Source organism: Spirosoma harenae, from assembly GCF_054776975.1.
The window spans coordinates 57,672-115,342 of sequence record NZ_BAAHBD010000053.1; the positions used below are offsets into that span (position 1 = coordinate 57,672).

Sequence of the window (57,671 nt, forward strand, 5' to 3'; positions counted from 1 at the left end):
TCGACCGCCATAACTCGTCACCCAGTTCTTTTCGACGTAATCATTTGCATAAGCAGCCGATGACCAGTTGTGTCCATCGGCACTCACTTCGGCATCGACATAGAAATTATCCAGCAGAACAAACTCTTTGGCCAGCGCATGTTGGTTAGGCGTAATCTTCTGCGGAAACAGGCATAGGCTTGCATCACCATTACCTTCGGTCATATCGCCTAAAATCTGGTCGTATGTGCGGTTTTCTTTGATGATATAAAAGACGTACTTGATCGGTGATGGATCGCCAACCCGCATTGGAATTGGATTACCGGTTTCACCTTCGGTCTGGAGTTCCTTATTTTTTGTGTAGGGCGTATTAGCGTACACCAGCCGAGAATAGGCCGCTAACAGGCTATTGTCGGGCGTGTCAATAATTGATAGCGTTCCCTTGAAGAGACCAGCAATGTATTGTACGGGTCCCGGATTAGCTTGCGGATTTGGGCCAACCTGCTGCGGTGTTCGCGTTCGTACGGGATTAGGTCCTCGCGGATTAGCTTTTGAAGAAAAGCCTTTTCCGTTGGTGACAAAAATTTTACTGCCAATTACTTTAACCGCCGTTGGATACCAGCCTGTCGGAATAAATCCGCTGGAACGGCTATGCCCTTTAGTTGTAATATCAAACACAGCCAGGCAATTATTATCGGCGTTGGCAATATAAAGCGTATTCTCATCCTCGCTCATAGCCAGCCCATTGGGCGTCGTTCCTACTGGTGCATTCGGAAATAGTGAAGCCGTAAGTGTTTCGATTACCTGCCGTTTTGCTACATCAATCAGCGCAACCGTATTATCATTTCCGTTAGCGACAAACAGGTACTTTCCGTCGCGGGTCATCAACAAATCGTTCGGGTTTTTATTCGTAGCTATTTCAGCTGTGATCACCTGTGTAGCCGTATTAATAATTAATACTTTGGCTCCGCCCCAAAGCGACACAAAAAGCTCAGCCTTATCCCGCGACAGCATACAAGTATAAGCCGCAGCACCCAAGCCTATTTTACGAACTGTTTTCCGCGTCTGCGTATCGACAATGTACAGGGAGCTGTCTTCTTTCGTGACGACATATAATTGGTTTTTTGCATCATCGACGCACAAACCCGTTGGCGAAATTTTAGTCGGCCAAGGCTTTCCCAATACGATTGGCTCATCTACTTGCAGATCACCATTGTCGAGTTTATAAACCAGAATTTTGTTATCGTTTCCGCCCGATGCGTATAATCGTTTTTCATCATTGCTGAATGCCAAACCTAAATACGCTTTGCCAACTCTGGCCGTATCCAGGACCTTTTCCGTTTCGGCATCGATCAACGTAATGCTCTGCGTACTTTGCCCATTATTGGTTATGGCCAGGTATTTTTTCGATGGCGAAACAACCAGATTGAGCGGCAAATCGTCCAGATTAATACTACGTCCGGGAGGGGTTAGTGCCCAGCCATTAGGCAGTTTCACGCGAGTGGCTGCGAGTTTTTGATAGGCTTCAGCCTCTTCGGCTGCATTTGCCGAGTTCGTAGGGCGATGACAACTCATTACCGACAGGCATATCAGTAAACTGATGAAGCTATAAAAAAGAGGACGCAGGATCATAGCTGTAATACATTAAAATGAGTCGGGAAAGTTAGGTAAAGAATTACTATAAACGCATGAAGGATAGCTTACTCTCTGTTTAACAAACTGTTAAGAAATTTATACTCTTTTTAAAACAGAAATAGCCCGTTCTGATGTCATTTAACCATGTAGTGCCCAAATCACCCTGATTTATGTGCCTGGAGTTAGCAATCTTTTTAACAAGTAAATGATACTCACAGGCTAAGAAAATTTTGTGAAACATTCCGTGGAACATTTCTTGGATTCGTGGAAACTATCAGGCATCTTTGGAACTGCAACGTACAGACCGATGGGTAAAGTCATTGCTATCGCCAACCAAAAAGGGGGCGTCGGTAAAACTACAACAACGATAAATTTGGCCGCCAGCTTGGCCGCCCTCGAATTTCAGACGCTTATTGTCGATGCAGATCCACAGGCGAATTCCACGTCGGGTCTGGGTTACAATCCGAAAGAAATTGAAAACAGCATTTACGAATGTATGGTTGAAGGTGTTCGCCCGCAGGACGCCATCATCCAGACAGACTTTCCAAATCTGGATTTGTTACCATCTCATATCGACCTCGTTGGGGCCGAAATCGAGATGATCAATCTCCAGAATCGGGAGGATAAAATGAAGCAAACGCTCGATGGCTTACGCGACGAGTATGACTTCATTATTATTGACTGCTCACCCTCGCTGGGTTTGATTACGATTAACAGTTTGACCGCTGCCGACTCGGTTATTATTCCGGTTCAGTGCGAATACTTTGCACTTGAAGGCCTGGGCAAACTGTTGAACACAATCAAAATTATCCAGTCACGACTGAATACGAATCTGGCGATCGAAGGCATTCTGCTGACGATGTACGATTTGCGGGTTCGGCTGTCGAATCAGGTCGTTGGTGAAGTAACTACGCATTTTCAGCAGATGGTGTTCAATACCATCATTCCGCGCAACATTCGGCTGAGCGAATCGCCCAGCTTTGGTGTTCCTGCCCTGGCGCAGGATGCCGACAGCAAAGGAGCCGTCAGTTACCTAAACCTGGCTCGCGAGATCTTGATAAAGAACGGCTTAATGCCACAAGAAGCATAAAATATGTATGATGTGTGATGTATAATGTAGGGGTTTCCCAAATCATATATCATACATCCTATATCATACATCTTTACGCATGGATAACACCAAAGCACCGAATAAGAAGATGATAGGATTGGGCCGTGGCTTGGGTGCCTTGTTGCACGATAGTGAATCGGTTAATCGGCAGTCGAAACCCTCGCCCTATGAGTCGATTAGCACGATGACCGAAATTGGTTTGTCGGAAATTGAAACCAACCCATTTCAACCCCGGACGCGCTTCGATCAGGAAGCGCTTCAGGAACTGGCTGATTCGATTCGGACTCAGGGGATTATTCAACCAATAACCGTTCGTCAATTAGGGAAAGATCGGTATCAGCTCATTGCCGGTGAACGACGTTTACAGGCATCCAAATTGGCTGGCCTGACGCACATACCTGCTTACATTCGTACCGCCAACGACCAGCAAATGCTGGAAATGGCGTTGATTGAGAACATTCAGCGCGAAAACCTCAACGCGATTGAAATTGCTCTGAGCTATCAGCGGCTCATTACAGAATGTAGTTTGAAACAGGAAGAATTGGGTGAGCGTGTTGGTAAAAATCGCACAACCGTCAACAATTATATTCGGTTGCTCAAATTGCCTCCTGTGATTCAGGCATCGTTACGCGATAATAAAATTTCGATGGGCCATGCTCGGGCGATTATCAACATCGAAAACCCCGAAACCCAGATTCGGCTGTTTATGAAAACGGTCGATGAAGAATGGTCGGTTCGGAAAGTGGAGGAAGCGGTTCGCAATCTCTCCGATGAAGCCGAGGACTTGGCTACTTCACGTAAGGTCACGTTACCGAAACAGGAAATGCGTAGCTTACAGTTTAAGCTTTCTTCCTTATTCGGTACGCGGGTTTCGATTAAAGCTGACGAAAAACACAAAGGCGAAATCAAAATACCATTTACCTCACAGGAAGAGCTTACCAGAATTCTGGAGGTGCTCAACTCCCCCGCTTGACCGTGTTAAATTACCTTAAAAGGGCGGACAGGCGGGCTAATCAGCAAAGGCCCAGTCGTTGTTTATGCATGCATCCATTGTCAACTGCCTGTATAAGCTTATTTCTGCTCGCTTTATCGATCTGGCCAGCTTTTGCGCAACAACCAGCGATCAAACCCGCTCCCACACCAGCCGCTACTGATTCCACCCGTCAGATTCGTTCGGCAATGGATACAATCCCAGCAACCATACGGCGTAATGGGATTCGGGTTGGCAATTCCACGTTAACGCCCGATGACGATTCGACGGTACTGGATAAGCCCGATACAGCTCGTCTGACGGCAAAGCAAGAGGCCAGGATTCATAAAATTGTTCCTAAAAAAGCAACCATTCGAGCGCTTATTCCTTTCCTGGGGTTAGGGCAAGCCTATAATCGGCAATATTATAAAATGCCTTTTCTATACGCTGGCCACGCGATTATGGGATACCTGTTCATCAGATATCGAGACTTGGCAGGCCAAGCCGAAACTGGTTACAGGCGTTTGCTCTATGGAGATTTGACAAGTCCAAGAATGGAAGTTAACCTAAATCCAACTCTATATCCAGCCTCAATAACCTCTACAATTGTTATACCTGCTCAATACACGGCCCCAGCAAATGTAGAAATTGGCGTTAGCCCCTGGACGGATCGGAAAGTGCTTATTACAACAACAGCGACCGCTAAAAATGCCTATGACACGTATCGTCGGTATCGAGATCTCAACATCCTGTTATCGGTTGCCTTATACGCTCTGTCAATTGTTGAAGCGAATGTAGCGGCCCATTTAAAAACTTTTGATTTAACCGACGACATCTCGATGAACGTCGAACCCAGTGTGCTACCTGCGCCCGCAATGGGATTCGTTCCCGGCGTTCGGGTAGCGTTTACGTTTAAATAAGGCTATGAATATTCTACTACTTGGCTACGGCAAAATGGGGAAGGCCATCGAGCAAATTGCGCTCGATCGAGGTCACCAGATTGCGGGCCGTATCGACGCTGACAATCACGCGGATTTAGCGAATCTTGAACCCGACGATGTAGATGTCGTTATTGAATTTAGCTCGCCCGAATCGGCGGTTGAAAATATAAAATACTGCCTGGGGCGTGGTTGGCCAGTCGTTTGTGGCACAACAGGTTGGCTTGGTCACCGCGCTGAAATTGAAGCGATTTGTCAGGAAACAAAGGGAGCATTCTTCTACGCATCGAACTACAGCATTGGGGTCAATCTGTTTTTCCGATTGAATAAAACCCTGGCACAGTTCATGCGGAATTATCCATCTTACCACGTGTCGATGACGGAAATTCATCATACCGAAAAGAAAGATGCTCCGAGCGGAACGGCCATTACACTGGCTGAAGGAGTAATGGAAAAAATACCCAATAAAAGCCGCTGGGTCAACAACGAGCCGGGCAAAGAGCAAGTACCCGTTACGGATGATGCCATCGAAATTGAGTCGCTTCGCGAAGGGACTGTGCCGGGTACTCATGTCATTCGATATGAATCGGAAGTGGACCGCATTGAGATCAAACACGTAGCCAATAGCCGTCAAGGCTTTGCCCTAGGCGCTGTGGTTGCGGCCGAATGGCTGGTTGGGCGAGAGGGAATATTTGGTATGGATGATCTGTTGGGAAGTGATAAATGATAGGTGATGAGTGATAAATGGGTCAATAAAACCGTTTACTCTTCGTAATTTCGTTATTCATTATACCCAGTAAAATTCTCTTTATCTCGACATTCATCATTTATCGTTCATAACTCATCACTAGTAAACGTGTCTGAAGTCAAAACCAAGGCCGAAACCAAACCGGCTAAAGCAAAGAAATCGCCCATCCGGGAGTGGTTCGATTCTGTCTTATTTGCCGTTGTAGCGGCTACGCTGATTCGATGGTTATTTATGGAAGCGTTTACTATTCCAACGCCTTCGATGGAAAATAGCCTGATGGTCGGCGATTTTTTGTTTGTCAGCAAACTGCATTATGGTACCCGAACCCCGCGGACACCCCTACAAGTACCACTGACGCACCAGAAAATATGGGGAACCGACATTCCGTCGTATAGCACGGCCATCCAGTTACCCTCGTACCGACTACCGGGTTTTACACATGTTAAGAATGGCGATGTCGTCGTATTTAACGTGCCTCCAAAGTACCTCAACGATAACATTGATTATCCCGTCGATCTGAAAACTAACTACATCAAGCGTTGTATTGGGATTCCGGGCGATATTATTGAAGTGCGTGAACGTAAGGTACTTGTCAATGGCAAACCGTTCCCAACACCCCCACGCTCGGAGCAGAAGTATTTTATTAGAACGACTGAAGTCCTTGATGCTACGTTCTTCCGCAAATACGACATTGTAAACGATTACCGAGATCCAAACCAGCCGACCGAAAACTGGAAACCACTGGAGGAATACAATGATTCGACGAAATCCTCAAAGATGGTTGGCTATAGTATCAACACAACCGAAGAGACTATTGCCAAATTCAAATCGTTTGACTGGGTTAAAGGCATCGAGCCCATGTCGGAAAAGCCGGGTGAAATGGCAGCTATGATTTACGGTACACCAACCTTCAAGTGGAACCACGATAATTTTGGCCCGCTGACGATCCCGAAAAAAGGCGTAACAATTCAGATTAACCCAGAAACCATTGCGTTGTATGGCCCTGTAATTCAGCTCTATGATGGTAACGAAAAGGTGGAACTCGATTCGGCCACTGTTAAAATTGGCGGTCAACCGATTAAATCGTACACGTTCAAGCAGGACTATTATTTTATGATGGGTGACAACCGCGATAACTCACTCGACTCGCGGTTCTGGGGATTTGTTCCCGAAGATCATATCGTTGGGAAAGCCGTATTTGTCTGGATGTCGCTTGACCCAAATCCGGCTAATATCTGGAACAAAATCCGCTGGAATCGCCTGTTCCGAACGATTGACTAAAACAGCATAAAATAGCCTTACGCTAAATCCCCAAATTTGTGTACGCAGCTTGTCGCAAATTTGGGGATTTGATTTAGAGCAATTTACAAGCTCATTTGCCCGTTTTTAGTGCAAATCCCGAAATAGCCCATACCTCACCAATGATGCAAACACTACAGAGATTGATTAATAGTCATCGGATTATCTATCTGATAGTTCTGGCATTATTGGTTTTCCCAATACAAATATTTCCAGCATCCGGAAGCGGAATAAACACCTATTTAATTACTCGGACCAATCCAGTTAAGAAACCTGCAACTAATAAGTCTACTCGACGTTCGACGGCTCATAGAATCAAATCGGTTAACCACAAAGCGACGAAAGTCAAAACCACCGCAAAGGCAGCTAAAAAAGTAGCTTCAGCTTCTACGATTTCGATGGCGTTGCTGGGCCCTAAATATGCGCACGTAACCGTCAAAGATCAGAAGCTAAGAGGAGCGGTATATTATCTGGCTTCAGGACATGGCGGCCCCGATCCCGGCGCTATCGGAACATATGGCAAACATTCGCTTGCCGAAGATGAATATGCATACGATGTAACGATCCGGCTAGCGCGTGTACTAATGGAACACGGCGCTACCGTTCACATGATCGTTCGCGATCCTAATGATGGCATACGCGACGAAAGTGTGCTGAAGATCGACCACGACGAAGTAACCTACCCGAATCAGCGCATTCCACTGGATCAAACCACGCGATTACGGCAGTATACAGACGCGATCAACAAATTGCATCGCCAACACAAAGAGGCTTATCAACGCATGGTCACTATTCACGTCGATAGCCGGAGCGTAGGGGAAAACATCGATGTATTTTTCTATCACCACGAGAATAGTAAGCCCGGCAAACGACTAGCCAAACACATTCATAAAAGCTTCAAATCAGGCTATCGACGCAGCCAACCCGGACGCAGTTATTCGGGAACGGTATCAGACCGAAGCAGTTTGTATGTCGTCAGAAACAGCCATCCGCCTACCGTTTTTATCGAACTGGGTAATATTCAAAACGATAAAGATCAGCGTCGTTTCTTGATAGCCGATAATCGACAAGCGCTGGCAAATTGGATTGGCGCAGGTTTGCAGGCGGATTATAAAGGTTTCTAGTGCCAAGTTGGCTGACGCTTCATCGAATTCTTTTGCGTTAACCAACTTCAAACTATAATTACCATTCTATCGGAGCTAACCCCTTGCTTTCCAGATAGGCATTCGCCTGACTGAAATGTTTGTTGCCGAACCAACCGCCGTAGTTAGCGGCCATAGGCGACGGGTGTTTTGACTTTAAAATCAGGTGTTTTTTTCCGTCGATTACGGCACCCTTCTTTTGTGCATAAGCGCCCCAGAGCAGAAAGACAACGTGTTGCTTTTCATCCGAAATCAGTTTTATGACTGCATCAGTAAATGTTTCCCAGCCTTTTCCCTGATGTGATCCCGCTTGCCCAGCACGAACAGTAAGCGTCGCGTTGAGGAGCATCACGCCCTGACGTGCCCACCGTTCCAGATTACCCGATTTGGGAATCGGTTTACCCAGATCATCCTGAATTTCTTTGAAAATATTGATTAGCGACGGTGGTTTTGGAATGCCATCGGCCACAGAAAAAGCCAGACCATTCGCTTGCCCTTCTCCATGATATGGGTCCTGACCAAGAATAACGACGCGCGCGTCTTCAAAACTACATTTATCGAAGGCATTGAAAATCAGGCGACCCGGCGGATAAACACGCTGAGTTGTGTATTCATGGCGTAGGAATTCTGCTAATTGGGCAAAATAAGGTTTATCAAATTCAGACTGTAAATGAGGTTTCCAGGATTCAGCAATGGTTACATTCATGGATACGGAACTGATAAGGGTGATTTGGCATTATAGACCAATAACACGTCAAGAACCATCTAAAGAAATTTTTTCGCGACGGTTCTTGCGTAACAAAACTAATCAACTTAATTTTCGTTCTTAGGTTGCAAACGATACTAAATTTATGGTTTCGTCCGTCACAGAAGGCGTTAAAGTTAGCGTAAAAACAGAGTATCAGGCCGACTACTCCAGTCCGCTGCAGGCTCATTACGTATTTACCTATCGAATCACTATTGAAAACGCCAGCGATTACACCATTCAATTACTTCGGCGTCATTGGTTGATATTTGACTCAAATGGAACCATCCGCGAAGTGGAAGGCGAAGGCGTGGTTGGCCTTCAGCCAGTTCTGGAGCCAGGCGAAATTCACGAGTACGTATCAGGCTGTAATCTTCGCTCCAGCATTGGAAAAATGACGGGTACTTACCTGATCGAGCGAATTATCGATGGCAAACAATTCCGCGTAAACGTTCCTGAGTTTACCATGGTGGTGCCGTATAAACTTAATTAGATGTATAGCGTATGTATGATGTAGGATATATGATGTATCCCTCTTCTCATACATCCTACATCCTACATCATACCTATTTTGATTGCCGCTTATCTTCGTTATATAAATCGCGCTAGCGACGAGCACTCGCTTCATTCTCCTTTTCTCTTTTCGCTATATACGCAGGTTATACGCGCCAGGAGCGCTCAGAAATCGGTTTTTGCGCCAATCCAAAACTTGCGAAAAAGTCTTCGAAAAAGTCGTCAACTGATTACAATCACTGATTTTGGTGCGGGTTCAAAAATAAATGGATCGCGGCAACGCACGATTGGTGATATTGCGCGTCATTCGCAAAAACCAGCCCGATTTGGCCGGTTACTCTTTCGGCTTATCCGACGATTCGAAGCTAAAACGATTATCGATTTAGGTACGTCGCTTGGTATAACTACAGCTTACATGGCTGAAGCTACCCAGTCTTATAGCGGGCAGGTAATTACATTTGAAGGATGCCCCGAAACCGCTTCAATTGCCCGCCAGAATTTTGATCAATTAGGGATTCAGAACGTAGAACTGATCGTAGGGAATTTAGACGAAACCCTAGCTCATAAGATTGCCTCTCTCCCTCCGATTGATTTTGTCTTTTTCGATGCGAATCACCGTTATGAACCAACAGTTCGCTATTTCGAAACTTGTCTAGCGAATATCCATAACGACACCGTTTTTGTCTTCGACGATATTCATTGGTCTGACGAGATGGAACAGGCCTGGGCGTACGTCAAAACGCATTCACAAGTCAGCGTAACGGTCGATTTGTTCTGGGTCGGATTGGTTTTCTTCCGCAAAGAGCAGCCGGAGCAACACTTTGTCTTACGGTTTTAATAGACGTTATCCGAAAAGGCAGGAAATTTCGTTATCTTTCGAGATGCTTTCTAGCAAAAAATCAACCATGAACTTCCTGACTTATACTCGTTTAGGTCTTTGCCTGGGTGTTTCAGCTGTATTGCTGAACCTGGTGTCGTGCAGTAAAACAGCAACCGATTCGCCTTCGCCAACGGACGTTTCTACCTTTGATCTGATCCAGCAGAAAATTTTTACGCCATCCTGTGCCACATCGGGTTGTCACGCGTCTGAAAAGGATGGTACGTTTGTTCAGCATGGTTTAGTGCTGGCAGCTGGGGTCGCCTATAAAAATCTGGTAGGTGTCGATCCTAAAAATACGAACGCGAAAGAAGATGGTCTGAAACGAGTAAAAGCGTTTGCATCGCTGGAGAGCCTGCTTTATCACAAATTGAATATTTCAGTTGGCCATCATGCAGGGAAGCAGTATGGAAATCCTATGCCAATGGGAGGACAAACCTTGCCAGATGGACAAATTGAGTTTATTCGGCGATGGATTGAGGCTGGAGCGCCCCAAACAGGGAGCGTTGTCGATGCTAAGTTGCTGGACGATCAGACTACTGTGACAACGGCTTATACATCTTTATCAGTACCGGCCGCCGGAACAGGCTATCAAATGGCGGTACCGGCGTTCGATATAAAACCTAATTTCGAACGGGAAATATTCACGCGCCGGATGCTGGGTAATACAGAAGACATCTACGTGAATCGGTATGAAACCAAGATGCGTAGTGGGAGCCACCATTTTGTCGCTTATGATTTCTCCAGTAAAGCCCTGCTCCCTAATCTGAATGACATTCGAGACCTGCGCAACCCCGATAACACGCTCAATGCGCAGACGGCACTTTCTATGGTCAGTCACGTTTATATAGCGGGTTCACAAGCTCAATATCTCGATTATGCATTTCCCGAAGGCGCTGCCTTACTAATTCCTGCCGGTACATCCCTCGATTTAAATTCACATTTCGTGAATAAAACCAACACGGTGATGCAGGGCGAAGCACAAATTAATTTCTACACGGTCGATAAATCGAAGGTGGTAAACGTAGTCAAAACCCTGAATCTTACGAACACGGGGCTGAGAATTCCGGCAGGAAAAACGGTTACGCTGTCGAAGTCATTTACCTTCTCTAAACCGCGCAAAGTGCTAACATTAACTTCACACATGCACCAGCTGGGAACAAAGTTTGTGATCAAAATTAATGGCGGCACACGCGACGGTGAAATCGTTTATACGTCTACAGACTGGGAACATCCCGATATTATTACATTTAAAACCCCCATTTCGCTCAAAATAGGCGAAGGACTCACTTCCGAAATCACCTATACGAATACGACGACGAAAGATGTCAATTTCGGCTTAACCAGCGACGACGAGATGGGCATCATCTTCGGGTATTATTTCGAAGAACAATAATCGTTTGTGTGGTTATTCAGATGGTCGGAATCGAGAACTATCCGGCGTTTCTGGGCTTAAACTCGCCCTTGAGCGACGTCAATAAGCCAGGTTATTTGATAATTGGAAAGGCCTTTGAGGGGGTACTGAGCGGAGTCACTTTTGTGTGGTAAAAACTCTCTGGTGGCCCCAAATAACTCGGCTTCAAACCACCGGTATCCACAACTATTTTCTGTAAAACGACTGCCGGATCGACCATCCAGAATTTTAGGATATGCTCACCGGGCCGGTGAATTCTATGCGTTGACGATAACCGCCGAATATTATCTGCCACCGACTGTTCCCAACGCTTATTCATCTCATTTGCGTGAATGTCGATTATCTGTGGTTCTTCGTCATCGAGCGAAATAGCATAACGCAACCCTTTATTACCATTGAAATTGAGTGTTGGCGACAGGTAGGTTTGCACTTGAGCCATACCCGTATCAGCCAAGTATAGGCGGTATTCCAGCCGCGGTGTCGTTTTGCTCAATTTTTCCTGGCTGTTGGCAGTCACGGGCGAAATAGTCATTCCAGAACTCGTACGACCAATATCGGGAATAGCCATCCAACGGACGGAATCAGTATGTACTGTTCGCGTGGAATGTTCAGCTTCTATTGAAACGTAGCCGTCTTTTTCGACGAATCCATCGGCATCGTTACGTCTGGGGAAAGTAGAATTTTCAATTACGGCCAGAATGATGACCCGACTACCATTTGGGCCGTTAATCGTGATTGGTACCCGCTGCGTTCCGACAGGTACTTTTTTCCAATTGGAAACCGAGATCGACACGCGTTCCTGATCCGTAATCTGCTTATAGGGGATTACATCCAGCCAGGGAACACTGGTTTCGATGGTACAGGTAAACGGAGTTTTTCCTCGGTTGAAAATCTCAAAATAAACAGCCTGTTTCTGGATGGAATGTATGGTTGGTAGTTCGCGATTTTCTTTCACACTCGGCCACCAATTTTCGGATCCTTCAATAGAAACCCCCATTTCAGCTGCCGTTGGTAACGAAAGCGTTTTTACGTCAGGCATCACATTACGTTCGGGTTGCTGCCAGGAGGTGTAGCCAATATGCGTCTGATCCATCAAATGGTGCCATTTGCCGTTGGCGAGTGTATCGTTGTAATAGCGCGTTATTTGGGCATCGCGCTCGAAGAGTTCAGCTGCTTTCTGCGCCAGTTGATTCGTTCGTACCCTGCCCTGTCGCGCATAGAAACGATTTAAACCAACAGTCACGTACAGTTCCGTGAGATTCGCGCAAGCCATAACCGGATGAAGTACCAATTGATAATAGGCATCCCGGTATTCCGACGATAGATCGGTATAAATTTGCTCCGCTTCCCGCACAAGGGCGTTATAGGTTGCCACTACGTTTTCAGCTTCGCGATAATTTACCAGACTATACGTATCCGGAGTCAATAATTCAGGTTTTCGACGACTGTTGTATTGGGTATATTTCTGCAAAATACGTCCGATTGCTCGCGCGTGTTTATGCCCAAATTGTCGCTCAGCCCATAGTTCAGCGTAGGCGTTTAAACGATCAGCAGGCCATTGATCGGGAGCCCAGGCATAATCCAGGAAAAACTCGATGGGGAATTCCATCGGTTTAATATCCCCGACGTTTACAATCCAGATACGATCTACACCATGTTCGTAAGCCAGATGCATTTGCTCCCAGGTGCGCGCAATAGGGCTCGTATTGAGCCATTTATAATTGCGCGGTCCACCAACATAATCGAAGTGGTAATAAATGCCGTAACAACCTTCACGCTTGGGCGTTCCCAAAGGAGGCAACTTGCGAATATTTCCCCAGTTATCGTCGCACAGAAGTAATGTTATATCGTCGGGAACGCGCATACCTTTGTCGTAATACTCCTGCACTTCTTTGTACAGTGCCCAAAGCTGGGGCGTTTGAGAAGGTGCTTCATGCGTCACCTCGCTGATGATTTGTCGCTGATCAGCTACAATTTGCTCCAGCAGCGAAATATTGCTCTCGCGACTCATCGGCTCATCACCATCCCCGCGCATTCCGACCGAAACAATGCTTTCATTTGCCCCCATTCGCTGAATACCTTCCTTCCAGAAAGCTCGAAGCTCCGAGCTACTTTTCTGGTAATTCCAGGGCGCTTTATGGTATCGTCGCCATTCATCGTGAGTGCGCATCATGGGTTCGTGGTGCGTCGTACCGATGACTATACCGTATTCATTCGCCAGATAAGGATTCAAATTATCATCGTCGTAGAAGGCGCTTCCCCACATGGCAGGCCAGAGGTAATTCCCTTTCAAGCGGAGAATCAACTCAAAGACTTTTTGGTAAAATTTGTGATTGAATCCGCCGAATTTCTCCTTTGCCCAGCCCGATAATGCGGGAGCTTCGTCGTTGATAAAAATGCCCCGATATTTTACGGCTGGCGTTCCCTGCGTGTGTGTTCCTGGCAATACATACAGCGCCGATTGTTGCGGAGCGGGTACATCGGCCCACCAATTCCAGGGCGATACACCAATCTGAGCTGATAGGTCATAAATTCCGTAAATCGTACCTCGCTTATCGCTTCCAACAATAACTAACGCCCGATCTACTCCTGGCAGCGGATTCGTAATGATTTGCGTCTGAAACGTTTCCCATTTGCCGTTCAGGTTGGTAATGTCCAATTTTTTTGTCTGTACCAGTTGGTCGATTAATGGACTTTTACCCAGTGTTCCAACCAGCACAATTTCTCCGGTCAAGGAGGATTTATTGGCTTTTAAATCAGGTAAAAGTTGTGTTACCTGTTTTATATCGGCCTGGAGATTCTTCAGCGCTCGAACTACGCCTGGGTATTCGGCAGCACTGGTTATGAACGGGGTCGCTTTACCATCAGCGACTAATGCAAATTGCCCCTCACCTTTCTGATTCGTTACGTAAACCCTGGTATCAATGGCAAGGCAGAAAAGGGGCAATTGCCAACTAATTAACACAAGAAAACAAGCTACTCGCATGCAGTACGGATTAAAACAACCCTCCTATCAACCGACAGGAGGGTGTAATGAATTAACCTATGATTACTAAGAATAGATACTTTACCTTTCGGTCTTCCTAAAAGCAACTAACCAGGTTAGTTATAACGATACAGTTTGAATTTCTGAATACCACAATTGCCTGCGGGATTATGAATAGGCCGCCCCTGATGGTCCTGATCGCCATTTAGCTGCCGACCGGGTACCCATTTTCCGTCAACATGACCTCCTTCATCAAGCAATTTACAACCCATTCTCAGACAGCGCGCTTCTGCTTTTAGGGTAAAAATCTGAAAATATAGTGACAAATCATGAGCAGTTGTGTCTAAGACTAGCTTCTGTATTATACAGACGTCTTTAAATTATTTATTACCATTCACAACACGTTTAACATGACTCGTATCCGCAAAGTACTCCTTTACGGTGTTTCACTTTTATCATTGGGAAGTTGTAAAGATTCTGTAGTTGATTTGCCAACACCCTCAACACCAATAGCTTTTACTGTCGATTCAGACTCTATTGTTATTAATCCATCTGGATATAATCCGTTGGCAGCTACCATTAATTTCTCTTCCGTTGTGGCCGGAAAAACCTTTATCCGGGTTAGAGGTAAGCATGGAAAAATTACCAATGTGGAACATGTATTCGACGATCCAGGTGTAAATCATAAGGTAACTGTTATTGGCCTTTACCCAAATTATACCAATACCGTAGATATTCGAATCATCAGCCAGCAGGGTGATACACTAGCAAGCGCTTCAACAACTATTCAAACAGGAGATTTGCCTTCTGGAATGCCCTCATCTATTTCAGCGGCTCCGTTTGATGAGTCGAAGGTAGCTCCTGGCCTAATCCTGGTCAGTAACTTAAGCCGAAATCCTCACGCACCTCTTTTTATAGATGCGTATGGCGACATTCGATGGGTACTAGATTACCAGAACCATCCTCAATTAAACTCCTTAAGCTTTGATGATGGGATCAGTCGCCTTCGAAATGGCAATTTCTTTTTCGGCGATACTCATTCCAATTCCATCTATGAAGTTGACTTGGCAGGGAACGTTGTCAATCAGTGGGCGATATCCGATTACATATTTCACCATGAAGTAAGTGAAAAGCCGAACGGAAATTTCTTACTAACTGCAACCAAGCCCAACAGCACCTATTTGGATGGCAAGCCTACAATTGAGGATTATGTGATTGAAATCGATCGACAAAGTGGTCATGTGGCGACCGTTTGGGATTTGAAACAATCTCTCGATGAAACCCGGACCAGCCTTTCCGCTCCGGATGGAATTCAGCCTGCCAGTGACTGGTTTCATGGGAACGCGGTTATGTATGATTCGATAGACAATACCATCGTTTTATCGGGGCGTACGCAGGGGGTGGTTAAATTAGATTACAACAACCAGGTCAAGTGGATTCTATCCCCTCACACGGGTTGGAAAACAAACCGTCGGGATGAAAATTTGGCTCAGTTCCTATTAAAGCCACTGGATGCCAATGGTAATCCAATTACTGACACCAATGTATTAGCAGGTACAACAATTTCTCCTGATTTTGAGTGGAACTGGTATCAACATGATATCACTCACCTCCCAAATGGGGACTGGATGTTGTTTGATAATGGCGCCGTACGAGAATTTAATCCTTCTGCGGCTAAATATAGTCGGTCAGTAACTTATAAAATTGATCCTGTCAACATGACTGTCCAGCAAACCTGGGCTTATGGTAAAGAACGAGGTACGGAAACATATTCCCGAATAATTAGCAGTTCACAATTTCTTCCCCAAAGCAAGCACATCATCTTCGGACCAGGTTATCAAGTTCCAAATACTAATGGAAAAGGGGGTAAAGTAGTAGAAATTGATTACGCTACTAAACAGGTAGTATCCGAAATAAGTATTTCGTCAGCTAATGAATTTGGGTTTCATCGAGCAAAAAAAATGAGTATTTACCCATAAAGAAATAGTTTCAGAGCTATTTCCTACCTTTGCCCGGTGCGAAGCCCTAAAACGCACGGTAACTACTTGACAAGCCATGTAATACGAATCGACACCGCTCATTGCTGATGAGACTTCTCCCCGAAGTCCTTGTGTCTATTGTATTACCTAAATAATTTAAAAATGGCTTTATCAACTAAGTACGGGCGAACGTACCATTATCCGTTTTCGCCCGGAACCAGTAGCGACGACCGAATCAATTACGATTACGCATCGGACCTCGCACAGATTACTGAACTCATTCATACCGAGAAACTTGATGGCGAAAATAATTGCCTGAGTCGATATGGCGTTTTTGCCCGTTCACACGCGGCCCCAACGGTTTCACCCTGGACGACTGCTATCCGGCAACGTTGGGAACTCATCCGGCATGATCTAGGTGATCTGGAACTATTCGGTGAAAACCTGTTCGCTATTCACTCGATTGCGTATGAACGACTGGAAGACCATTTCTTTGTCTTCGCCGTCAGAGAGCATTCTGTCTGGCTATCGTGGGAGGAAACGCAGTTTTACGCTCGTCTGCTCGATTTTCCTACTGTACCGGAATTAGCGCGAACTAAAGCTCCTTTGCAGGCTAAATCAGTTGAAGAACAGGTGCTTTCACTAGCTATTCAGCCCAGTCAATTTGGTTCAGTTGATGGGTTGACTGGCATGACTTGTACAGTTGAAGGCGTCGTTTCGCGTGATGCTAATTCCTACACAACGGACGAGTTTCCGCACCGGGTTTTTAAATATGTTCGCAAAGGACACGTGCAAACCAACGAGCATTGGACACGTACCTGGAAACGCGCTCCATTAGCGCGGGAAAGGAGGAATGTATGAGCTGGCAACTAACCGACCGAAAACAATGGCCCGACCTGCTGAAGCAATTCGATTGGGTTCGCGATATGGTAGGCGTCCCGCAAGACCCAATTCACCATGCTGAGGGAGACGTTGCCACGCATACAAAAATGGTGTTGGAGGCACTGGAATCGCTACCAGACTACAACGCATTGACTCTGGAGAATCAGGCGATTTTATGGACAGCGGCTTTATTACACGATGTCGAAAAGCGCTCAACTACGGTAATTGAAGACGATGGTCGAATCACCTCTAAAGGCCACGCCCGCAAAGGTGAACGCACAGCCCGATTAGTGTTGTATGATGAGATTCCGACACCATTTGTCCAGCGTGAAGCGGTAGCGAAACTCGTTCGTTATCATGGTCTGCCGCTTTGGATTTTCGAAAAAGACGATTCGCGGAAAGCCTTGTTACAGGCCAGTTTAGAAGTAAACACGGCTTGGTTAGCGATGCTGGCTCGCGCAGATGTATTAGGGCGTATTTGTGCCGATCAGGCAGAATTGCTGTACCGGATTGAGTTGTTTGAGGAGTTCTGCCGCGAACAGGATTGTTTCGGAAAACCTTATCCGTTTGCGTCGAATTTAACTCGTTTTCAGTATTTCCGACGTGACGATCTGGCACCTGATTTCGCACTATTTGACGAGACGAAAACTGAAGTTGTCTTACTCAGCGGATTACCGGGCGTTGGAAAGGATTATTATATCCTGAGGAATTATCAGGATTGGCCCGTAATTAGTTTAGATGGTATTCGTCGTCAATTGGGTATTGATCCAACTGATCGACGTGGCACAGGACGAGTGGTTCAAATGGCGAAAGAACAGGCGCGTACCTATCTGCGAAATCAGCAGCCGTTTGTTTGGAACGCGACCAATATTACCCTGAACATTCGTTCTCAACTAATCGATTTGTTTGTTACTTATCGGGCGCGGGTCAAATTGATCTACATTGAAGTGCCTAATAGCCGCCGGGAAGAGCAGAATACGAATCGAAAATACCCCGTTCCTGCAGCTGCTATTACTCGCATGCTAGAGAAATGGGAAATTCCGGCTCTCTGGGAAGCGCATGAAGTAGTATTTGAGGTTGAGTAACAGAAAACGGCGTATTCAAGCAGACGTTTGTGTCTATTGAATACGCCGTTCCTAATGATGCTTTTTTGTTATTCCGACGTTAGGAGAAATCTCAAGCTAGAGTTATAGTCGAACTTGAGGTTTCTCCTAACGTTGGAATAACATAAATAAGACCACTACTAATCAGTTAGTTACTTGATTAAACTGAATACTTTTTAATTGAATAATGCCTTCGTTTGGCTTAGTTCGTTTCACAACGACGATATAAACATCGTGCTTACCCGAAACAGGTTTATTAAACGTCCCGGTTACCTTTTCCACGTTCGACCATTTACCTGTTGCTTTATAGGGTGTTTGACTGACAACGGGAGCAGCATAAGAATCTAGCCGCACCTCAATTTCACCGTCTTTATCTTGCGATGAATATTCGTATGTCAGCGAATTGATTGTCGTCAAATCGATTCCTTTCAGGAGCACGTAGGCTTTGTGATTTCCGGCGCTCAGATTATTGCCAAATCGAGGAAAACCGACGTACGAATCAGCGTTGATCGCTTTCACATTGGCGCTGCGGAGCGTAACTACTTCGGCACCCGTTAGCGGACCAACGACTTTCCCACCGTTGTCAGTGTAAGAAGCCACAATCGTATACTGTCCGCGCGTTTCCTCTGGCTTATGATCGGTTAACGAAAGTTTACCTTGCAATGGAAGACTTTTCTGCTTGCTGGCGTCGGTCAACGAGAAAATATATTTCACCATTTCCTGCGCATCCTGCACCGGAATCTGTGGGTGAGCACTCATCAGGTGATCTTTACTCCAGCTCCCCCCACCGCCTTCAATGATTTTTCGGGCAAGCCGTTCTACGCTACCCGCCTGACCTTTGTAGCGATCAGCAACGGCCAGAAATGTTGGGCCAACCGATGGCTTGTCGATGGTATGGCAAGCTTTGCAATCGCTGGCGGATACCAACGTTTTCCCTAACGACCCATTTCCAATCATCGCTAAGTCCTGATGCCCCTGCTGCGGACCGATTACGGGCGTTCCTCGGGGTTGGGCGTTGTACTCGTAATAGACCTTGATGCGTTTAGGATCAATTTTAGTATCTTCTTTATCCGTCACCTTAACCGAATACGTAAATGGCTTATTCTCCCAGAAAAACGACTTATTATCAGCCGTTTCGATCACGACTTCTGGCTTTGCATTACCCACTTTGACGACGATAGTATCAGCGCCAACCAATCCCGTCTGGTCAGTTACACGGAGGATCGCGTTATAAACTCCCGGCTGTGTATAAGTGTAGGTAGCATTGGGTTGAGTAGCGCCAACAGTTTTTCCGTCGAACAACCATTGATACGTCAATCGATCATCTTCGTCAAGGTCAGTTCCGCGTCCACCGAATTTTACGCGTAAAGGGGCTTGTCCAATCGCTTCGCGAATAACGGGTGCATTTCGACTGTCAGAAGTCAAATACCAGCGGGCGTTCATCTCTCGCATAGCCACCGAATCAACTACATTCGCCCGAACAGTTGGAGCACGATTGCCTCGATTATATTCAATTTTTACGAGTCTGGCATCGTCATTGTCAGCACCGTAGACGGAGCCGTATTCGAGCATATACATGACGCCATCTTTGCCAAACGCCAGATCAATTGGTCGTCGAAAATCGCCACTGCCGGCCATAAAGGGCTCGTTGCGAATGTAATTATCGTCTTTATCAACCTTGACGGCCATCACCCAGTTACGCATCCAGTCGAATATGAACAAGGCTCCGTCATAGTATTCAGGAAACTTAGTTTTTGAGTTAGAGCTTTGATCGAAGCTGTAGAATTCACCCGCCATCGCACTACGCCCCCCCTGCCCTAGTTCAGGAAACTCTTTCGAAACGCCGTACGGATACCAAATCATCGCTGGATTCGTAGGTGGCAACTGTTTCAAACCGTCACTTTTTGGCGAATCATTTATCGGAGCTTTCGGATCGAAACGTGCACCGATGGTATTTGTAGCAAAATCGTACGCCGGATACGGCTGGCTATTTCCAATAAACAATGGCCAACCAAAATTTCCGGCTTTTTTCGCCTGATTAAATTCATCGTACCCACGTGGCCCTAATGTACTATCCTTACCTGCATCGGGGCCAATTTCACCCCAATACAAAACCGACGACTTTGGATTCAGAGCAATACGATAGGGGTTTCGCAGGCCCATTGTGTAAATCTCAGGTCGGGTCTGAGCGGTGCCTTTTGGGAAAAGATTACCTTCCGGAATTGTATATGTGCCGTCGGCCTGTGGCCGAATGCGCAGGATTTTTCCCCGAAAATCATTTGTGTTAGCTGCCGTTCCCCGTGCATCGGCAGCCAGATGATCCGCCCGAGCATCGATAGGCGCGTAGCCATTTGATGGGAATGGATTGGTATGATCGCCCGTAGAAAGATACAGATTGCCTTCTTTATCGAACGCCAGCGAACCACCGTGGTGCGAACCGGGCTGGTCGATACTCGGCACTTTTAGCAATACTTTTTCCGACGACACATCCAGCGTGTTATCATCCTTTATGACAAATCGCGATAGATTATAAAACGGATCTTTGTCGAACTTAGGTGAATAGTAAACGTAAATCCAGTGGTTGGTGGCAAAGGCTGGATCGAGCGTAATACCTTGTACACCGTGCCCTACTTTGGTCGGAACATCGAATCTATGTACCAACTGGTGCTTACTAGTTTTCGTATCAAAAACCGACAGATTACCGCTACGTTCTGTGAAGAATACACGACCATCATTCGCGACAGCCACTTCCATTGGCTCATTCAAATCATTGACCAAAACCGTTTTCACAAACCGATTATCTTCTGGCATCACAACGGCATACGACTTACTGTAATCCAATGGTTTATTGCTACCCATTACCCAGTTCAACGCTCCTAGCAAATGCTGCACAAACAGCGGTTCACTAAAACTGGAATCTTCATGTCCCCCGCCGGTATAATATGACCGACCACCATCAAATTCATGATACCAGGCAATCGGGTGATTTGCTCCATTGATACCACCATCGTATGTATTTTCGTCTAGATTAGCCAGTACGTGCAAATCCGAATAAAAGGAGCGGTAATTATACCACTCGTCGGTGCGCTCCCAGTGATCGGGCAGCATACTGGTTGATAGATGATTTTTGTCGATGACATCGACGGTGGCTTTGCGCACGTTGGAATTGCTTGGATGACTGGCGAAATAGCCACCAACTAACTTGTTATACCAAGGCCAATCATATTCTGTATCGGCAGCTGCGTGAATTCCTAAATAGCCACCACCTGCCTGGATATATCGCTCAAAAGCAGCCTGTTGTACCTGATTCAGAACATTTCCGGTTGTGCTAAGCCAGATGACAGCCTGATAATGGCGTAAACTATCGTCGTTAAAATAAGCTGCGTTTTTGGTGGTGTCGACCCGAAAATTATTCTCACGGCCCAGTTTCTGAATGGCCGCAATCCCAAATGGAATAGACGTATGTTTCCATCCTTTGGTTTTGGAAAACACCAACACTCGTTTAGGGGCTGGTGGTGAGGGCGTTGGCGTACTGGCAGTCGTTGTTGTGGTCGTCGTTACTGTAGTGGTTTTAGTAACGGTTACGGGCTTGCTCGCACAGGCATACAGGCCTATAACAGTACTGGCAACGACAAACGGGCGGAGAACAGATTTAGGAAACATGAGTAGCCCAGATAGTAAGAGATAGAGAAATTAGTCCGCAAAAGAAATCGGTCGATAAAGCTGTAAAATCAACTTTATCGACCGATTAATAAGCAGTTTAGCTTCATAAACTACCTGTATTCAGAGCTAATTGAGTTTCCCTACCGCATCATCTTATTTAGCTTACCCGACGACTGCATCGTATTCATTTTCTTCATCATCTTGCGCATCTCATCGAACTGTTTCAACAGATTGTTTACCTGCTGGATATTCGTACCGCTACCCGCAGCAATGCGCTTCTTGCGACTACCATCAATAATGTCCGGACGCTGACGCTCTTTTGGTGTCATGGAGCTAATAATGGCTTCGATGGGCTTGAATGAATCATTGTCGATGTCCAAATCCTTGATCATCTTTCCCATACCCGGAATCATGCCGAGCAGGTCTTTGACGTTCCCCATTTTTTTAATCTGTTGCAACTGCGACAGGAAGTCGTCGAAGTCGAACTGATTCTTACGCATTTTCGCATTGATCCGCTTGGCTTCGTCTTCATCAAACGCCTGCTGCGCCCGCTCAACCAGCGAAATTACGTCGCCCATACCCAGTATCCGACTTGCCATCCGATCAGGGTAGAATACATCGAGCGCTTCCATTTTTTCGCCCGTGCTGATAAACTTGATCGGCTTATTAACGACCGTTTTGATCGAAAGGGCCGCTCCACCACGGGCATCACCATCGAGTTTGGTCAATACAACACCATCGAAGTTAAGGCGCTCATTGAACGTTTTGGCCGTGTTAACCGCATCTTGCCCCGTCATCGAGTCAACAACAAACAGCGTTTCGGTAGGAGCGATAGCCTTTTTAACGGCTTCGATCTCCTGCATCATCGCTTCATCGACAGCCAGACGACCAGCTGTATCGACAATCACGATTCGCTTACCGGTTTTCTTAGCCTGGTCGATAGCATTCTTCGCAATCTGAACGGCGTTTTTATTCTCTGGCTCCGAATAGACCTCTACGCCAACCTGTTCGCCCAATACCTTTAATTGGTCGATAGCGGCTGGACGGTAAATATCCGCGGCCACAAGCAGTACATTCCGGCCTTGCTTTTTCAGATAGGATGCCAGTTTACCCGAAAACGTCGTTTTACCGGAACCCTGCAAACCCGCAATCAGAATGACCGCCGGATCGCCTTTGATGTTGATTCCCTGCGCTTCGCCACCCATCAACTCGGTCAGTTCCTCCTGAACGATTTTGACGAATAACTGCCCTGGCTCAACGGAAATCAATACTTTCCGATCAAGGGCTTTGTCGCGAATGCGATCAGTAATTTCTTTAGCAACTTTATAGTTTACGTCGGCATCGGTAAGTGCACGGCGCACTTCTTTGATGGTAGCAGCAACGTTAATTTCGGTGATACGGCCCTGGCCCTTTAGGGTTTTAATGGCCTTATTAAGCTTATCCTGAAGATTCTCGAACATAGTGTTTTATAAACGATGGCACAAAGATAACAGTTTCCGAAAGGCAATAATCGCGAAACAACTATCTGACTTACAGATCAGCCATTTATCCAGAAATTTTTAGGATCTAAATAACGCAATATTTTTTTGGCATTATAGTTGATAGAGAAGAAGAACAAACCGTCTTTTCTCTACTTAAATACAACTGCATGAGGCAATAATACTATTTATTGTTATATTGGCACTGATGGCGCATGCTTTCTGCTCAACTTGCTAATAGGACATGAACCGTAATTCCCCTAACCAATTGCCTCATGAAAATCCGTTTGCTAAAAAAAGCAGTGCGATGCCTGATCGCAACTTCCTTACTGGCTTGCCCATGCCTATCATCAGTCTCGATTGCGATGACCGCATCGACAACGTCTACCGTTCGTTTGTTCGATAATCCGGGTAGCAATAACTCTGTTGCTGCACACAATTCTACAGCGAAATCAGATATTTCTCCGTCTGCTGCATCCACGAAATCGTCGAAGGAGCAGGATAAGAAAGCGATTGGCCGGTGCTGGAAACGATTGATGACAATGGTGCGGGAGGTCAGTCATGCTCACCGAAAGAGAACAGCGGATCCTCAATAATCGCCAATCGTCGAGCTTGGCATTGAATAGGCTTCTACTTTATGACCATCCCAGCGTCTGTGTCCTCACAGACGCCTATGCGTCATCCTAAATAACCATCCGGAAAGTCGTCTGTGAGGACACAGACGCTGGGATGGTGGGGGGTACTCAGTTCAATTTAGGTGGATTTAAAAGAATTAAGTCGCGACTGTTGCGGACGTATTGATAGTTAATCCGGCTTCTTTTCTGAACGACAGGAGCAATTCCTGATACGTCTTGATTTGCTCTGTCTTATAGGTTTCACTCCAGTCTAACTCATCAGCCATCAGTTGCGCTACTTGTGGAGCCAGTTGAGCGGTCAGTTGCCAATCGGAAAGCTCCAGACGCCAACGACGGGCAAAAACGTCGCGAAGGGTAAGCACCATTTCTTCCCGTACCTGATAGATGACCTCGGCCTTTAAAAAAGGCTGAGGTTCCACAATTTTTTCAGCTAGCTCAGGGTGTTGCTGAGACAGCCGGGCAACACGTTCCGCCCGATTGCCATACGTCCGCAGTAAATGCTGGCAGGAATCAGTGGGAAGGTTATAATTTTTATAAAGCGTTTGCCAATCATCGAAACGATAATTCTCTCCGCCAACTAGATAGGCTGTTTCGGTCTTGCAGGGTACTGACTTACCTAAATGCTCCCCTACCCGATCAATAGCATCCTGCGCCATAACTCGGTAGGTTGTCCATTTACCGCCGAGTAAGCTCAATAAACCAGATTCTGGATCTTGCTCTACTTCATGGTCGCGGAGTAAGGTTTTCGTATCGGCCCGACTACTGACAATTAATGGCCGAATCCCACCAAAACCCGACCGAATAGCCGAACGATCCGGCATTTTAGCCAGATAAGGCCGGACTGTTTCGAGTAGATAATCGACTTCGGCAGGCTCAAGAACAGGCTCATGAGCCATGTCCTTATAATCATCGTCGGTTGTTCCCACAAAGACACTATCTCCAAACGGAATCGCGAAAATGACCCGTCCATCGGAAGTCTTTGGAATCAATATAGCATAATCGCTATCGAGTGTCTCACGAGGAAGCACAATATGTACACCTTTGCTAGGTCGAATGCGACGATCTATTGTTGGATTGGCCAACAGCCGGATAGCATCGGAATAGGGGCCGGTACAGTTCAGGAAAACGGAGGCCTTCACATCAATGGTTTCACCAGTAAGTTGATCCTTTACAATAACTGACTTGAGTTGTTTGCCTTCTCGCTTGACATCAGTAACAGCAGCATAATTGACTACAGCCGCGCCCACTTCGTCGGCGGAATGTGCCAGTGCCAGCGCGTAACGAGCATCATTAAATTGACCGTCGTAATACAGCACAGCACTGTGCATCTGGCGCGTCAGCATGGGACTTTTCTCCAGTGCCTGTGCTTTGCTGAGCCAGCTACCTTTTGGAAAATGATCGTTACCGGAAATTAGACCATAGAGCGTCAGACCGACGGTCATATACATGCCTTCAAACCAACTGAATACGGGCGTCAGAATGGCCAGCGGATGGGCTAAATGTGGAGCATTTCGAATAACCGTTCGGCGTTCGGCCAAGCCATGGCGAACTTGTCGAAGCTGGGCAAGATCCAGTTTTTTAATGGCTTGTTCCAGGTAGCGTACCCCACCATGGATCAGTTTGGTGGATCGGGACGAGGTTTCGCTCGCAAAATCACCCCGATCAATGAGGGCAACCCGATAACCCCGTAGAGCGGCATCAAACGCAGCACCGGCACCGCTGGCTCCCGCACCGATTATACAAACATCGAAGGTTTCCTGCCGTAGCCGTTCCCAATTTTTTTGCCGATTCATGGTGTAAAGATAAGGTTTTTGTCATCCTGACGAAGGAAGGATCTCAAGGTTCCTTGACGCTCAAGAAATGATAATTTGGGTTCCTTCCTTCGTCGGGATGACAAAAACGGCTACTCGGTTGAATTTCGCGGATCGGGTTTGATTATCAGTGAATATTCTTTGGGCGGCTCGGCGCCCATCAGGTAATTCACAAAATAATCCCAGCGTCGGCGAGTCATATACGAACTGTAAGTCCCATATCCATGCGCGCTGTTGGGGAACACGACCAGATCATAGTCTTTATTGGCTTTTTCCAGTGCTTCCACTACCAGCAGTGTATTGTATGGTGGAACGTTGTTGTCCATCAGACCGTGGGCCAGCATCAATTTTCCTTTCAGGTTTTTTGCGTAATTCTGGTTTGCCTGAGATTCGTAGTCCGCATTGGACGTCAATCCATTATAGCGCTCACCCCAATCGTCCTCGTAATTACGATTGTCGTGATTGCCCGACTCTGAAATACCAACTTTAAAGAAATCCGGATACCGGAACATAGCGGTTGCCGTAGCAAAACCGCCCCCCGAATGCCCCCAAATACCGACTCGAGTTGTATCTAAATAAGTATATTGCTGAGCCAGTTGACGAATACCGCCAATTTGATCGGGTAGCGTATTTTCCGCCATGCGTCCGTAACTCATGTCGTGAAAACTTTTGGAGCGTAAGGGATTGCTTGTTCCTTCAATCAGCACGACGATAAAGCCCAATTCAGCCAGTCCCTGATGATCACCTCGCGCAGCCGAAAACGACCAATTTCCGACACTCCCACCCTGCGGACCCGGATAAATATAATTGATCACCGGATACTTCTTGGCAGGATCGAGCTGGGAGGGCTTGAACAACAATCCATATAAATCGGTCTTTCCATCATGCGCTTTTACCATAATGGGCGTTGGAGGTTGCCAGCCAGCAGCCAGTAATCGCGAAACATCCATTTTCTCCAGCGTCGTAACGATCTTACCATCCATGTTCCGCAAGACGGTAGTGGCAGGAATGTTTGGTTGCGAATAGGCATCGACAAAATAAGTACCTGACGGAGAGAGCGTAACCGTGTGGTTTCCTTCATCTGGTGTCAACACGGTGAAGCCTTTGCCATCAAAACCAACCCGGCAAAACTGCCCGAAATAGGGGTTAACAGCTTGACGACCAACGACCATAAAATACAGTTGTCGGGCTTTTTCGTCTACTTTCAGCAACCGAGTCACAACCCAGTCCCCTTTCGTAATCTGATTTTTCAGCTTTCCAGTGGTCGCATCGTAGAGATAAAGATGGCCCCAATTATCTCGCTCAGAAAACCAGATAAATTCATTTGTTTTATTCAGGTATCGCCAGTTAATAGCTCCCCAACCCGATTCGTATTGTGTGGCTACGGTTTCTTCAAACACATCGCGAACAGCGCCGGTTAAGGCGTCGGCCAGCCGAATTTTTTCCTGCTTATGATCACGCGACGTCGATACAAACGCGAGTTTTGATCCGTCTTCGGTCCAGTTTACATCATCAAACGTTCCGCTGCTGGAAATATCATCACTCAATGTGGCTCGGTGCGGATCAGGAGCAACTTGTAATGGAATCACTTTTTGGGCTTCCACGTCAATAATTACCCGGTGTAACATAGGAATGTCTTTATCGCCGGGTAGCGGATATTTCCATTGTTTCAGTGTCGGTTTCCCTACGTTTGTTGTTACAAGATACATATCGCTTACCTGCCGTTGATCCTGCTTAAACGTAGCAATCTTCTTAGAATCGGGCGACCAGGCTAAAATAGCCCGATCGCTGGATTTCCAGCCAGCGTTATCGGTCGCATAGCCAAAGTCTTTAATCCCGTCTGTTGTCAGTTGCGTTCGTTTTCCGGTTTGTACGTCCCGAACCCACAGATTGTACTCCTGGATATAAGCGGCTTTCTTTTTGTCTGGTGACATCACCTCGTTCCCTCCGCCCCTGGCTGCTCGTCCGCCCGGTTCGCTTGTGATGGTTGGTTGTTCAGCCGATGAATTGACCGCAACCTGACCACTTTGCAGATCGTAACTCCATCGCTTTCCGTCAGCCTGAAACAAAACAGCTTTATTATCGGCTGAAAAACCTACGTTTTGAAATGGTAGTCGAGCCGCGTCATACGATTTACCCATCGATGCAGACAATGCCGATGCCAGTTTCTGGTGATCAAATGCCAACGAACGCGTTCCTTTTGCGGGATCAACGAGAATAAACTGACTGCCACCAGCCTGTAAATCCCGATACCAGAATCGACCATCGGGCAACCAGTTGGGACGTATAGTAGCATGATCGACAAGCTGTTCGGCGTTGGTCAACAAATACCGTTGTGCCTGTTCATAAGTTTGGGGCGTTAAGACAGCGCGTTGTTGCGCATGAGCGGATAGCGAGAGAAAGACAGAAAAACCGAGCAGTATTTTTTTTGACATCCTGTACAGAATAAGAAGCAGTTGATGAATGGGCTTAAATTTCCTCAAAATTCCTGGATAATACTTTGTGACAATCGACCATTTTTTTGTCCTTCTGACCGTAGGAACGAATCTAAAGCTTGACTAATAAGGTACTTTGAGATTCTTCCCTACGGTCAGAAGGACAAAAAACACGTTTGAACTCCTATTGTCTATCGGTAGAAAACACCTGAAATCAGATTATACACACTAGTAACGAATTAATCAGTCAGCTATGAATCGTTCAACTCAATTCCTTATCGGACTTTTCGCCTTGTTCTTCAGTACATACAGCTATTCTCAAACAACAATCCGTGGCACCGTCGAACGAATAAAGGTTCATGGGAAAGGGTTGGAGGGTAATCTGGAAGGGGATTCACCAGATCGGGAAGTTTCGATTTATTTGCCGCCCAGCTACAAATCATCCACAAAGCAACGCTATCCGGTTGTGTATTTCCTACATGGTTTTACAGATAATGACGGGCAGTGGTACGGAGTTACTAAGCACTGGATCAATCTGCCTACCGTGGTGGATAAGGTGTTTACGGAAGGAAAGGCACAGGAAATGATTATCGTAACACCCAACGCGTATACTCGTTGCCGAGGCAGCATGTATTCAAATTCGGCAACGACCGGCAATTGGGAAGATTACGTTGCGAAAGAACTGGTGAGTTATATCGATAGTCATTACCGAACGATTGCGAAAGCGTCCAGCCGCGGTCTGGCAGGGCATTCGATGGGTGGATATGGAACGATACGAATCGGCCAAAAGCACCCAGAGATTTTTTCTAGCCTGTATTTACTGAGCCCCTGCTGCATGACACCTAGCATCGGACGAACATTCAACCCGGAAGCAATTACCAAAATTGAAGCGGTAAAAACACCCGACGATCTTATTACGGCTGACTTTGGTACACAGGCTTTATTTGCGTCGGCGGCTGCGTGGTCACCCAATCCGCAAAAGCCACCTTTTTTCTCCGATCTACCGATTGAAGACGGTCAGCCACAAGCGGCTGTAACAGCCAAATGGGCGGCCAATGCACCCCTGGCTATGATTGATCAGTACATCTCCAACATAAAACAGCTGACTGCTATCGCCTTCGATGCTGGTAATCGTGATCAAAGTATTGCCGCCAGCAATAAAATACTGGATCAAGTACTGATGAATTACCACATCAACCATACCTACGAGGAATACGAAGGAGATCACATCAACCGAATTGGGGAGCGAATCGAGCAGAAAATGCTTCCATTTTTTTCGAAGCATTTAGGCCGGAAATAAAGAAAGCTAGCGTATGTTTTTTGTCATTCCGATGTAAGAATCTTAAACTTTCCTGGCACTCAGGTAAGGTGACGTTAAGATTCTTCCTTACGGTCAGAATGAAAAAAACAATAAAAACCGCGTTGTATCTACACAGACGCGGTTTTGTCATAAGTGACCTCACCACTAACCCGAGAAACTCCGGCCCATCCGGCTGAAGAATCCACTACGCCCGCCCGATGGACGAACGGTGCGCGTTACCCGCGAGGTGCGAACATTTTCACTGACCTGTCTGGATCGATTATACAAACCGGGGTTTGCATACACGCCCGCACCATACCGTCGCTCGTCGTTGTAATACTGCGGTGATGAAGATCGACCTAACATATACCCCAAACTACCCCATAACAGGGCATTGGCTAACCCGTTGTGATGATGCGCATGATACGCACCAGGGTTATGCAGGTATGTACGTGTCGATTCGTCGTTTTCTACGAGCCGTCGGGCGGCTTCAACGCTTAGTGTATCTCGGTGACCGTCGTAATAACTGACAATAGCTCCGGCCTTTCCAGGATCGGCGTGTTCCTCATCTGTAATTTTGAAATTGCCGGGAGAGGTTTCCGTAATGTACGTGCGAACGCCCTGCCGGAAGCTAGTTTCGGTTCGTGCCTGCTCATCATCGGAACTGTTATTTCCACAGCTTTGGAGCAGAACAGATCCGTTAAGCAGGGCTAAACTAAGGGTTGTACTGAGCGTAATATCTTTGACGCGCCGAAGAACGGCATGTCGGCGAAGGGGTGTCATAGCCTATAATCGTGATAATGAACCACTAAGCTACAAGTCTTATTCCGGCGTTACAACTGAATTGCGGATGAACTGCCTGTAGTGGCTATTCAGTGGTTGTTAGAACGGATGATATTTGGTACCGAATAAAATCGCAATCCCTGCCGATGCGCTCACTACACTCACAACCCGATCACTGCTGTAAACCGCACTTTCCGAGCGAACGCCACCGTTAACGGCTGTTGATTTTAAATTATCAAATGTGAAATCAGCTCGGCTATAGTCGGCATTGAGCAAAATTGCTGTACTTAAGCCCAGGCGATACCGTAGTGACAAACCCCCTCCGTAGGCCATAGCACCACTCTGAGAGCCCGTCGTTTTCAATGACATTTCTGTATGACCGGAGGAGTTATTCATGGCTGTGTTTGGAAGTACAGCCAACGCACGACCCGCCAATAATCGGGCATCGACAGAAAAACGGCCCATTGGCAACGAGAAATAAGGCCCGGCCATCACCGTCATCACCGACCAGTTATCGGCTCTGGCGGTCCAGTTACCTGAATTTTTTTGATAGATGGAACTGAGCATCGCGCCCGTGTTGACCGTATTTCGGTGTTGCTCTCCCCGAATCATCAATCCAACATTTCCCGCAACCCGGTATCCAGCCGATACGTTGAAGGCAAGTCCTTCACCAGCCATACAAGCTTTATCGTCTGTTGGGGAACAACTTGCAAATTGACCAACGGGCAGGCTTGCTCCTACGGATGCAGCAAAAAAACCCTTTTTATCCTGATGCGACAATATGAACGTTTTCTGGCAAAAGGAAGCGGTGGTCATACCGGCTGCTAACACGGTGAAGAAGAGCTTTTTCATGGCCAATTTGTTACTGATAAGTGCTGGTTAGTATCTTATAAACTCACCAAACAAATACAGTGCCACAAATTGGGGAAAGAGTGAATGAGTGAAAGAGCGAAAAATAAGTTTGGCGTCAGCCACTCATTCACTCTTTCGTTCATTGTTAAGAGCGAGATACACGCCATTCGTCCAGCCGAAGCCGTCCTGGTTGGGGTACTCGCCACCGCCGGTCGTTAAGGCGGCATCGACGACGTTGTATTTCTCCATCATCTTGCCCGTCGCCCGGAATACTTTGTCGTTCAGGGCTAACCAGCGATCCCGACCTTCGTTGGCGGTTTCGGAAAAACCATAATTCATTAACCCTCGGTAAACAATCCATTGCAAAGGAGCCCAGCCGTTTGGCCAATCCCATTGCTGACCCGTTTGATTGAGTGTAGTCACCCAACCACCTGCCTGCAGAAAATCGGCTTTCAGTCGATCATGAACACGAGTAGCTTGTTCGGGCGTTGCCAACTTGAAGAATAGCGGAAATACTCCTCCCAGCGTTATCGCTTCAGTTTGTTGGTTAGCAACGGCATCGTAATCATGAAAAAAGCCCGTTTCTTCATTCCAGAATGTCTGCTGAATGGCTCGTTCACGCGCTTTAATCAACGGATCGTACTCATCGTAAGCCATCTTGTATTCGCCAGCCTGAAGTGCTATATTATGCAGTGTCACTTCGAGCCAGTGGAGCAGGCAATTCAGATCGACCGAAACAATATCGGAGGTATGAATCGTAACCATGGCTTTCTGGTCCGAAAACCATCGGCTACTAAAATCCCAACCCGATTCACAGGCCGCGCGAATATGATTGTAGAGTTCGTCTGGAATAACATCTAAGGCGTGCGCTTCCTCCGATAATTCAATTTCCTGCCGATAAGCTTCGGGTCGGGGAGTTGGCGTATTATCCCAATACCTATTTAATAAAGACCCGTCAGGCAGTTGAACAACTCGTTTAAAAATAGGGGCAGCTTCCGCCAATTCCTGCTGTCCGTCCATCCAGAATTCGTACTCGCGTCGGAGTTGTGGACTGTATGTTAACAAGCTTTCGGGGCCATCGATTTCAGCCAGCAGGCTAACCATTAAGGCAAAATAGGGGGGCTGCGACCGACTCAGAAAATATGTCCGATTTCCGTTGGGAATAAAGCCAAACGTATCGATCAGGTACGCGAAATTATCCAGCATCCCCCGAATCAAATCTGTTCGGCCAGCTACTTTCAGACCCAACATCGTGAAGTAGCTGTCCCAATAGAAAATCTCGCGAAAGCGACCACCAGGTACGATGTAAGGGTGAGGCAAGGGCACACGCGAACTCCCTTCTACGGGCGGATCGGCCGGACGGGTTAATCGGTCCCATAGCCGATTTATGTGTTCGGTAGTACTGATAGTCCGATCACTCAGGTAATCGCTGGCGACCTTTTCGGGTACGAAAAAATATTCATGCACAAACGTGCTCAGGTCGAAATCAGGTTTGCTTTTTTCTGCTTCGTAAAGAGCAACCAGATTTTCAGGAGCCAACTTTGGAACGCAATCGACAAAGGTTTTAGAGTCGGCAAAAACACGACTTAACTGCACGTCATGAAACAAACTACCAAAGAGCTGGTCGGGCGATTGAGGAAACAGCGACGTTGTCAAAATAAGAGTGGACAATGGTTTAGAGAGTGTAACCCAAAATTGGCGGTTTTGTCATAGCTTCAGGTTGATTGATCTAGTAAAAATGTGAATTATCCAATCATAACCAGTCAAAATAATACAGGCAAACTCGTATGTTTAGTGTTCCAAAATTGATAACCACCGTATCGCTATGAGCTATTGGCGCATAAAACTCTCGTTATTACTCAATTATTTCGTCTTCGCCATCCTGCTAAATAGTGTTGGAACGGTGATTTTGCAGGTTCAAAATAACTATAGTGTCTCGGAGTCAGCGGCCAGCGTGCTCGAAGCCTTTAAAGATCTAACGATTGCCTTTGTATCGTTTATAGTAGCCTCTTACATCACACGAATTGGCTACAAACGGGCGATGCTTTTTGCGCTTGGTTTAGTCACGTTAGCCTGCTTACTCATGCCGCAGGTCCCGACTTTCTGGACGACGAAACTATTATTTGCCGCTACCGGAGCCGGTTTTGCGTTGATCAAAGTTTCCGTATTTGCCACGATCGGGCTGATCACCAACGACTCAAACGAGCATGCCAGTTTTATGAATTTTCTGGAATCGTTTTTTATGATTGGCGTCCTATCTGGCTATTTTCTGTTCAGTGCTTTTGTCGATGATAAGAATTTACAATCTACCTCGTGGCTACAGGTTTACTACGTTCTGGCGGGGATAGCCATTGCGGCTTTTTTACTTCTGCTCAGCACGCCCATCGACGAATCGAATGTACAGGATAATGTTGCCCGAAAGCTTACCGATGATCTTGCTGGTATGCTTCGACTAGCCATTACACCTATTGTCTTAGTATTTATCGTAACGGCATTTGTGTATGTATTGATGGAGCAGGGCATTATGAGTTGGCTCCCGACGTTTAACAGCAAAATTCTTAAGTTGCCCACCTCGCTTAGCATTCAGATGGCGAGTATTCTAGCTGCCTCAACAGCCGCCGGACGTTTTCTGGCGGGCGTATTGTTAAGCCGAATTTCGTGGTATTGGTTGTTAATGATCTGTCTTGTCGTATCGGCTGGGCTTGTCTTAGTAGCCCTTCCGCTGGCCTCTTCTGTTGGCAATCAAGCCGTGACAGGTTGGGGAGATGCCCCCGTAGCCGCATTCGTGTTCCCGCTGATCGGGCTATTTATTGCGCCTATTTATCCGGCCATTAACTCCGCCATCCTGAGTAGTTTACCACTGCGGCAACACGGCCCGATGGCAGGTTTGATCGTTATTTTCTCAGCCCTTGGCGGCACAACAGGATCAATTATTACCGGGAACGTTTTTCAAACGTATGGCGGACAAACAGCCTTTTATTTCTCGCTTATTCCTATCAGCCTGTTAATCGTATTCATCACTCTATTCAAACGAATGCAAGCCAAAACGGGCATTGAAGTGAAACAAACGGCAGGTATGGCGGGACACTAAATGATGTAGGATGTATAATATATTTTCTCACGTGAAATAGCCGTAAAAAATACATCCTGCATCCTACATCTTACCTCATTTTCCGTATCCCGGTCCCATAAGCAATTGCCCCGGTCGCTGGCCGTTATGCTGACCGTTTTCTACAACAGGAACACCGTTGACTAATACATAGGAAATCCCGGTTGTATAGGCATGGGGCTGGTCGTAGGTAGCTTTATCAGAAACGGTTTTTTCGTCGAAAATAACAATGTCGGCAGCATAGCCGGAGCGCAGTAAGCCCCGATCAGTCAGGCGGAAACGCTGGGCAGGCAAGGACGTCATTCGGCGAATCGCTTCTTCGAGCGGAATCACGTGCCGCTCGCGCACGTAACGACCTAATACGCGGGCATTGGTTCCGTAAGCGCGGGGATGTGGCATTCCTGAACCAAATTTGGCAACGCCCGCATCTGACGCAATCATAGTATTCGGATACCGCAAAATATGCTCTACGTCCGTTTCCGACATTGTATGGTAAACCATCTGAATGCGCTTCAAATTGGCTTTCTCCATTAAATCCATCACCAGATCAGCCTCCGTTTCGGGCGAATTTTTACGACCTAACTTCTGGTTGATTGCACTAATACTCAACCCATTGAATGTGGTGTCCGGTTTATAACTGGCAACGACAGCATACTCGTAATTTTTCCGTAAATTTTTCTTGAGCGACTCCAGCATCTCAGTCCGAATTTTTGCCCGAGTTACCGGATCACGAAACCGGACCAACACCGCCGAATCGCCATCGGCCAACGCCCATGTAGGCAGAATACTTTCTAGCGATGTACTGGAAGCGGTGTACGGATACTGATCGACAGTTACGTCCAAGCCCTCCCGACGGGCCGCTTCAACCAATTCAACTGTTTCGGTGCTTTTACCCCATAAAGGCTTACTGGCTACTTTAAAATGCGAGATTTCGACTGGAATATTGGCTTCCCGACTGATCTGAATAGCTTCTTCGACAGCCTGCTTTACATTTTGGCCTTCATTGCGAATATGAGACGCATAAACACCTCCATAGCGCGACGCCATTTTTGCCAAATTCACCACTTCGGGCGTGTGGGCATACGTTCCGGGCGTGTAAATCAATCCGGTCGATATACCGACCGCGCCATCTTTCATCGCCTGTTCGACTAGCATTTCCATTTCGGCCTGTTCTTTTGGGGTTGGGGCGCGGAAGGCCATTTTCATTACTTTCAACCGCACCGAATTATGACCGATCAGCGAACCCACATTGATCGACGTTTTCTGAGTCCTCAGCGTATCGAAATACAGTTTCAGATTCGAGCTCGAGCCGCCACAATTACCCGTTATAACGGTCGTAACGCCATCGTGAATAAAATTAGGTGCTCCCGGTTGAGCCTCCAGACTGCCTTCTACGTGCGCATGTACATCAATAAAACCGGGTGCCACGATCAACCCTTTTGCGTCGATAGTTCGCTTGGCGTCCGAACTTATCAACGCACCTAACCGAACGATGTGTCCGTTTTGTACTGCTACATCAGCATATATCCACGGGTTGCCAGTCCCATCAACGACACGGCCATTTTTAATGATCAGGTCGTAAGTTTGAGCCTTGGTCAGTTGTGCAGTGAGCAGCAAAAAAAGAGCTGGAAGTAAACAAAATTTCATCAGGTTGTAGAGGAAGTTAAAACAGAAAATCACGTATCAATATGGCCCTTTTTCTCCTCAAAATCAACCTGTGTATTATTGACTCCTAGACAAGTTTGTAAAGAATTCCTGTATCTGTGTCCTCACAGACGCCTTGCCAGAGGAAGCAATTGCTGACGCATGGGTATCTGTGAGGACACAGATACAGGAATTTTTAATTCTCACTCCGTTAACAGAAACGGGATGCCTTTGCAAAGGCATCCCGTTTTGATTTGCTTACTGCTCGTCGGCGCTGGGGCCGTAACTACCCGGAATTGGAATATCCAACAATCGGAGGAAGACGCCCATTTGAGCACGGTGATGAACGATCTGATTGAGCGCTGTGCGAATGACTTCATGCCTGGGCGATGTGAAATAAACGATTTCGCCATTACGCAGCGTCCAGGGTTCATTAAGAATAGCCTCATTCTCAGGTACCAGCTGAGATTTCCCATTAGCTAGACAGGTTTCGAGATACGTCATTAATTCGGCCGTGTTGTTGATGTGGTCTTCCTGATAAGGGTTCTTTTCAAAATCCAGTCCATCGGTTGTTATGGCCATCGTCACCCAGGTTGGTAGGTTAGCAATGTGCGAAGCCAGACTTCGAATGGTCATGCTTTTTTCGTGGGGTCTCCAATCGTATTTGTCGTCAGGAATGCGTTCTAACATTTTGCGAGTAGTTTGCGCTTCTTGTTCCATTTCTTCCAAAAACAGCGGAATGAGTTCCATAGAAATTTGTTTGGTTTATTGTTGAAACAAAGGTAGAAGCACCTAATGACAGCCCTATGTCAGTAGGGTTTTGAGGAAACTCACCAAACTCAAACAAATTTTCAATTACCTTGCAACCACAGCTGGAAGCGTGATTTCTCTTAAAAAAGTAGTCTTTCTCAGCCTATTTGTATCCCATGAAACGACTCCTGTTTTTCCTGTTCGTCAGTCATGCCTCAATCGGTTTTGCTCAATCAACAAAACCTATTTTTTCGACGCCGTTAAGTCCACGTCTAGCCAATTATCAGATTGATGTAACGCTTGATCCAGCAGAAAAAAAATTAACCGGACGAGAAACGCTTACCTGGCGTAATGCGTCGAACGATGTAATCCGGGAGTTGCAGTTTCATTTGTATCTCAACGCCTTCCGCAATGAACAATCCACATTTATGCGCGAATCAGGCGGGCAATTGCGTGGTGACCAAATCGACCTGAATTCGAAGGAAAATCCATACGGCTGGATCGATGTCGTTTCGATGAAAAGACGTGGAGAAAGCCAGAAGGCATCGGAAGCTTTGGCCTACGAATTTTTCCAGCCCGACGACCAAAATAAGTCCGATCACACCGTGATCCGAGTTCCGCTTAGCAAACCTGTCGGGCCGGGCGAGACCATTGTTTTAGACATTGCTTTTCGGGCAAAACTTCCGAAAATCTTTGCTCGGACAGGGTTTAGCCGCGATTTCTTTATGGTTGGGCAGTGGTTTCCGAAAATTGGCGTTTATGAACCAGCTGGCACTCGCTATGCCAAAGTCGGACAGTGGAATTGCCATCAATTTCATGCCCACTCTGAGTTTTACGCAGATTATGGCGTTTATGACGTCACTATGACAACACCCAAAGATTACTGGGTAAGCGCAACGGGACTGTTTCAATCCGAAAAACTCCATCCCAACAACACGAAAACAATTCTCTACCGCGCTGAAGATGTAGTCGATTTTGCGTGGACGGCTTCTCCGCATTTTCAGGTGGTTAATGACAAATGGAAACGCCCCTCAGGAGGAGAAGTCAGTCTTGAAGTAGTGATGCAGCCTGAACATCTAGCTCAGGCCAAACGCCATCTGGACGCAGCCAAAGCCGCCCTCACTTATTTCGATAAGTACGTTGGCAAATACCCTTTCCACAACCTAACCATTGTCGATCCTCCGCTTCATGCCAGCGGCTCATTTGGTATGGAGTATCCTACATTAATTACGGCTGGAACAACTTGGGGCATGCCAACAGGAGCCCGATTTCCAGAAATGGTAACGGTCCATGAGTTTGGTCATCAATACTTTATGCAATTATTGGCAACGAATGAATTTGAAGAAGCCTGGCTCGATGAGGGATTCAATCAATATTACGAAGGCCGGATTATGGACGCTACTTACGGTGTTCGCCAATCGCAGCTTGATCTATTTGGCTTCCGAATGGGCGACCTGGAAAGTTCACGTGATGGGTATGTACATCAGGATAATCCGGCTGTTGGCTCTTCGTTTGGCAATACTTGGGAATTAACTCCTGGTCAGTATGGCGTGTTAACCTATTCTAAAACAGCAACCTGGCTCCGAACGCTGGAAGGATTGGTGAGTCGACCAGTCATGGACGAAATCATGCAGACCTATTTCATCCGTTGGAAATTTAAGCATCCCAATGGTCAGAACTTCATCGATATTGTCAACGAAATTGTGCCGAAACGATTAGGTAGTAAATACGGTCCAAACATGAACTGGTTTTTCGATCAGGCTTTGTATGGCGACCATGTAATTGATTATGAACTGCTCAGCATCCGAAACAAGTCCGCTCAATCGATCATAACCGTACAGCGAAACGGTGACGGCAAAATTCCAGTCGATATTTTGGTACATTTCGACAATGGAAAAGAGTTGATGTTGTTCTGGGATGGAAAAGCTCGACAACGGCAGTTTACGGTTTCTGAAGATGCGAAAGTCTTGTGGGCGACTGTCGATCCGAAGCAGAAGATTTACATGGATACAAACTTGAATAATAATAGTTTAACCCTCAAACCATCGTCGGCACCGGCGGCTAAATTTGCGACAAAATTCCTGTTCTGGATTGAAAACTGGATGCAGTGGCTAGCCTGGCTGGCATAAGCACAAACTACTTTTTTGTGTACCTTTCGGGGAAATAAAGGCTGTCTACTCTAAGCATTTTTCCATAAACTAGACGCCTGAATAAATTCTCATCGATACGATGACCTTTTCTGAAATCACCTCCCTTTTAAAGGTTGAGTTTGGCATTGAACTACAAATAAATACCCAAAATCTTCAACCTTATTTGATTGTCCCGTCCAATCAACTTGTCTCCGTCTGCCAATTTTTGCGGGATGACGAACGGCTTTTTTTCGATTTACTGTCGTGCGTAACAGGCATTGATAATGGGCCAGAAGCGAATACGATGGAAGTCGTTTATAACCTCACGTCTATCCCCTACGAGCATAGTTTAATGCTGAAAGTAATTGTACCTCGCACGAGAAAATTGCCTTCTGTACCGAGCCTAGCACATATCTGGCGAACTGCCGACTGGCACGAACGGGAAGCCTTCGATCTTGTCGGTATCCAGTTTGAGAATCACCCGGATTTGCGTCGGATTCTACTTCCGAACGACTGGGTTGGCCATCCATTACGGACAGACTATGAAGAGCAAGAACAGTATCACGGTATAAAAACCAAATGAGGCTATTTTGCATTTACTACATGTTTATGTATTTCATTTGTCTTAACGGTGTCTGTTCTCTGAAGCAATGAAAAATTATTACCTGTATCTTTTCTGTAGTCTATTACTTTGTCTGTCAGCCGATTTCTGCGCGGCTCAGACTGATTCAGTAATCGTTACAGGTCGCATAAAAAACCTTTCGGCCCAACTCTACCGCGAATCGCCAACGGTATTTATTAGCCGAAATAATATTCTGCAAGCCAATCGCGAATTGGTACGTCCGGCTCCATTGAATGTTGACGGAACATTTCGGGTATCAATGCCGCTGATTTATCGGCAGGAAGAAATGTATTTCAACTACGGGCGAATTTCTACAGCCTTTCTGGCTTCGTCGGGTACGCTAACGATCGAACTGGATGCCGATTCGCTTTTTTCGGTGGCCGTTCCGTTTCGGTTTGGCGGGGTGAACGCCCAGGTAAATAATCAATTTGCTCGTTATAAAGCTTTTGAAGCAACGTATGCTAATAAGCCCGATGGCAAAAAACTAACCGCTCAGGTAAATGGTGTAAGTGACGAGGCCGTTTACCGAATTGTTTCCAGTGCGTATCAAGCTCCTTTTCAGGCATTTGCCTCTAAGGAAAAGGGGACTATTTTCCCGCTTCTCAGGCGCTGGGTTACTTATTCGGACCGCTATAATGCAGCCGCGTTCATATACGATAAAGCCACATACGAAAACGAAAATATTAGCAAATCAATCACCGATTCACTACGACCGGCAAACGATCAATTACTGACAGCAGCTCGCGCAACGGCCATGAACCGCTTCGCCAGCTACGCAAACCAACGGCTTTTAACCGAAACTGGTGGCAGAACGAATGGTCTGACAGTAAGAGCTTTAGCACTCCTACTTGAACGATACGGAAAAAACATAACAGCTTCGGAACGGATGCGCCTGCATGAATATGCCACAGCGAATTCAGCCCGTCAGAATGATCTTCGTTTCTTTGATGGTATTATAAAACGAAGCCCGGATACGCTTCAGCGACTGGTTAATTACGAAACGCTCATTCAACGTGCAATTCGTCAATTTGATAGCACAGCAGTGGATTATCTGTCTGCCTATATTTTAGCCTCTTCTCTGCCTACGGTTACGCTCGATTTCTCCCGTTTACTATACGACTATGCCCGCCCTCAGGTGAAAGACCCCGCTCTGATTCAGTCTCTTCATGAGTTATACCAGCTTGAGACAAAAGATAGCACTCAAATACGATCAGCGATACAGACCTTACGAAAAGCAGGTCGGGAAGCTAAAAGTCTGGAAATCTCATCAGGTATATTCGTTACACGCAACGACTTCGGTAGGGGTTCATCCCTTTTAGATCAGGTGATTAATGCCAATCGAGGAAAGGTAATCTATCTGCTCGTTGTTACGCCTTCCGATGAAGCCGCACGCCAGGCAGCATTGGACGCTCAGCGTTTACGAAGCTTTTATAGTTCGCGTGACTTCGCGCTGATTTATATCCCCATGAGTGAAACCGACAAATCGCTCTGGCCCGAACTCGCCACACGTTATAAACTTACTGGAGATCATTTGTTATTAACTGATTCTCAACTCTATGACGCCATCGAGCGATTACGTCCCGATGGTGACGTGTCAGCAGCCGTACTTAATCGGACTGGAAAGATCGTAAAACGAAACGCGCCCTTACCGGGCGCGCTCGAAGAAATCAGGAAACTGATTGACAAAAATTTATAGGTTACAACCCATACTGATCCAGCAGATACACCAGCGATGCCATGGATGCAGCACCTAATTCAAGTTCCCGCTGGCTAACGGCTTCAAAGGTATCAATGGTGGTATGGTGGTAATCGAAATAGCGTTGCGAATCGGGCTTGAAGCCAAATAAAACCGTTCCTAATTGCGCTAGTGGACCAATATCAGCTCCTCCACTACCCGCACCAATTTCAGCCAGACCATAAGGTGCCAGCAACGGTTTCCAGGGTGCCACTTTCGCCCGTTGCTCGGGCGTACCCACAATACCAAACCCACGCGGAGTAAATCCACCGTTATCGGATTCAACAGCGGCAATGTGTTTCTCGTTATTTTTTTTCGCCAGATCAGCGTATTGAATACCCCCACGAAGTCCGTTTTCTTCATTCATGAACATAACGGCACGAATCGTACGCTTCGGTTTGATACCCAATGATTTCAGAATACGCAGTACGTCAATCGACTGTACACAACCGGCTCCATCATCGTGAGCGCCTTCGGCCAAATCCCAGGAGTCTAAGTGTCCACCTACGACAATAATTTCGTCGGGTTTTTCGCTCCCTTTGATTTCTCCAACTACATTATAGGATTTCGCATCAGGCAGCGTTTCGCAGTTCTGTTTGAAATAAAATGTCAGGTTTGGGTTTTCCTGCAACGACTTGCTTAATAAATCAGCGCCATTTGTGCTAATAGCTGCTGTTGGAATCAGCGCAACGCCCGTAGCATAGCGCATACCACCAACGTGCGGATGGTCGTCGTGAAGCGTGGTCATCGAGCGGACAATAGCGCCAACAGCGCCTAGTTTAGCGGCTTCAGTAGCTCCATTAGCCCGCTGTTCAACGGCCCCGCCGTAGGCCTCAAACGTATTGATTTTATTGGGGTCCATCGGGCGATTATAGAAAACAATCTTCCCTTTCACCTTATCAGGACTCATTGCCCGCAATTCCGCAAAGCTTTTGACTTCAATAACGCCTGCCGAAACACCTTTAGGCCCTGTTGCTATTGAGCCCCCCAAGGCCGCAATTGGTACCGTAATTTTCAGTTTTCCGTTCTGGATGTAAGCTTCTTCTTTTGCACCGCGTACCCAATGTGGCACCATCACATCCTGCAAAAACACCCGGTCGAAGCCTTGCTGCTCCATCACTTGTTTGGTCCAGTCAACAGCTTTTTGCGCTCCGGCCGAGCCACTCAATCGCGGGCCTATTTTCTTGGTTAAATATCGAAGCCATTCGTAGGATTTCCCATTCGAGAGTGCTTCGTTATAAATCTTTCGGATCGTCACAGAGTCAGCGTTCTGGGCGTAACTATACCCTACGATCAGGCTTAGAAGAAGTGTAATTGTTTTTTTCATCCAAGATGGTTGTATTGGTTAAAAAGGCAAGATACAGAAACGCCCGGCTACTTCACAGCAGTCGGGCGTTTTGTATTTCTATTCAATTATATGTTTATGGCTCGGTTGTCCGTTGCGGCCAGACAAGCTTCTTTAAACGCTTCTGTATAAGTCGGGTGAGCGTGCGACATGCGGGACACATCTTCGGCTGATGCCCGGAATTCCATCGCCGTAACGGCTTCAGCAATCATATCAGCAGCACGAGCACCAATCATGTGAACACCCAGAATTTCGTCGGTTTCTTTGTGTGCCAACACTTTTACCAATCCATCCACATCCATACTCGCCCGCGCGCGGCCCAACGCCTTGAACGGAAATGAACCGACTTTATAGGGGATTCCCTCCTTTTTCACTTCTTCCTCCGTGTATCCGACCGAAGCAACTTCTGGCCAGGTATACACTACACCTGGAATCAGACGGTAATGAATATGGGGTTTCTGCCCTACAATAGTTTCGGCAATAAACGTACCCTCTTCTTCAGCTTTATGCGCCAGCATAGCTCCACGAATAACATCGCCCAACGCGTAAATATGTGAAACGCTCGTACGCAAATGCTCATCCACCTCAATACGGCCACGTTCGTCGGTTTTCAGGCCAGCGGCTTCCAGATTTAAGCCATCCGTATACGGACGACGACCGACCGAAACTAAGCAATAATCACCAGTGAGCGTGGTTTGTTCACCTTTCGGCGTATCCATCGTTACGACTACTTCATCACCTTTATTTTCAACCTTCGTGACTTTATGGCTGAAATAGAAATCTGCACCGAGTTTTTTAACGACTTTCTGAAGTTCCTTACCCATCGTTTTATCCATGGTCGGAATCATCGAATCGGCAAACTCAACGAACGACACTTTGGCTCCGATTCGAGCATAAACCGAGCCGAGTTCAGCACCAATAACCCCAGCACCGATCACAATCAGATGTTTTGGAATTTCTTTAAGGGTTAAAGCTTCCGTTGAGGTAATAACTCGCTTCTTATCAATCGGCATTGATGGAAACGACGATGGTTTCGAGCCGGTTGCAATAATGATGTTCTTGCCCGTGATGGTCTGCTCCGAACCATCGGATTTGGTAATTTTTATAGTATGTGGATCAACAAACGAACCGACGCCATGAATCTCATCGATCTTGTTTTTCTTCATCAGATAGGTAATTCCTTTGGTCGTCTGATCAACAACACTTGCTTTCCGGGCAATCATCTGCGCCAAATCGACCTCCAAATGATCGAGCTTGATACCATGTTCAGCAAACGTGTGAGCTGCGTTGTAATAATGTTCCGTTGAGTCGAGCAATGCCTTGGACGGAATACAGCCTACATTCAGGCAGGTACCACCCAGAGCTGGGTATTTCTCAATGATGGCGGTTTTTAGGCCCAGTTGCGCACAACGAATAGCCCCGGTATAACCGCCGGGCCCCGAACCAATCATAATAACATCGTATTCCATAGAATTAGAAAAAAAGACGACTTATAAAGACAGACAAAAGACTCAGAAAGAAAGATAATAGAGCGCTAACATACCTTGCTTCACACATATAACACCTTTCTTCGAAACAAAATGCAAATTTGGGCTAGAATTTGATTACCCAAACCGATTTGCAAAAAATCGTGTTGGTGGTACTATAAAGCCCTTGCCGCTCTGGGCCATTTTGTCTTGTTTATGCGCCTTTTTTTTTCCATTCTCTTGCTTGCTTCGCTGGGACTCAGCAGTTGTACCGATTCCACTCAACAGACTCAGCCAGCCATTTATTACGATGTTTTAAGCTTTGTCAAACGGCAGATTGCCGATCTGTCAGATCAAAAGCCGCTTGTTAATAAATCGGTGGCGATCAATGAGAAACAGAATCAGCAAATTACCCACGATATTAACTGGGAGCGTGAACTGGAATTATTTACACAGGCTGATATCAATAAACCTGCACTTCAGGGCAGCTATCAGATTATTCGCCCTGATTCCCTCACCTATCAGTATTTATTGAAAGATTCAACCGAACATTTAATTGTTCGTTCCCTCTTTGTAAAACTAGATTCTCTAACTCGCCAGCCCCGCCGGATTGAAGCTAGCTTATATACCAGCAATCCGCTTTACACATCAAAGCGTAATCTGTTACTCGAAAGCGGGCCTAAGGGAGAACAGTGGCGTGTGCAACATTATAAATTATCGGGCTATCAGAAACTTCCTTATTTCGATAAAAATGAGTTTTTAGTCGAAGGAAAAGTACAATAGCAACTCAGGCCGTGGCTAGATTTGGTAATACGGGTAGGATAAAAATAAAGGTAGTTCCTTCGCTTGGGCCTGAGTGAATTTCGTAACGACCCTGAATCAGATCCATTCGCGCCTGAATGTTATGCAGTCCCATACCTGACGCATCGGCTGGATTCATGCCACAGCCATTGTCTTTCACAATCATATTCAGTTCATTATTGAACCGTTTAAACAGAATCGTTGCTTCAGTAGCCTGCGAGTGCCGAATGATATTGCTGCACAATTCGATACAAATCGAATACAGATTGAATTCAGCAGTTTTTCCTAGACGCGGTAATTCAGCGTTCTCTAAATGAAACTCAATTTTCTGACTGATATTGAGCTTATGAACCAAACGCGTCAATGCTTCTGACAGACCCTGTTTTTCTAATTCGTCTGGTTGAAGATTGTGCGATAAGTAACGAATTTCAGCGAACGCTTCTTTACTCATATTCAGTAGATTATGATAAATCTGCTGTTCCCGATCACCCATCTTCGCCGGGTTTAAGGCGGATAAACTAGTTTTAATAGCAGCCAGCAATCCCCCCAAACTATCGTGTAGATCAGCCGCCATTCGCTTCCGTTCAAGCGTTTGTCCCCGCAACAAGGCTTCTTCAATTTCACGGTTTTTAGCCCTAAGTTGATCGTTAGCGAGTTTTAATTCTGCTGTTCGGGCTAATACTTTATCCTCCAAATCGGAATTCAGCGCTTCGATCTCAAGTTTCTGACGATTAATCAGCCGATTTTTTCGGTAGTATACAGCCAGGAATCCCAACAGCATCGCCAGCCCGCCAATCAATACAATCCGCAGTAAACTGGCTTGCTCAATATCATGACTGAGTTTATCTATATGCGCTCGTTGCTCCAACCGGCTCTTCTGCGATTCGGCCCGCAATCGCTCAGTTTCAATCCATTGCTTTAGGTGATTCATCCGGGTTTCGCTCGCCAATTGCTCCCGCTCCGACTCAGCCCGAACCCGCTCCAGTTCCGCTTGTCGACGTACATTCAGTAACTGTTGCTGTTGGATAAACCGCTCTTTTTCAGCAGCAATTCGAACCTGATTGACATCATATTTTTTTTGTACAGCCGATAATTCATCGATACGCTTAAGATTGGTCAAGCTATCACGAAGCATGCTGTATTCTTCATACATGTTTAACGCCTGAACGGGTTGATTAGCTTGCCGATAAGCTCGATATAAAGACTGGCTTGCCATTTGCCGTAAGCGCGTATTGCCAGACTCCCTCGCAACAACAATTGCCTTTTCACCAAATTCAATAGCCAATTTCGGTTGACTAGTTAGCGTATAGGACTCTGACAACCTTGCCCAAACAGCAGCCTGTCCGATCATATCCTTTAATTGGGTCCAGACGGCTAAACTTTCTTCAAATACCTTAATCGCTCGCTCGGGTTGCCGTCGGCTGATGAAAAAATCACCCAATCGCTCATCAGCATAGGCAAGGTTTATCTGCGAATGGGTATCTAGTGCAATTTGTCGACTTGTTTCGTATTGTTGCCTTGCCTGCTCATACTGTCCTCTGCTCTCATATATCTCTCCAATCTGAGCAATCGCCTGACTGGTTAGCAATTGACGGTTTTTAGGCGTTAAGGATGTATTGAAACTAAGTGACGTCAATGAATGCTGGTAGCTCATCAACGCCTTGTCATCCTCTTTCAAGAGCATATAGATGTCGCCCATATTCATCTCCACCTGCCAACGAGGGGAGTTTTCACGGGGCAATTTCCTACATAATTCAGATGCCCGTTGATTGATTTGGAGTGCATAAGGGTAATCTGCTTTGATGGTTCGGATGTAAAACTCCTGTAGCATCATTGCCCGAACAGTGTAGAGGTCATTGTGATACAACAACGATTGCTCTTCCAATTTCTTTGCATATAGGAAACTACTGTCGCGCTGTACACCTCGCATCTGCTTGAAAACAAGGGCCATAAAGCGTATACCTTCTAATCGCAGCGTATCATTAACTCGACTCCGGGGTAATCGGTCAGCAATTTGTCGATGGGTTCGTCCCAACGTCAGCAAGCTGTCCATATAAGCTGCGTCAGTGCGCCGGTCAAAATTCAGTTCTGGTAATTTTGGGCATGGCTGAGCCAGGCAGGTTATATACCCGCCGAGCAGCACCAATCCAATCCAGACCGACCTCATAGAATAATACTCACAAAAGTAAAGCGGATATATGCGCGCTGTCTTATCGCTTAATCATCTCATTAAACGTGATATCGGTACGAAAATAAGGATTTAGTAAAGTAAATCAAGGTATTGCCTATACATAGGTATATTTTACACAACGTATAAAGGTGGCGAACTTCTAAGTAACCAAATTAATTTAACCCTACGATTAGCTTTTATCCGGTAAATATCCCTTTACTTTACAACGCAAAAAAAATTAATCTCTTTTTTAAACGGTTGGCCTATAAATTGAATCTATACATATGCATTCAAACGTAAGTACAATTAATTCTCCGAATAAGCTATATTTGGCAAGAAGAAACACTTACAGTATTTTTTCTTGTTGGAAATAGAATTTTTAAAGGAAAAAGCTATTGTTTGGCAGATTTTTTGTACTGTTTATTTGGATTTAAACAGAAAAGTTTAGTATCTTCAAGGCTGGATCACGGTAAGAATATAAAAAACATAACCCCCTCATACACTATCGGAACACAACTCTACGTTACCTAATTGTCTTACTGAAAATGGAAAAAGCCCAGGTAAACGACAGTGAGTTGATTTCCCTGTATATCCGTGGTAATGAAAAAGCCTTTGCCAAACTCGTGCAACGGCACAAATCGAAGATCTATACCACTATTTATCTGATTGTAAAAGATCAGTACATAGCAGAAGATTTAATGCAGGACACGTTTATTAAAGCCGTGGACACGCTTAAATCCGGTAGATACAACGAGGAGGGAAAATTTCTACCCTGGATTATTCGAATTGCTCACAACTTGGCCATTGACTATTTCCGAAAAGATAAACGCTACCCCAGTGTGGTGTTTGAAGACGGAAGCAGTGTGTTCAACACGCTTGAGTTTGCCGAAGACTCGGTTGAGTCGATGCAGATTCGCCAAGAAACACACGAGCATTTGCGCGAGTTGATCCAGCGATTGCCAGAACAACAACGTCAGGTGCTCATTATGCGGCACTACGAGGAAATGAGTTTCCAGGAGATTGCCGATGCAACCGGCGTCAGTATCAACACGGCATTGGGACGTATGCGTTATGCGCTGATCAATCTGCGCAAGCAACTGAGCAAACGTTCGCCGAGTTATGATAAAAACCTTTACACAAGATGATGTGATCCGGTATGTCTATGAGGAGACCTCGCCAGAGGAAAACCTGCTCATTGAAGACGCCCTGATGTCGGAACCGGAATTGATGACGTTCTTCCTCGAATCCCTCGAATTGAGGGCTTTGATGAATAAGATAGAACGCCAGCCAAGACCGAATACGATTCAGTCTATTCTGGATTATTCCAAAAACCATCCCGCAAATCCACCGGCCCGAACACGACATTCGTAATTTGTGGCGGTTGTTAGGCAACGCGGTCTGAAACCGTATAGCCGAAAGTGAATTGATAGCTCTGTAGAGCGTCAATTCGCTTCCGGCTATACGGTTTTCTGCGCTATTTTTTACATGTTATGCAAAAGAAAGAACGGTTTCGGCGTTTTATTGACTATTTCACAGAGCACTATCCCGAACCCAAAACAGAGTTGAATTTCGATAATCCGTACGAATTACTGGTGGCGGTCATTTTATCAGCCCAGTGTACCGATAAACGAATTAATCAAATCACTCCTGCCCTATTTACCCGGTATCCAGAAGCCGAATCCCTTGCGGCAGCTTCTGTCGATGAAGTATTCAGCTATATCTGCAGCGTGTCTTACCCCAACAACAAGGCAAGGCATCTGGTTGGAATGGCAAAAGCGTTAATGGAAAAATTTGGCGGAGAAATTCCTGCTACCCTGGAAGAACTGCAGACCTTACCGGGAGTTGGTCGCAAAACAGCCCATGTAATTTTATCCGTTGTTTACAACGAACCGACTATGGCAGTAGATACGCACGTTTTTCGGGTTTCGCACCGATTAGGTCTGGCTCCCTTAACAGCTACTACCCCCTTATCCGTCGAAAAAGCGTTGATGGCCCATATCCCGAAAGTATATGTTCCGAAAGCGCATCACTGGCTCATTCTACACGGGCGTTATATATGCCTGGCCCGTGCTCCTAGGTGCAACGCCTGTGCATTAAAGGAGTTTTGTAAATATTATGAAAGTATCTGAACCAGGATTTTTATGATTTAACTGACTGACTTTGATTCCGAACCACACGGGCGGCCCCTCGGGATTGAACGGATTTTCGGACTAAGCTGATTTTGTTTTACCGCTTTGTTGAAGCGTTACCATCAGTTACAAAATCGTAGTCGGTCAGTTAAATCATAAAAATCCCGGTTCGGATTAGTACTGTTCCGTACTGGCGAAGAAGAAATTACTTTCGATTTCAGCGTTTTCGTCAGAATCGGAACCATGAATAGCATTCGCTTCCATTGATTTAGCATATAGCTTACGAATCGTTCCTTCTTCAGCCTGAGCTGGATTGGTTGCGCCAATCAGTTTACGGAAATCGGTAACGGCGTTCTCTTTTTCCAAAATCATCGGAATGATGGCTCCCGACGACATATATGTCCGCAGGTCGTTGTAAAACGGGCGCTCTCGGTGAACGGCATAAAATTGACCAGCGCGCTCGCTTGTTAGCTGCGTTTTTTTAATTGCTACAATCCGGAAACCAGCTTCTTCAATGTGTTTGATGATTGCTCCCGTATGCCCCGCTTCAACAGCGTCGGGCTTAATCATGGTGAATGTACGATTTGTTGCCATCAGGGGATATTGATATCCAAATTTTATTTGGGCGCAAAGGTAGGTACTTTTCATTTAGGAGCATACACTACACCGAAAACATCCCTAAACTGGTATAAATGGCACTCTACAAGTTGTCGTATTTCGCAAACGCACCTTATCTTGGCCCTAAGTCAACCAGAGTTAAGTTTTATTAGACAACATTATATATGCCGCACTCATCTTAGTGGAACACAGATAATTATTAGTTCAATATTTTCTAAAGCGTAATATTGTTTGAAGCAGTCCACAAAGCTTATATAGATTAGTAAATCATAAATAGCCAGCATAAAGCATACCTATTGTTTATTTACGAATCTGCATACAGCCAAGCATTATTTTCATGAATAAAAATAATTTTGATTTTCTTAGATTTATTTTTGCTTCTGTTGTTGCGTGTAGACATATCATAGACTTATCAAAAAAAATACAAAACTATTTTTTCTAGAGCCGTATTTTGATTCCTATATGGGGGCTACTGTTTTTTTTGTAGTAAGTGGTTTTTTAATATGGAAAAGCTATGCCTCAACACATAATTTTTCTTCTTATTTTGAAAAGAGAGCACGGAGAATTTTACCTGCTTATTTGGCATTTGTTTTTATAGCCATAATTAGTCTTGCCTTTGTAAGTCGATTATCGCTCCATGATTATTTTACAAGCAAACAATTATATACATATGTGTTTGCTAACCTCACATTTCTAAACTTTATTCAGCCATGCCTACCTGGCGTTTTTGACGAAAATTGGCAATGTGCTGTCAATGGCGCTCTATGGACAATAAAAGTCGAAATTATGTTTTATTTCTTTGTTGCTTTGTTTTATACTATTATTAATAGAGTATCTCGAAAATATATTTTATTAATTGCCGTCTATTTTTTTCAATACTTTACAAAACATACCTCGAAAGTTTAAATGACCCGTTGATGAGTATTTTAAGCCGTCAATTACCTGGTTTTCTTTCTTATTTTGTGAGCGGGATTTCTTTCTATTACTATTATAATTTTTACATAGCAAATAAAAACAAATTTCTTATAATAAGTTGCATTCTATTAACTATAGAACTCTATTTTGGTATAGAAATTTTCAGACCACTTGCCTTTGCAGGGCTGATTTTTTATATATCATATAGTTTTCCGTTGCTTAATAATTTTGGCAGATACGGTGACTTTTCTTACGGAATATATATTTTTCATTTTACACTCATTCAACTATTTGTACATTATAATTTATTTGAGATATATAATCCATTTGCAGTTTCCACTTTAGTTTTAATTATAGTACCTATCCTCGCCGTGTTATCCTGGCACTTTATCGAAAAACCATTCTTAAAGAGACGCGTTCATTCTATTCAATCTTCCCAATCAGTATAAGAACACGTTGGAGAATTAAGAGAGGTTGAGACTCGGCAAACTTGTATCGCCTGATACGCTTAGACATGACCAACTAGTTTTCCAAACCGACCACTCCAACGGCTCATCGTCAGATACCCTGCCCCCCTGCTTTCAGAAATATTTTGTACTTTTGGGTTTCGATTACAGCTTCGGCTGGTTATATATGCAAGATATTGAAGCAATTGGCACGCTGATCAGACAACCGAAAACCGTGTTAATTACCACTCACCAGAATCCCGATGCCGATGCGATGGGTTCATCGCTGGGACTGGCGGGCTACCTTCGCAAAAAAGGTCACCGAGTCACGGTTGTGACACCGACCGACTATCCACAAAGCCTCCATTGGATGTCGGGCAATAATGAAGTTATTGCATTTGATGAGAAAGCACGAGTGTTGGTCAATCAGTTAATTGAGGAAACCGACGTCATTTTCTGTCTTGACTTTTCGAGCCTTGATCGAATTCGGGAATTAGCTCCGATGGTGCGCCGAGCTCGGGCTCAAAAAGTATTGATCGATCACCATCTTGAACCGGAATCATTCGCCAATCTGGCGCTGTGGGACCCTTCTGCTGCTGCAACAGCCGAACTGATTTTCAGACTGATTGTACAACTAGGTGATAAAGATCTGATCGATATACCGATTGCCGAATGCCTTTATTCCGGTTTAATGACTGATACAGGTTCATTTCGGCACTCAAACACAACAGGCAGCGTTCATAGAATGGCGGCTGAACTGGTCGATCTGGGTATTGATGTCAGCACGATTCATCGCCGTATTTTCGATAACGTATCGATTGATAAATTCCGGTTGCTGGGTTATGTGCTCAACGAGAAATTGAACGTATTACCTGAATATAAATTCGCTTATATCACTCTGACCGATGCCGAGTTAAAGCGCTATCGATCCAAAACGGGCGATACAGAAGGTATGGTTAATTATGCCTTGGCCGTTGAAGGTGTTGTAATGGCTGCTATTCTGATTGATCGGGTCGATGAAATTCGATTATCGTTCCGGTCTATCGGCGATTTTTCGGTTCGTGATCTTGCGGGCACACACTTTGAAGGAGGAGGACATCGCAATGCGGCTGGTGGGCGATCTAAATTATCGCTCGCCGAAACGGAGCAAAAACTTTTATCAATAGTACCCTTATATCAGCAACAGTTGCTGGAAACTGTTTAAACCAAGTAATCTCTCATGTCTCTTAAAAATTTCGGGAAAGCCGCCCTGATCGTCGCTGTGGTAGCGGCCTGCGGTAAAAACCGCGTACAGGTAACGGATAACGGCCTGAAGTACAAAATTCACGAACAATCAGAAGGAACACGTAAGGGAAAGGTCGGCGATATTCTGACGATGCACCTTACGCTGATGAACAACAAAGACTCCATCCTTCGCGATACGCATAAAGAAGGAGCGCCTTTCCAAATGCTGTTACAGGTCCCCCCCTTCAAAGGATCGTACGAAGAAGGGCTGGCGATGTTGGGAAAAGGCGATAGCGCGACTTTTTACGTCAGCGCAGATTCGCTCTTCACACGAGCCATGCAACCACTGCCTCCGGGCGTAGCCAAAGGTACTGACATTGGTATCGCTGTGAAAGTGCTGAATGTGCAGAGCGAAGAAGAATATAAAAAAACCCAGGCAGCTGATTTTGAGAAACAAAAAGGCATCGACGCAAAGGTTATCCAGGATTATATCGCTAAAAATGGCCTGACAGGTAAAGCGCAGAAAACCGAATCGGGTGTGTATTATGTAGTTAAACAACCAGGCGCTGGCCCAGCACCGAAGAAAGGCGATGTTGTACAAGTGCATTATGCGGGTCGCTTATTGAATGGTAAAGAGTTTGATAATTCACGTACGAATCCAGCAGCTGGAGGGAAACCTTTCCAACTTCAGTTAGGCGTTGGTATGGTAATTCCAGGTTGGGAAGATGGCATTATGCAATTGCACAAAGGCGAAAAAGCGATGCTAATCATTCCATCGACGCTGGCGTATGGCCCACGTGGCAATCAGGCTATTCCTGCAAATTCGGTTCTTCTATTCGATATCGAACTGATGGACATTCAGAAAGGTCAGCCACAACCGGCTCAACCCGGAATGCCGCAACCACAACCCGGTCGGTAATTAATCGATTACTTTTTTATAAGCCGTTTGTAGTTCTCCCTACAAACGGCTTTTTTTTGTACTATGGAACTTTGTTTTGCTACCAACAATCAACACAAATTAGACGAAGTAGCTGGTCAACTCGGCAACTCGTTTACAATTAAAACCTTACGTGAAATCGGCTGTACGGATGAGCTACCGGAAACAACTGGGACCATCCCCGGTAATTCACGTCAGAAAGCCGAATATGTCTGGACGCATTTCGGTATTTCGTGCTTTGCCGACGATTCGGGTTTAGAAGTTGAAGCCCTTGATGGAGAGCCGGGGGTAGATTCGGCTCATTATTCGGGCAGTCGGGATGCGCAGAAAAACATCGAAAAACTACTTACCAAGCTATCAGATAACACGAACCGAAAAGCCCGGTTCGTGACGATTTTCACGCTTGTTCTTCAAGGCGTGGAGCATCAGTTCGAAGGTTTTATCGAAGGGCAGATTCTGGCGGCACCTCGCGGAACGGGTGGATTTGGTTACGATCCTGTTTTCCTACCAGATGATTATGATCGTACGTTTGCCGAAATGAGTATTGAGGAGAAAAACGGCATGAGCCATAGATCCAGAGCGCTAGCCAAGATGATTGCTTATCTGGAACAGCAGAAAGGATAATAAAAAAAAATCGCCCGGACACTCAGTGCATCCGGGCGATTTTTTATTTATTGACTTCGAACTATTCTGATCGCGACGATGAAACTTTTGCGGCTGCGGGTTTCTCAGCGGCTTTATCTTTTTCTAGTTGTTTCTTAACGGCTTCCCGCTGATCGTCACGGACTGTTGGATACGTAATTCCCAACTGTTGGAGATAGCTTTTGTACTTCGACGGATCGTAATAAAACGTCGAAAGTTTTGGCTTAAACTCGTCCATGATTTTCTTATTCAGATAAATCGCGGGCTTTTCTTTAGATGAAATCAGCGGTTCGTATTTTATATCTTTCGTCTGCTCGTCTTTGTAATAAGCCCAAGCCTCTTTAATCAGTTCAGGTTTCATTAGCAGATCAAGCAACGTCATCGCTTCGGCTTTAGCGCCATACACAACACCTTTGTGCGCAATTGGCGTCGCCATTGAAATTGCATTCGCCCAGTGGTGGCCCGGCAAGCCGGGAATATTGCTTGGATACCGAAGCACAATCGTCGGCAACGACCACGAAATATCGGCAATATCATCAGAGCCCCCGCCCATTGATGTCATCGCCTGACCACCCATCATCACAACCGGAGCCGATGAGGTTGGCATGCTCATCGAATCTAGTTTGGTTGCTAAGCCACTCATTTTAGGCGCATTGAGTTCCAACTGCGAAGCTCGGGCCAGTAACTGATCTTCTTCCGACCAGGTTGGCAGACCGACTTTTTTGATATTATCATAGGCAGCCATCGCCATCGCTTTATTTGTGTGTACAGGCCAGGCCGATCCCAAAATCTCGTAAGTAAACTTCGTGTCGGTCATTAGGGCGGCTCCTTCCGCAATTTTTACACCTGTTTCAAACAGTTTTTTGATTTTGGGATAAGTACGTTCGCGGAAATAATACCAAACAGCGGCTTTCGATGGAACTACGTTTGGCTGATCTCCCCCGTCAGAAACAACGTAGTGTGATCGTTGCGTAAGCTCAAGGTGTTCGCGACGGAAATTCCAGCCGACGTTCATTAATTCAACCGCATCAAGCGCACTGCGACCGCGCCAGGGAGCACCTGCTGCGTGAGCAGCCTGGCCTTCAAAGTTGAACTTCACCGATACAAGGCCATTATTTCCATTGTCGCCCCACGAAACGCCCAGATTATTACCCACGTGCGTGAAAATACAGGCGTCTACATCTTTGAAATAACCATCCCGAACATAGAACGCTTTGGTACCAACCAGCTCTTCGGCTACGCCCGGCCACAGCATCAGTGTACCGGGAATTTTTTCACGCTCCATTAGCTTTTTCACCGCCAGAACAGCAACAATATTCAGCGCCTGACCCGAATTGTGGCCTTCACCATGACCAGGAGCGCCTTCCACAATCGGATCTTTATAAGCCACACCCGGTTTCTGGCTAGCTTTTGGAATACAGTCGATATCGGAGCCAATGGCGATGAGCGGTTTTCCTGATCCCCAGGTAGCAATCCAGGCAGTTGGAATACCTGATATACCTTTTGTGACCGTAAATCCTTCTTTTTCCAGCAGGCCTGTCAGATAAGCAAATGATTCTTCTTCCTGGAAACCCAACTCTGCAAAACTGAATAGCTTATCGTTGATTTGCTGAGCCAACACACTATTGGCCTCAACCGAAGCAACAACTTCTTGCTTCAACTTGTCAAGCTTATCAACTGACTTAGCCCCTTTTTTGGCCTGCGCAAATAGTATGGCAGGTGTCATCAAGAGCAGCAATAATAGATTTGTACAGTTTTTCATTGATAATACCAAATTTTATAATGACGATTGGGCAATTTACCTGATAAAGATACGGTTAAAAGCCAATCTTATAAATGATATCAAGAAAAAAGACAGCACACGCAGGGCTGTCTTTATCTGTATATGGTTATTAAATAGACGCTGTAATAATCTTGTCAATCAGACAATCTATCCAAAAAGCGCTTGTATTCTTCTGGTTCTACGTCAATTGCTAACCGCTTATGTGGGTTAGTAAAGCCAGATACGATGGTTATGTCTGACTTGGCAATACCGAGTTGTTTGGCTAGAAAATCAATTAGATAGGCGTTTGCTTTGCCGTCCTGCGCTGGTGCTTTGATTTTGGCATTTAGCTGCCCGGCAGCATCGTAAAATAACTGATCGACTTTACTGCCAGGCTTGACCTTCACATGCAGGGTAACCGCCACAGTTACACGTTGATTTTGTAATTCAACGTAATCTCATCACCAGTCATCCCACGAAATCCCCAATTGTGCGCTGGGCTCTCCAGAATGCAGATTTCGAGGTCAGTCACCGCCAAACCAATTTGCTGACTGATCCGCTCATAAAGCAAATGAATAAGCTTTTTCTTCGTGTCGACACTACGTCCTTCGATCATCATAAACTCCAGAATAATGTAGCGTTCGGAAGCTGTTGCAGGCCGGAAGAAATCTTCGGGTGCCAGATAGAAAAAGCGGTGTGCGCGTTTGTTTGCCGGAAACTGAAGTGCATCGACTACACAGGCATGAATCACCTCGGAAAGCTGATCACGTATGGGCAATAGATGCTCGCGCACCCCGTAAATTTTCACCTGACTCATGCGGGTTGTTTCAATTGGCTAGCCAGTACGGCGATTCCTTCATCAAAACTATGTGGATCATAGCCTAATACAGTATGGGACTTATCCAATGTGAAACCTGTACGCGGAGGTCGACGCGCTACCTGGGTGAATGTCGACGCGTCGGCTTGGGCAATTAGCGATTTATCAAGGCCAAAATAATCGGCGGTTTTTATCGCCATTTCGTAGGGAGTCAACACCTCTTTGCCTGATATATTAAAAATTCCCTCGGCTTCTTTATCAGCAATTAAATAGCAACCCATTGCCAAATCTTCGGCCAGCGTTGGACTCCGCCATTGGTCGGTCACGACCTTAATATTTTTACCGTCCTCAAGCGATTTTTTGACCCAGAGAATAATGTTACTGCGGCTCATGTCGTGTGCAATTCCGTATACGAGCACAGTACGAGCAATAGCCCATTTAATTCCCGAATGTTTGACAACCGATTCGCCCGCCTGTTTGCTCCATCCGTAAAAACTGATTGGATTGGCTTCGGCAGTTTCATCGTATGGCCCGGCGGTTCCATCAAAAATGAAGTCAGTCGAAACATGTACCAAGAAGGCATTGGCAGCTCGACAAGCTTCGACGATGTATTCAACGGCGTGAACGTTCTGCGCCCAGCACGCATCTTTCTGAATTTCACACTTATCCACATCAGTCATAGCTGCACCGTGGATAACAACATCGGGTTTTACATCACCAATTACATCCAGCACCTGTTGCCGGTCCGTAATGTCCATCGAACGGTAAGCATAACCTTCTGAATAGGGTAGGCGGTTTTCACCCCGTGCGGTAGCCGTTAATTCAACTCCCTTTTGTTTAGTAAGTAAGTCAACTAATTTCTGGCCTAGTAGTCCGTTAGCGCCTGTGATAAGAATTTTTTTCATAAGTACCAGTTAATCTGTAAAGACGCAATTCCTTGGGTCTCTACAGGTATTTATATCCGTATTGTTTCGTGATTTTCTTCTTTTTGATCCACTCGCCCGTCATCGTCATCCGTATATCTTTATTCGGACGATCTAATTCATTACGAGGTTGTTTGGCTACACTATCGACAATCGCTAGCCCATCAACGACTTCACCGAAAACCGTATAATTACCGTCAAGATGTGGA

At 45.8% G+C, this 57,671-nt stretch carries 48 protein-coding genes (2 of these 48 cut by a window edge); 26 read left to right on the top strand and 22 right to left on the bottom strand.

Annotated features, from left to right (window positions below):
• Positions 1 to 1,554, bottom strand: the 5' portion of a protein-coding gene (locus ACYVE4_RS31950; RefSeq protein WP_461044489.1) for a bifunctional YncE family protein/alkaline phosphatase family protein. It extends 894 nt beyond the left edge of the window; only the first 1,554 of its 2,448 coding nucleotides appear in the window; its start codon is at positions 1,552 to 1,554; the stop codon falls past the left edge of the window.
• A gap of 367 nt (positions 1,555 to 1,921) precedes the next feature.
• Between ACYVE4_RS31950 and ACYVE4_RS31955 the strand changes: the two genes are divergently transcribed.
• From ACYVE4_RS31955 to ACYVE4_RS31980, 6 genes are all read left to right on the top strand, one after another.
• Positions 1,922 to 2,704, top strand: coding sequence for a ParA family protein (locus ACYVE4_RS31955; RefSeq protein ID WP_461044490.1), 783 nt, complete (start codon positions 1,922 to 1,924; stop codon positions 2,702 to 2,704).
• Between the two features lie 79 nt (positions 2,705 to 2,783).
• A complete protein-coding gene (locus tag ACYVE4_RS31960) occupies positions 2,784 to 3,698 on the top strand; it encodes a ParB/RepB/Spo0J family partition protein (protein WP_461044491.1) in 915 nt (304 codons plus the stop codon).
• A gap of 68 nt (positions 3,699 to 3,766) precedes the next feature.
• Positions 3,767 to 4,615 carry a DUF5683 domain-containing protein gene (locus tag ACYVE4_RS31965; protein ID WP_461044492.1) on the top strand — a complete coding sequence of 283 codons (849 nt, stop codon included), beginning with the start codon at positions 3,767 to 3,769 and terminating at the stop codon, positions 4,613 to 4,615.
• A 4-nt stretch (positions 4,616 to 4,619) separates the two neighbouring features.
• Positions 4,620 to 5,360, top strand: a complete 741-nt coding sequence (dapB, locus tag ACYVE4_RS31970) for a 4-hydroxy-tetrahydrodipicolinate reductase (RefSeq protein ID WP_461044493.1) — start codon at positions 4,620 to 4,622, stop codon at positions 5,358 to 5,360.
• Positions 5,361 to 5,489: 129 nt separating this feature from the next.
• Entirely contained in the window at positions 5,490 to 6,662 is a 1,173-nt protein-coding gene (lepB, locus tag ACYVE4_RS31975; protein WP_461044494.1) for a signal peptidase I, read from the top strand.
• Between the two features lie 140 nt (positions 6,663 to 6,802).
• Entirely contained in the window at positions 6,803 to 7,804 is a 1,002-nt protein-coding gene (locus ACYVE4_RS31980) for an N-acetylmuramoyl-L-alanine amidase family protein (protein ID WP_461044495.1), read from the top strand.
• Positions 7,805 to 7,862: 58 nt separating this feature from the next.
• On the opposite strand, the gene ung is transcribed toward ACYVE4_RS31980, so the two are convergent.
• Positions 7,863 to 8,528 carry a uracil-DNA glycosylase gene (gene ung, locus ACYVE4_RS31985; RefSeq protein WP_461044496.1) on the bottom strand — a complete coding sequence of 222 codons (666 nt, stop codon included), beginning with the start codon at positions 8,526 to 8,528 and terminating at the stop codon, positions 7,863 to 7,865.
• A gap of 145 nt (positions 8,529 to 8,673) precedes the next feature.
• Here ung and apaG point away from each other — a divergent pair, with 145 nt between their 5' ends.
• The 3 genes from apaG to ACYVE4_RS32000 all read left to right on the top strand — a co-directional run bounded on the left by apaG (position 8,674) and on the right by ACYVE4_RS32000 (position 11,353).
• A complete protein-coding gene (apaG, locus tag ACYVE4_RS31990) occupies positions 8,674 to 9,060 on the top strand; it encodes a Co2+/Mg2+ efflux protein ApaG (RefSeq protein WP_461044497.1) in 387 nt (128 codons plus the stop codon).
• Positions 9,061 to 9,138: 78 nt separating this feature from the next.
• Entirely contained in the window at positions 9,139 to 9,918 is a 780-nt protein-coding gene (locus ACYVE4_RS31995; RefSeq protein ID WP_461044498.1) for an O-methyltransferase, read from the top strand.
• A gap of 67 nt (positions 9,919 to 9,985) precedes the next feature.
• Positions 9,986 to 11,353, top strand: coding sequence for a hypothetical protein (locus ACYVE4_RS32000; RefSeq protein ID WP_461044499.1), 1,368 nt, complete (start codon positions 9,986 to 9,988; stop codon positions 11,351 to 11,353).
• A 91-nt stretch (positions 11,354 to 11,444) separates the two neighbouring features.
• Here ACYVE4_RS32000 and ACYVE4_RS32005 read toward each other — a convergent pair whose 3' ends face one another.
• Both ACYVE4_RS32005 and ACYVE4_RS32010 read right to left on the bottom strand, forming a co-directional pair.
• Positions 11,445 to 14,357: a glycosyl hydrolase 115 family protein gene (locus ACYVE4_RS32005; protein WP_461044500.1), complete on the bottom strand. Its 2,913-nt coding sequence runs from the start codon at positions 14,355 to 14,357 to the stop codon at positions 11,445 to 11,447.
• Between the two features lie 116 nt (positions 14,358 to 14,473).
• Positions 14,474 to 14,683 (bottom strand): DUF5597 domain-containing protein, encoded by a 210-nt coding sequence (locus ACYVE4_RS32010; RefSeq protein WP_461044501.1) that lies wholly within the window; start codon positions 14,681 to 14,683, stop codon positions 14,474 to 14,476.
• Between the two features lie 84 nt (positions 14,684 to 14,767).
• On the opposite strand from ACYVE4_RS32010, the gene ACYVE4_RS32015 reads away from it, so the two are divergent.
• The 3 genes from ACYVE4_RS32015 to ACYVE4_RS32025 all read left to right on the top strand — a co-directional run bounded on the left by ACYVE4_RS32015 (position 14,768) and on the right by ACYVE4_RS32025 (position 18,303).
• Positions 14,768 to 16,336, top strand: a complete 1,569-nt coding sequence (locus ACYVE4_RS32015; RefSeq protein WP_461044502.1) for an aryl-sulfate sulfotransferase — start codon at positions 14,768 to 14,770, stop codon at positions 16,334 to 16,336.
• Between the two features lie 162 nt (positions 16,337 to 16,498).
• Entirely contained in the window at positions 16,499 to 17,197 is a 699-nt protein-coding gene (locus tag ACYVE4_RS32020; RefSeq protein ID WP_461044503.1) for an RNA ligase family protein, read from the top strand.
• Positions 17,143 to 18,303: an AAA family ATPase gene (locus ACYVE4_RS32025; RefSeq protein ID WP_461044504.1), complete on the top strand. Its 1,161-nt coding sequence runs from the start codon at positions 17,143 to 17,145 to the stop codon at positions 18,301 to 18,303. Before ACYVE4_RS32020 ends, ACYVE4_RS32025 begins: the two co-directional genes overlap by 55 nt.
• A 162-nt stretch (positions 18,304 to 18,465) precedes the next feature.
• On the opposite strand, the gene ACYVE4_RS32030 is transcribed toward ACYVE4_RS32025, so the two are convergent.
• Together ACYVE4_RS32030 and ffh are read right to left on the bottom strand one after the other, a co-directional pair.
• On the bottom strand, positions 18,466 to 21,984 hold the full coding sequence (locus ACYVE4_RS32030) for a ThuA domain-containing protein (protein ID WP_461044505.1): 3,519 nt from the start codon (positions 21,982 to 21,984) through the stop codon (positions 18,466 to 18,468).
• Between the two features lie 140 nt (positions 21,985 to 22,124).
• On the bottom strand, positions 22,125 to 23,444 hold the full coding sequence (gene ffh, locus ACYVE4_RS32035; RefSeq protein WP_461044506.1) for a signal recognition particle protein: 1,320 nt from the start codon (positions 23,442 to 23,444) through the stop codon (positions 22,125 to 22,127).
• Between the two features lie 293 nt (positions 23,445 to 23,737).
• Here ffh and ACYVE4_RS32040 point away from each other — a divergent pair, with 293 nt between their 5' ends.
• Entirely contained in the window at positions 23,738 to 24,058 is a 321-nt protein-coding gene (locus ACYVE4_RS32040; RefSeq protein WP_461044507.1) for a hypothetical protein, read from the top strand.
• 176 nt (positions 24,059 to 24,234) lie between these two features.
• Here ACYVE4_RS32040 and ACYVE4_RS32045 read toward each other — a convergent pair whose 3' ends face one another.
• Both ACYVE4_RS32045 and ACYVE4_RS32050 read right to left on the bottom strand, forming a co-directional pair.
• The gene (locus ACYVE4_RS32045; RefSeq protein WP_461044508.1) at positions 24,235 to 25,890 is read right to left on the bottom strand and encodes a glycerol-3-phosphate dehydrogenase/oxidase; all 1,656 of its coding nucleotides are present in this window, start codon (positions 25,888 to 25,890) and stop codon (positions 24,235 to 24,237) included.
• A gap of 110 nt (positions 25,891 to 26,000) precedes the next feature.
• A complete protein-coding gene (locus ACYVE4_RS32050) occupies positions 26,001 to 28,343 on the bottom strand; it encodes a S9 family peptidase (RefSeq protein ID WP_461044509.1) in 2,343 nt (780 codons plus the stop codon).
• A 253-nt stretch (positions 28,344 to 28,596) separates the two neighbouring features.
• On the opposite strand from ACYVE4_RS32050, the gene ACYVE4_RS32055 reads away from it, so the two are divergent.
• Positions 28,597 to 29,643: an alpha/beta hydrolase gene (locus ACYVE4_RS32055; protein ID WP_461044510.1), complete on the top strand. Its 1,047-nt coding sequence runs from the start codon at positions 28,597 to 28,599 to the stop codon at positions 29,641 to 29,643.
• A 165-nt stretch (positions 29,644 to 29,808) separates the two neighbouring features.
• Here the strand turns inward: ACYVE4_RS32055 and ACYVE4_RS32060 are convergent, their stop codons facing one another.
• The 3 genes from ACYVE4_RS32060 to treF all read right to left on the bottom strand — a co-directional run bounded on the left by ACYVE4_RS32060 (position 29,809) and on the right by treF (position 32,949).
• Positions 29,809 to 30,426, bottom strand: a complete 618-nt coding sequence (locus ACYVE4_RS32060; protein ID WP_461044511.1) for a hypothetical protein — start codon at positions 30,424 to 30,426, stop codon at positions 29,809 to 29,811.
• A 99-nt stretch (positions 30,427 to 30,525) separates the two neighbouring features.
• Positions 30,526 to 31,278 carry an outer membrane beta-barrel protein gene (locus tag ACYVE4_RS32065; protein ID WP_461044512.1) on the bottom strand — a complete coding sequence of 251 codons (753 nt, stop codon included), beginning with the start codon at positions 31,276 to 31,278 and terminating at the stop codon, positions 30,526 to 30,528.
• A 123-nt stretch (positions 31,279 to 31,401) separates the two neighbouring features.
• Complete coding sequence (gene treF, locus ACYVE4_RS32070; protein ID WP_461044513.1) at positions 31,402 to 32,949, bottom strand: alpha,alpha-trehalase TreF; 1,548 nt, start codon at positions 32,947 to 32,949, stop codon at positions 31,402 to 31,404.
• A 154-nt stretch (positions 32,950 to 33,103) separates the two neighbouring features.
• Between treF and ACYVE4_RS32075 the strand changes: the two genes are divergently transcribed.
• Complete coding sequence (locus ACYVE4_RS32075; protein ID WP_461044514.1) at positions 33,104 to 34,369, top strand: MFS transporter; 1,266 nt, start codon at positions 33,104 to 33,106, stop codon at positions 34,367 to 34,369.
• A gap of 75 nt (positions 34,370 to 34,444) precedes the next feature.
• On the opposite strand, the gene ACYVE4_RS32080 is transcribed toward ACYVE4_RS32075, so the two are convergent.
• Both ACYVE4_RS32080 and ACYVE4_RS32085 read right to left on the bottom strand, forming a co-directional pair.
• Positions 34,445 to 36,034: an N-acyl-D-amino-acid deacylase family protein gene (locus ACYVE4_RS32080; protein WP_461044515.1), complete on the bottom strand. Its 1,590-nt coding sequence runs from the start codon at positions 36,032 to 36,034 to the stop codon at positions 34,445 to 34,447.
• 255 nt (positions 36,035 to 36,289) lie between these two features.
• Positions 36,290 to 36,781, bottom strand: a complete 492-nt coding sequence (locus ACYVE4_RS32085) for a DinB family protein (protein ID WP_461044516.1) — start codon at positions 36,779 to 36,781, stop codon at positions 36,290 to 36,292.
• Positions 36,782 to 36,957: 176 nt separating this feature from the next.
• Here ACYVE4_RS32085 and ACYVE4_RS32090 point away from each other — a divergent pair, with 176 nt between their 5' ends.
• The 3 genes from ACYVE4_RS32090 (at position 36,958) to ACYVE4_RS32100 (ending at position 41,228) form a co-directional block, all read left to right on the top strand.
• Positions 36,958 to 38,910, top strand: a complete 1,953-nt coding sequence (locus ACYVE4_RS32090; protein WP_461044517.1) for a M1 family metallopeptidase — start codon at positions 36,958 to 36,960, stop codon at positions 38,908 to 38,910.
• A 100-nt stretch (positions 38,911 to 39,010) separates the two neighbouring features.
• Positions 39,011 to 39,493, top strand: a complete 483-nt coding sequence (locus ACYVE4_RS32095; RefSeq protein WP_461044518.1) for an NADH-quinone oxidoreductase subunit C — start codon at positions 39,011 to 39,013, stop codon at positions 39,491 to 39,493.
• A gap of 67 nt (positions 39,494 to 39,560) precedes the next feature.
• The gene (locus ACYVE4_RS32100; protein WP_461044519.1) at positions 39,561 to 41,228 is read left to right on the top strand and encodes a hypothetical protein; all 1,668 of its coding nucleotides are present in this window, start codon (positions 39,561 to 39,563) and stop codon (positions 41,226 to 41,228) included.
• Between the two features lies 1 nt (position 41,229).
• On the opposite strand, the gene ACYVE4_RS32105 is transcribed toward ACYVE4_RS32100, so the two are convergent.
• Positions 41,230 to 42,594 carry a M28 family peptidase gene (locus ACYVE4_RS32105; RefSeq protein ID WP_461044520.1) on the bottom strand — a complete coding sequence of 455 codons (1,365 nt, stop codon included), beginning with the start codon at positions 42,592 to 42,594 and terminating at the stop codon, positions 41,230 to 41,232.
• Between the two features lie 86 nt (positions 42,595 to 42,680).
• A complete protein-coding gene (gene lpdA / locus ACYVE4_RS32110; protein WP_461044521.1) occupies positions 42,681 to 44,081 on the bottom strand; it encodes a dihydrolipoyl dehydrogenase in 1,401 nt (466 codons plus the stop codon).
• A 213-nt stretch (positions 44,082 to 44,294) separates the two neighbouring features.
• Here lpdA and ACYVE4_RS32115 point away from each other — a divergent pair, with 213 nt between their 5' ends.
• Complete coding sequence (locus ACYVE4_RS32115) at positions 44,295 to 44,861, top strand: hypothetical protein (protein ID WP_461044522.1); 567 nt, start codon at positions 44,295 to 44,297, stop codon at positions 44,859 to 44,861.
• A gap of 4 nt (positions 44,862 to 44,865) precedes the next feature.
• Here the strand turns inward: ACYVE4_RS32115 and ACYVE4_RS32120 are convergent, their stop codons facing one another.
• Complete coding sequence (locus tag ACYVE4_RS32120; protein WP_461044523.1) at positions 44,866 to 47,046, bottom strand: ATP-binding protein; 2,181 nt, start codon at positions 47,044 to 47,046, stop codon at positions 44,866 to 44,868.
• A 548-nt stretch (positions 47,047 to 47,594) separates the two neighbouring features.
• Here ACYVE4_RS32120 and ACYVE4_RS32125 point away from each other — a divergent pair.
• The 3 genes from ACYVE4_RS32125 (at position 47,595) to nth (ending at position 49,178) form a co-directional block, all read left to right on the top strand.
• Positions 47,595 to 48,194 (top strand): RNA polymerase sigma factor, encoded by a 600-nt coding sequence (locus ACYVE4_RS32125; protein WP_461044524.1) that lies wholly within the window; start codon positions 47,595 to 47,597, stop codon positions 48,192 to 48,194.
• Positions 48,169 to 48,420, top strand: a complete 252-nt coding sequence (locus tag ACYVE4_RS32130; RefSeq protein WP_461044525.1) for a hypothetical protein — start codon at positions 48,169 to 48,171, stop codon at positions 48,418 to 48,420. Before ACYVE4_RS32125 ends, ACYVE4_RS32130 begins: the two co-directional genes overlap by 26 nt.
• Positions 48,421 to 48,539: 119 nt before the next feature.
• On the top strand, positions 48,540 to 49,178 hold the full coding sequence (nth, locus tag ACYVE4_RS32135; RefSeq protein WP_461044526.1) for an endonuclease III: 639 nt from the start codon (positions 48,540 to 48,542) through the stop codon (positions 49,176 to 49,178).
• A 174-nt stretch (positions 49,179 to 49,352) separates the two neighbouring features.
• On the opposite strand, the gene ACYVE4_RS32140 is transcribed toward nth, so the two are convergent.
• A complete protein-coding gene (locus ACYVE4_RS32140; RefSeq protein WP_461044527.1) occupies positions 49,353 to 49,772 on the bottom strand; it encodes a nucleoside-diphosphate kinase in 420 nt (139 codons plus the stop codon).
• Between the two features lie 435 nt (positions 49,773 to 50,207).
• On the opposite strand from ACYVE4_RS32140, the gene ACYVE4_RS32145 reads away from it, so the two are divergent.
• From ACYVE4_RS32145 to rdgB, 4 genes are all read left to right on the top strand, one after another.
• Positions 50,208 to 50,702, top strand: a complete 495-nt coding sequence (locus ACYVE4_RS32145) for an acyltransferase family protein (protein ID WP_461044546.1) — start codon at positions 50,208 to 50,210, stop codon at positions 50,700 to 50,702.
• A gap of 642 nt (positions 50,703 to 51,344) precedes the next feature.
• Positions 51,345 to 52,361, top strand: coding sequence for a DHH family phosphoesterase (locus ACYVE4_RS32150; RefSeq protein ID WP_461044528.1), 1,017 nt, complete (start codon positions 51,345 to 51,347; stop codon positions 52,359 to 52,361).
• Positions 52,362 to 52,376: 15 nt separating this feature from the next.
• Positions 52,377 to 53,300 (top strand): FKBP-type peptidyl-prolyl cis-trans isomerase, encoded by a 924-nt coding sequence (locus ACYVE4_RS32155; RefSeq protein WP_461044529.1) that lies wholly within the window; start codon positions 52,377 to 52,379, stop codon positions 53,298 to 53,300.
• 63 nt (positions 53,301 to 53,363) lie between these two features.
• The gene (gene rdgB / locus ACYVE4_RS32160) at positions 53,364 to 53,942 is read left to right on the top strand and encodes an RdgB/HAM1 family non-canonical purine NTP pyrophosphatase (RefSeq protein ID WP_461044530.1); all 579 of its coding nucleotides are present in this window, start codon (positions 53,364 to 53,366) and stop codon (positions 53,940 to 53,942) included.
• Between the two features lie 61 nt (positions 53,943 to 54,003).
• On the opposite strand, the gene ACYVE4_RS32165 is transcribed toward rdgB, so the two are convergent.
• The 5 genes from ACYVE4_RS32165 to ACYVE4_RS32185 form a co-directional block, all read right to left on the bottom strand.
• On the bottom strand, positions 54,004 to 55,722 hold the full coding sequence (locus ACYVE4_RS32165; protein WP_461044531.1) for an amidohydrolase: 1,719 nt from the start codon (positions 55,720 to 55,722) through the stop codon (positions 54,004 to 54,006).
• A 155-nt stretch (positions 55,723 to 55,877) separates the two neighbouring features.
• On the bottom strand, positions 55,878 to 56,147 hold the full coding sequence (locus ACYVE4_RS32170) for a DUF167 domain-containing protein (RefSeq protein WP_461044532.1): 270 nt from the start codon (positions 56,145 to 56,147) through the stop codon (positions 55,878 to 55,880).
• 2 nt (positions 56,148 to 56,149) lie between these two features.
• Positions 56,150 to 56,539: a tautomerase family protein gene (locus ACYVE4_RS32175; protein WP_461044533.1), complete on the bottom strand. Its 390-nt coding sequence runs from the start codon at positions 56,537 to 56,539 to the stop codon at positions 56,150 to 56,152.
• Entirely contained in the window at positions 56,536 to 57,444 is a 909-nt protein-coding gene (locus tag ACYVE4_RS32180; protein ID WP_461044534.1) for an SDR family oxidoreductase, read from the bottom strand. The genes ACYVE4_RS32175 and ACYVE4_RS32180 overlap by 4 nt, the downstream gene beginning before the upstream one ends.
• 40 nt (positions 57,445 to 57,484) lie before the next feature.
• Positions 57,485 to 57,671 carry the 3' end of a peptidylprolyl isomerase gene (locus ACYVE4_RS32185; protein ID WP_461044535.1) on the bottom strand. It continues 518 nt past the right edge of the window, so the window shows 187 of its 705 coding nt (coding positions 519-705); its start codon lies off the right edge, out of view; the stop codon is at positions 57,485 to 57,487.

What these genes read in the sequence shown, in the direction of transcription:
- ACYVE4_RS32045 (WP_461044508.1), bottom strand. Translation starts at nt 25,890, where the DNA reads ATGAATCGGCAAAAAAATTGGGAACGGCTACGGCAGGAAACCTTCGAT.
- ACYVE4_RS32120 (WP_461044523.1), bottom strand. Translation starts at nt 47,046, where the DNA reads ATGAGGTCGGTCTGGATTGGATTGGTGCTGCTCGGCGGGTATATAACC.
- ACYVE4_RS31980 (WP_461044495.1), top strand. Translation starts at nt 6,803, where the DNA reads ATGATGCAAACACTACAGAGATTGATTAATAGTCATCGGATTATCTAT.
- ACYVE4_RS32085 (WP_461044516.1), bottom strand. Translation starts at nt 36,781, where the DNA reads ATGGAACTCATTCCGCTGTTTTTGGAAGAAATGGAACAAGAAGCGCAA.
- ACYVE4_RS32060 (WP_461044511.1), bottom strand. Translation starts at nt 30,426, where the DNA reads ATGACACCCCTTCGCCGACATGCCGTTCTTCGGCGCGTCAAAGATATT.
- ACYVE4_RS32175 (WP_461044533.1), bottom strand. Translation starts at nt 56,539, where the DNA reads ATGAGTCAGGTGAAAATTTACGGGGTGCGCGAGCATCTATTGCCCATA.
- ACYVE4_RS32155 (WP_461044529.1), top strand. Translation starts at nt 52,377, where the DNA reads ATGTCTCTTAAAAATTTCGGGAAAGCCGCCCTGATCGTCGCTGTGGTA.
- ffh (WP_461044506.1), bottom strand. Translation starts at nt 23,444, where the DNA reads ATGTTCGAGAATCTTCAGGATAAGCTTAATAAGGCCATTAAAACCCTA.
- apaG (WP_461044497.1), top strand. Translation starts at nt 8,674, where the DNA reads ATGGTTTCGTCCGTCACAGAAGGCGTTAAAGTTAGCGTAAAAACAGAG.
- ACYVE4_RS32050 (WP_461044509.1), bottom strand. Translation starts at nt 28,343, where the DNA reads ATGTCAAAAAAAATACTGCTCGGTTTTTCTGTCTTTCTCTCGCTATCC.
- ACYVE4_RS32095 (WP_461044518.1), top strand. Translation starts at nt 39,011, where the DNA reads ATGACCTTTTCTGAAATCACCTCCCTTTTAAAGGTTGAGTTTGGCATT.
- ACYVE4_RS32125 (WP_461044524.1), top strand. Translation starts at nt 47,595, where the DNA reads ATGGAAAAAGCCCAGGTAAACGACAGTGAGTTGATTTCCCTGTATATC.
- ACYVE4_RS32000 (WP_461044499.1), top strand. Translation starts at nt 9,986, where the DNA reads ATGAACTTCCTGACTTATACTCGTTTAGGTCTTTGCCTGGGTGTTTCA.
- ACYVE4_RS32020 (WP_461044503.1), top strand. Translation starts at nt 16,499, where the DNA reads ATGGCTTTATCAACTAAGTACGGGCGAACGTACCATTATCCGTTTTCG.
- rdgB (WP_461044530.1), top strand. Translation starts at nt 53,364, where the DNA reads ATGGAACTTTGTTTTGCTACCAACAATCAACACAAATTAGACGAAGTA.
- ACYVE4_RS32115 (WP_461044522.1), top strand. Translation starts at nt 44,295, where the DNA reads ATGCGCCTTTTTTTTTCCATTCTCTTGCTTGCTTCGCTGGGACTCAGC.
- ACYVE4_RS32105 (WP_461044520.1), bottom strand. Translation starts at nt 42,594, where the DNA reads ATGAAAAAAACAATTACACTTCTTCTAAGCCTGATCGTAGGGTATAGT.
- ACYVE4_RS32015 (WP_461044502.1), top strand. Translation starts at nt 14,768, where the DNA reads ATGACTCGTATCCGCAAAGTACTCCTTTACGGTGTTTCACTTTTATCA.
- lpdA (WP_461044521.1), bottom strand. Translation starts at nt 44,081, where the DNA reads ATGGAATACGATGTTATTATGATTGGTTCGGGGCCCGGCGGTTATACC.
- ACYVE4_RS32180 (WP_461044534.1), bottom strand. Translation starts at nt 57,444, where the DNA reads ATGAAAAAAATTCTTATCACAGGCGCTAACGGACTACTAGGCCAGAAA.
- ACYVE4_RS31955 (WP_461044490.1), top strand. Translation starts at nt 1,922, where the DNA reads ATGGGTAAAGTCATTGCTATCGCCAACCAAAAAGGGGGCGTCGGTAAA.
- ACYVE4_RS32080 (WP_461044515.1), bottom strand. Translation starts at nt 36,034, where the DNA reads ATGAAATTTTGTTTACTTCCAGCTCTTTTTTTGCTGCTCACTGCACAA.
- ACYVE4_RS32150 (WP_461044528.1), top strand. Translation starts at nt 51,345, where the DNA reads ATGCAAGATATTGAAGCAATTGGCACGCTGATCAGACAACCGAAAACC.
- ACYVE4_RS31965 (WP_461044492.1), top strand. Translation starts at nt 3,767, where the DNA reads ATGCATCCATTGTCAACTGCCTGTATAAGCTTATTTCTGCTCGCTTTA.
- dapB (WP_461044493.1), top strand. Translation starts at nt 4,620, where the DNA reads ATGAATATTCTACTACTTGGCTACGGCAAAATGGGGAAGGCCATCGAG.
- ACYVE4_RS32040 (WP_461044507.1), top strand. Translation starts at nt 23,738, where the DNA reads ATGAAAATCCGTTTGCTAAAAAAAGCAGTGCGATGCCTGATCGCAACT.
- ung (WP_461044496.1), bottom strand. Translation starts at nt 8,528, where the DNA reads ATGAATGTAACCATTGCTGAATCCTGGAAACCTCATTTACAGTCTGAA.
- ACYVE4_RS32075 (WP_461044514.1), top strand. Translation starts at nt 33,104, where the DNA reads ATGAGCTATTGGCGCATAAAACTCTCGTTATTACTCAATTATTTCGTC.
- ACYVE4_RS32055 (WP_461044510.1), top strand. Translation starts at nt 28,597, where the DNA reads ATGAATCGTTCAACTCAATTCCTTATCGGACTTTTCGCCTTGTTCTTC.
- ACYVE4_RS32030 (WP_461044505.1), bottom strand. Translation starts at nt 21,984, where the DNA reads ATGTTTCCTAAATCTGTTCTCCGCCCGTTTGTCGTTGCCAGTACTGTT.
- ACYVE4_RS32130 (WP_461044525.1), top strand. Translation starts at nt 48,169, where the DNA reads ATGATAAAAACCTTTACACAAGATGATGTGATCCGGTATGTCTATGAG.
- nth (WP_461044526.1), top strand. Translation starts at nt 48,540, where the DNA reads ATGCAAAAGAAAGAACGGTTTCGGCGTTTTATTGACTATTTCACAGAG.
- ACYVE4_RS32090 (WP_461044517.1), top strand. Translation starts at nt 36,958, where the DNA reads ATGAAACGACTCCTGTTTTTCCTGTTCGTCAGTCATGCCTCAATCGGT.
- ACYVE4_RS32165 (WP_461044531.1), bottom strand. Translation starts at nt 55,722, where the DNA reads ATGAAAAACTGTACAAATCTATTATTGCTGCTCTTGATGACACCTGCC.
- ACYVE4_RS32005 (WP_461044500.1), bottom strand. Translation starts at nt 14,357, where the DNA reads ATGCGAGTAGCTTGTTTTCTTGTGTTAATTAGTTGGCAATTGCCCCTT.
- ACYVE4_RS32065 (WP_461044512.1), bottom strand. Translation starts at nt 31,278, where the DNA reads ATGAAAAAGCTCTTCTTCACCGTGTTAGCAGCCGGTATGACCACCGCT.
- ACYVE4_RS32140 (WP_461044527.1), bottom strand. Translation starts at nt 49,772, where the DNA reads ATGGCAACAAATCGTACATTCACCATGATTAAGCCCGACGCTGTTGAA.
- ACYVE4_RS31960 (WP_461044491.1), top strand. Translation starts at nt 2,784, where the DNA reads ATGGATAACACCAAAGCACCGAATAAGAAGATGATAGGATTGGGCCGT.
- ACYVE4_RS32100 (WP_461044519.1), top strand. Translation starts at nt 39,561, where the DNA reads ATGAAAAATTATTACCTGTATCTTTTCTGTAGTCTATTACTTTGTCTG.